Origin of the sequence: Gulosibacter macacae (genome assembly GCF_003865375.1) — a bacterium.
GTDB classification, from domain to species: Bacteria; Actinomycetota; Actinomycetes; order Actinomycetales; family Microbacteriaceae; genus Gulosibacter; species Gulosibacter macacae.
In genome coordinates this window covers 1-57,671 of sequence record NZ_RQVS01000009.1, presented here as the reverse complement: position 1 = coordinate 57,671, position 57,671 = coordinate 1, and the positions used below count along the sequence as shown (strand labels likewise).

At 66.0% G+C, this 57,671-nt stretch carries 47 protein-coding genes and 1 tRNA gene (1 of these 48 running past the window's edge); 19 read left to right on the top strand and 29 right to left on the bottom strand.

The genetic code is table 11. The features are described 5' to 3' along the window. The 3 genes in view from EG850_RS08615 to EG850_RS08605 are tightly spaced (at most 34 nt apart) and all read left to right on the top strand, a layout consistent with a single transcriptional unit that may run on beyond the window. Positions 1-422 carry the 3' portion of a methylated-DNA--[protein]-cysteine S-methyltransferase gene (locus tag EG850_RS08615; protein WP_124972546.1) on the top strand. It extends 64 nt beyond the left edge of the window, so only the last 422 of its 486 coding nucleotides appear in the window; its start codon lies beyond the left edge, outside the window; the stop codon is at positions 420-422. Positions 423-446: 24 nt separating this feature from the next. Continuing rightward, positions 447-1,007, top strand: coding sequence for a hypothetical protein (locus EG850_RS08610; RefSeq protein WP_124972544.1), 561 nt, complete (start codon positions 447-449; stop codon positions 1,005-1,007). Between the two features lie 34 nt (positions 1,008-1,041). After that, positions 1,042-1,653, top strand: coding sequence for a hypothetical protein (locus EG850_RS08605; protein ID WP_124972542.1), 612 nt, complete (start codon positions 1,042-1,044; stop codon positions 1,651-1,653). 16 nt (positions 1,654-1,669) lie between these two features. Here the strand turns inward: EG850_RS08605 and mfd are convergent, their stop codons facing one another. Further along, complete coding sequence (gene mfd, locus EG850_RS08600; RefSeq protein WP_124972540.1) at positions 1,670-5,284, bottom strand: transcription-repair coupling factor; 3,615 nt, start codon at positions 5,282-5,284, stop codon at positions 1,670-1,672. A 416-nt stretch (positions 5,285-5,700) separates the two neighbouring features. On the opposite strand from mfd, the gene EG850_RS08595 reads away from it, so the two are divergent. Continuing rightward, entirely contained in the window at positions 5,701-6,675 is a 975-nt protein-coding gene (locus EG850_RS08595; protein ID WP_124972538.1) for a hypothetical protein, read from the top strand. A 93-nt stretch (positions 6,676-6,768) separates the two neighbouring features. On the opposite strand, the gene dtd is transcribed toward EG850_RS08595, so the two are convergent. The 4 genes from dtd to EG850_RS08575 all read right to left on the bottom strand — a co-directional run bounded on the left by dtd (position 6,769) and on the right by EG850_RS08575 (position 9,422). Further along, positions 6,769-7,206, bottom strand: a complete 438-nt coding sequence (gene dtd, locus EG850_RS08590) for a D-aminoacyl-tRNA deacylase (protein ID WP_124972536.1) — start codon at positions 7,204-7,206, stop codon at positions 6,769-6,771. Positions 7,207-7,208: 2 nt separating this feature from the next. After that, positions 7,209-7,796 (bottom strand): aminoacyl-tRNA hydrolase, encoded by a 588-nt coding sequence (gene pth / locus EG850_RS08585; protein ID WP_124972534.1) that lies wholly within the window; start codon positions 7,794-7,796, stop codon positions 7,209-7,211. Between the two features lie 6 nt (positions 7,797-7,802). Next, a complete protein-coding gene (locus tag EG850_RS08580) occupies positions 7,803-8,414 on the bottom strand; it encodes a 50S ribosomal protein L25/general stress protein Ctc (RefSeq protein ID WP_124972532.1) in 612 nt (203 codons plus the stop codon). 138 nt (positions 8,415-8,552) lie between these two features. Continuing rightward, complete coding sequence (locus tag EG850_RS08575) at positions 8,553-9,422, bottom strand: hypothetical protein (protein ID WP_124972530.1); 870 nt, start codon at positions 9,420-9,422, stop codon at positions 8,553-8,555. A 99-nt stretch (positions 9,423-9,521) separates the two neighbouring features. On the opposite strand from EG850_RS08575, the gene gndA reads away from it, so the two are divergent. Together gndA and EG850_RS08565 are read left to right on the top strand one after the other, a co-directional pair. Continuing rightward, a complete protein-coding gene (gene gndA, locus EG850_RS08570) occupies positions 9,522-10,982 on the top strand; it encodes an NADP-dependent phosphogluconate dehydrogenase (RefSeq protein WP_124972528.1) in 1,461 nt (486 codons plus the stop codon). After that, positions 10,979-11,386 (top strand): ankyrin repeat domain-containing protein, encoded by a 408-nt coding sequence (locus EG850_RS08565; protein ID WP_124972526.1) that lies wholly within the window; start codon positions 10,979-10,981, stop codon positions 11,384-11,386. Before gndA ends, EG850_RS08565 begins: the two co-directional genes overlap by 4 nt. Positions 11,387-11,489: 103 nt before the next feature. On the opposite strand, the gene metE is transcribed toward EG850_RS08565, so the two are convergent. The 7 genes from metE to EG850_RS08530 form a co-directional block, all read right to left on the bottom strand. After that, positions 11,490-13,811 (bottom strand): 5-methyltetrahydropteroyltriglutamate--homocysteine S-methyltransferase, encoded by a 2,322-nt coding sequence (gene metE, locus EG850_RS08560; RefSeq protein ID WP_124972524.1) that lies wholly within the window; start codon positions 13,809-13,811, stop codon positions 11,490-11,492. A 47-nt stretch (positions 13,812-13,858) separates the two neighbouring features. After that, positions 13,859-14,788 carry a methylenetetrahydrofolate reductase gene (locus EG850_RS08555; protein ID WP_124972522.1) on the bottom strand — a complete coding sequence of 310 codons (930 nt, stop codon included), beginning with the start codon at positions 14,786-14,788 and terminating at the stop codon, positions 13,859-13,861. A 122-nt stretch (positions 14,789-14,910) separates the two neighbouring features. After that, complete coding sequence (locus EG850_RS08550; protein ID WP_124972520.1) at positions 14,911-16,614, bottom strand: thiamine pyrophosphate-binding protein; 1,704 nt, start codon at positions 16,612-16,614, stop codon at positions 14,911-14,913. Positions 16,615-16,616: 2 nt separating this feature from the next. Further along, on the bottom strand, positions 16,617-17,390 hold the full coding sequence (locus EG850_RS08545) for a cyclase family protein (RefSeq protein WP_124972518.1): 774 nt from the start codon (positions 17,388-17,390) through the stop codon (positions 16,617-16,619). A gap of 39 nt (positions 17,391-17,429) precedes the next feature. Beyond that, positions 17,430-18,410 (bottom strand): ribose-phosphate diphosphokinase, encoded by a 981-nt coding sequence (locus EG850_RS08540; RefSeq protein WP_124972516.1) that lies wholly within the window; start codon positions 18,408-18,410, stop codon positions 17,430-17,432. Between the two features lie 47 nt (positions 18,411-18,457). Further along, positions 18,458-19,933, bottom strand: coding sequence for a bifunctional UDP-N-acetylglucosamine diphosphorylase/glucosamine-1-phosphate N-acetyltransferase GlmU (gene glmU, locus EG850_RS08535; RefSeq protein ID WP_124972514.1), 1,476 nt, complete (start codon positions 19,931-19,933; stop codon positions 18,458-18,460). Positions 19,934-20,003: 70 nt separating this feature from the next. After that, positions 20,004-20,075, bottom strand: a tRNA-Gln gene (locus tag EG850_RS08530). Positions 20,076-20,181: 106 nt separating this feature from the next. On the opposite strand from EG850_RS08530, the gene EG850_RS08525 reads away from it, so the two are divergent. Beyond that, positions 20,182-20,691, top strand: coding sequence for a MarR family winged helix-turn-helix transcriptional regulator (locus EG850_RS08525; protein WP_124972512.1), 510 nt, complete (start codon positions 20,182-20,184; stop codon positions 20,689-20,691). Between the two features lie 26 nt (positions 20,692-20,717). Here the strand turns inward: EG850_RS08525 and EG850_RS08520 are convergent, their stop codons facing one another. Then, on the bottom strand, positions 20,718-21,752 hold the full coding sequence (locus EG850_RS08520) for a GTP-binding protein (protein WP_124972510.1): 1,035 nt from the start codon (positions 21,750-21,752) through the stop codon (positions 20,718-20,720). A 110-nt stretch (positions 21,753-21,862) separates the two neighbouring features. On the opposite strand from EG850_RS08520, the gene ykgO reads away from it, so the two are divergent. After that, complete coding sequence (gene ykgO / locus EG850_RS08515) at positions 21,863-21,985, top strand: type B 50S ribosomal protein L36 (protein ID WP_124972508.1); 123 nt, start codon at positions 21,863-21,865, stop codon at positions 21,983-21,985. A gap of 30 nt (positions 21,986-22,015) precedes the next feature. Continuing rightward, positions 22,016-23,839 carry an ABC-F family ATP-binding cassette domain-containing protein gene (locus tag EG850_RS08510; RefSeq protein ID WP_124972506.1) on the top strand — a complete coding sequence of 608 codons (1,824 nt, stop codon included), beginning with the start codon at positions 22,016-22,018 and terminating at the stop codon, positions 23,837-23,839. Positions 23,840-23,941: 102 nt separating this feature from the next. Here the strand turns inward: EG850_RS08510 and EG850_RS08505 are convergent, their stop codons facing one another. Then, positions 23,942-24,490, bottom strand: a complete 549-nt coding sequence (locus EG850_RS08505; RefSeq protein WP_124972505.1) for an RNA polymerase sigma factor — start codon at positions 24,488-24,490, stop codon at positions 23,942-23,944. Between the two features lie 226 nt (positions 24,491-24,716). On the opposite strand from EG850_RS08505, the gene EG850_RS08500 reads away from it, so the two are divergent. The 4 genes from EG850_RS08500 to EG850_RS08485 all read left to right on the top strand — a co-directional run bounded on the left by EG850_RS08500 (position 24,717) and on the right by EG850_RS08485 (position 29,189). Then, a complete protein-coding gene (locus tag EG850_RS08500; protein ID WP_124972503.1) occupies positions 24,717-25,472 on the top strand; it encodes a hypothetical protein in 756 nt (251 codons plus the stop codon). Between the two features lie 87 nt (positions 25,473-25,559). Continuing rightward, on the top strand, positions 25,560-26,711 hold the full coding sequence (locus tag EG850_RS13275) for a hypothetical protein (RefSeq protein ID WP_185715002.1): 1,152 nt from the start codon (positions 25,560-25,562) through the stop codon (positions 26,709-26,711). A 101-nt stretch (positions 26,712-26,812) separates the two neighbouring features. Next, positions 26,813-28,462 (top strand): autotransporter outer membrane beta-barrel domain-containing protein, encoded by a 1,650-nt coding sequence (locus EG850_RS08490; protein WP_124972500.1) that lies wholly within the window; start codon positions 26,813-26,815, stop codon positions 28,460-28,462. A gap of 100 nt (positions 28,463-28,562) precedes the next feature. Continuing rightward, positions 28,563-29,189 carry a hypothetical protein gene (locus tag EG850_RS08485; RefSeq protein ID WP_124972498.1) on the top strand — a complete coding sequence of 209 codons (627 nt, stop codon included), beginning with the start codon at positions 28,563-28,565 and terminating at the stop codon, positions 29,187-29,189. Positions 29,190-29,246: 57 nt separating this feature from the next. Here the strand turns inward: EG850_RS08485 and EG850_RS08480 are convergent, their stop codons facing one another. The 12 genes from EG850_RS08480 to EG850_RS08425 form a co-directional block, all read right to left on the bottom strand. After that, positions 29,247-30,695, bottom strand: a complete 1,449-nt coding sequence (locus tag EG850_RS08480) for a dynamin family protein (protein ID WP_124972496.1) — start codon at positions 30,693-30,695, stop codon at positions 29,247-29,249. Then, positions 30,692-32,890: an Hsp70 family protein gene (locus EG850_RS13670; RefSeq protein WP_124972494.1), complete on the bottom strand. Its 2,199-nt coding sequence runs from the start codon at positions 32,888-32,890 to the stop codon at positions 30,692-30,694. Before EG850_RS13670 ends, EG850_RS08480 begins: the two co-directional genes overlap by 4 nt. A gap of 84 nt (positions 32,891-32,974) precedes the next feature. Beyond that, entirely contained in the window at positions 32,975-34,855 is a 1,881-nt protein-coding gene (locus EG850_RS08470; RefSeq protein ID WP_124972492.1) for a dynamin family protein, read from the bottom strand. Positions 34,856-34,964: 109 nt separating this feature from the next. Continuing rightward, positions 34,965-35,888, bottom strand: coding sequence for a 4-(cytidine 5'-diphospho)-2-C-methyl-D-erythritol kinase (locus EG850_RS08465; protein WP_124972490.1), 924 nt, complete (start codon positions 35,886-35,888; stop codon positions 34,965-34,967). Between the two features lie 25 nt (positions 35,889-35,913). Then, complete coding sequence (gene rsmA, locus EG850_RS08460; protein WP_124972488.1) at positions 35,914-36,768, bottom strand: 16S rRNA (adenine(1518)-N(6)/adenine(1519)-N(6))-dimethyltransferase RsmA; 855 nt, start codon at positions 36,766-36,768, stop codon at positions 35,914-35,916. Further along, positions 36,765-37,688, bottom strand: a complete 924-nt coding sequence (locus EG850_RS08455) for a TatD family hydrolase (protein ID WP_124972486.1) — start codon at positions 37,686-37,688, stop codon at positions 36,765-36,767. Before EG850_RS08455 ends, rsmA begins: the two co-directional genes overlap by 4 nt. 9 nt (positions 37,689-37,697) lie before the next feature. Continuing rightward, positions 37,698-39,257, bottom strand: coding sequence for a methionine--tRNA ligase (metG, locus tag EG850_RS08450; protein WP_124972484.1), 1,560 nt, complete (start codon positions 39,255-39,257; stop codon positions 37,698-37,700). A gap of 67 nt (positions 39,258-39,324) precedes the next feature. Next, positions 39,325-39,954, bottom strand: a complete 630-nt coding sequence (locus EG850_RS08445; protein WP_124972482.1) for an Imm43 family immunity protein — start codon at positions 39,952-39,954, stop codon at positions 39,325-39,327. 24 nt (positions 39,955-39,978) lie between these two features. Next, complete coding sequence (gene rsmI, locus EG850_RS08440; protein WP_124972480.1) at positions 39,979-40,791, bottom strand: 16S rRNA (cytidine(1402)-2'-O)-methyltransferase; 813 nt, start codon at positions 40,789-40,791, stop codon at positions 39,979-39,981. 5 nt (positions 40,792-40,796) lie between these two features. Further along, the gene (locus EG850_RS08435) at positions 40,797-42,467 is read right to left on the bottom strand and encodes a dolichyl-phosphate-mannose--protein mannosyltransferase (protein ID WP_185715001.1); all 1,671 of its coding nucleotides are present in this window, start codon (positions 42,465-42,467) and stop codon (positions 40,797-40,799) included. Positions 42,468-42,610: 143 nt separating this feature from the next. Then, positions 42,611-43,468 carry a type IV toxin-antitoxin system AbiEi family antitoxin domain-containing protein gene (locus EG850_RS08430; protein ID WP_124972476.1) on the bottom strand — a complete coding sequence of 286 codons (858 nt, stop codon included), beginning with the start codon at positions 43,466-43,468 and terminating at the stop codon, positions 42,611-42,613. A gap of 171 nt (positions 43,469-43,639) precedes the next feature. Then, entirely contained in the window at positions 43,640-44,494 is an 855-nt protein-coding gene (locus EG850_RS08425) for an aldo/keto reductase (RefSeq protein ID WP_124972474.1), read from the bottom strand. A gap of 54 nt (positions 44,495-44,548) precedes the next feature. On the opposite strand from EG850_RS08425, the gene hrpA reads away from it, so the two are divergent. From hrpA to EG850_RS08400, 5 genes are all read left to right on the top strand, one after another. Continuing rightward, positions 44,549-48,562 carry an ATP-dependent RNA helicase HrpA gene (hrpA, locus tag EG850_RS08420; RefSeq protein WP_124972472.1) on the top strand — a complete coding sequence of 1,338 codons (4,014 nt, stop codon included), beginning with the start codon at positions 44,549-44,551 and terminating at the stop codon, positions 48,560-48,562. A 98-nt stretch (positions 48,563-48,660) separates the two neighbouring features. Beyond that, on the top strand, positions 48,661-49,602 hold the full coding sequence (locus EG850_RS08415; protein ID WP_124972470.1) for a zinc-binding dehydrogenase: 942 nt from the start codon (positions 48,661-48,663) through the stop codon (positions 49,600-49,602). Between the two features lie 74 nt (positions 49,603-49,676). Continuing rightward, on the top strand, positions 49,677-50,618 hold the full coding sequence (locus EG850_RS08410; protein ID WP_124972468.1) for a zinc-binding dehydrogenase: 942 nt from the start codon (positions 49,677-49,679) through the stop codon (positions 50,616-50,618). 113 nt (positions 50,619-50,731) lie between these two features. After that, positions 50,732-51,205: a GNAT family N-acetyltransferase gene (locus tag EG850_RS08405; RefSeq protein WP_185715000.1), complete on the top strand. Its 474-nt coding sequence runs from the start codon at positions 50,732-50,734 to the stop codon at positions 51,203-51,205. A 23-nt stretch (positions 51,206-51,228) separates the two neighbouring features. Then, positions 51,229-51,939 (top strand): MOSC domain-containing protein, encoded by a 711-nt coding sequence (locus EG850_RS08400; protein WP_124972464.1) that lies wholly within the window; start codon positions 51,229-51,231, stop codon positions 51,937-51,939. A gap of 149 nt (positions 51,940-52,088) precedes the next feature. Here the strand turns inward: EG850_RS08400 and EG850_RS08395 are convergent, their stop codons facing one another. The 3 genes from EG850_RS08395 to EG850_RS08385 form a co-directional block, all read right to left on the bottom strand. Further along, complete coding sequence (locus EG850_RS08395; protein ID WP_124972463.1) at positions 52,089-52,877, bottom strand: amino acid ABC transporter ATP-binding protein; 789 nt, start codon at positions 52,875-52,877, stop codon at positions 52,089-52,091. A gap of 10 nt (positions 52,878-52,887) precedes the next feature. Then, a complete protein-coding gene (locus EG850_RS08390; protein ID WP_124972462.1) occupies positions 52,888-55,170 on the bottom strand; it encodes an amino acid ABC transporter substrate-binding protein/permease in 2,283 nt (760 codons plus the stop codon). Between the two features lie 170 nt (positions 55,171-55,340). Continuing rightward, complete coding sequence (locus EG850_RS08385) at positions 55,341-56,738, bottom strand: MBL fold metallo-hydrolase (RefSeq protein WP_124972684.1); 1,398 nt, start codon at positions 56,736-56,738, stop codon at positions 55,341-55,343. A gap of 274 nt (positions 56,739-57,012) precedes the next feature. Here EG850_RS08385 and EG850_RS08380 point away from each other — a divergent pair, with 274 nt between their 5' ends. Beyond that, positions 57,013-57,648 carry a DUF222 domain-containing protein gene (locus EG850_RS08380; RefSeq protein ID WP_124972461.1) on the top strand — a complete coding sequence of 212 codons (636 nt, stop codon included), beginning with the start codon at positions 57,013-57,015 and terminating at the stop codon, positions 57,646-57,648. The last annotated feature ends 23 nt before the right edge of the window (positions 57,649-57,671 follow it).

Genomic DNA, 57,671 nt, shown 5'->3' with positions numbered 1-57,671 from the left:
TCGCGAGCGGCTGGACTACCGATCTTGATTCCTTGCTGGCCCTCGTGCATCCCACCCTGCGCGACGACGTCGGTGGCGATGCGGCCGTCGCGCTCGCGGCCGTCGACGCCTACTACGCGGGTGACTCCAGTGCGCCCGCCCGGGTGCCCGTGCGCCAGCACTCCGGCGAATTTCGGATGCATGCCTGGGACGTGCTGCGTAGGGTCGCGCCGGGTGCGCCGGTCACCTACACCGAATTCGCTGCGCTCGCCGACCGGCCGGCGGCCACTCGGGCGGCCGCCGGAGCCTGCGCAATGAATGCCGCGGCCCTCTTCGTGCCCTGCCACCGAGTCGTGCGCAGCGACGGCACGCTCGGCGGGTTCCGCTACGGACTCGATATCAAACAGGCCCTGCTCGAAATCGAGCGAACCCGGGCTGCCTAGCGGCGCATCCGGCATACTGCCAGGGTGCTGATTTCTCGAGGTCCCCTCATCGCCCTACTCGTGCTCGTCGCCGTCGGCGTCGCAGTGGCGAGTTGGGCCCTCACCTTCAGCGCCGATTTTGTGTATGAGGTCGAGCAGGGCAACGCTGGCATGACCATGGCGCCCGGACTCGCCGAAGTGTTCGGCCTCGCGTTCGTGCCGCTCGTGCTCGCAATCATCGCCGGAGGTGTGACCGGCACCGCCCTCGGCCGCGGCATCGCCAGCCGCCAGGCCACCGGGCGCGGCAAGCTCGGCCTGTGGCCACGGATGGGGCTTGCCGTGCTCCTCACCCTCGCGACGCTCTTCGGCTTACTCGTACTCAGCCTCGCGCTCGTCTACGCGGTGGTCGCCCTGCTTGCCCCGACGCATCCCGGTATCGAACTCATGAGCGGCTGGGATGCGGTGCGCTCGGCACTCTCGGTCGGCGCGCTCGTCATCGGCGTGGGGCTGCTGGTGGGTACGCCCGCGGCGATCATCTCGAGTCTTGTCAGCCCTGTGGCTAATGAGTCGACGCGGCTCAGCCCGAAGGGGCCGACTGCAGACTGACGCGCGGATGCGCGCAACCCCGTAGGGTGCGAAGGTGACTGATTCCACGAAACCTGCCCTGCCCGGAGCCACACCCTGGCTTGCCTGGGCACTGCCCATTCTTGCGACGGTCCTCGGAGCCGTGAGCGTCTACGTCGGCCACCAATTGCTCTTCGAGCAGATCATGAGCAACCGCAACAACACCAGTGTTGGCGTGGCGGTACCGTTCACGTTCCTCATCCCGATCGTGCTCTTGCTTGTTGCCGCGCCGACCGCTGCGGTGTTGCTTGCGCGCCGCTCGCACGCACGGTTCCTCGCCGGCGCTCCGGGCGGACCTAAGTTCGCGAAGCCGAAGCCAGGCCCGATGCTCATTGCCATCATTGCGGTGGTGAGCCTCGTCGGTGCGATCACGCTGCACGTGCTCATGACGATGCTCGACTTGCAGCTCCCGGCCGGAGCACGCCTCGAGCCCGGCCCCGGCGTTCTTGCAGTGCAGAACTTCCTCCGCGCGTTGGCCGTCATGGCGATCGCTGGCTACATCGCCCTCGCGATCGCGTCGGGTCGCATCAAGCCTGCCGCCGCCGCGCAGCCGTGGCAGCCAGCGGGGCAGCCCAATCCGGGCGAGCAGACCCTACCTGACGAGGGCCAGCGCCCAACTCAGGCCTAGTTTCGGTGAGCCCGCGCTATTCTTTCGCGGGCACCTCAGCGGCGTCGGCAGCTTCGGCTGTCGGCGCCGCATCCGGTTTCGCGTCAAAGAGCGCAAGGAAGAGCCCGCGCACCCACTCGAGGAACTCCGCATCTCCAATCGTCTGACCCACGCGCCCGGCCGGCAGCGGCACCGTCAGCACTGATTGCGCATCCTGGTACTTCGCTTCGGGATACATGCGACGCAACCGAATCTGTTTCGAATCGGGCAAGTGTGCCGGCGCGATGCGAAGCACACGCCCCATCGCCACGAGATCGGTGAGGCCAATCTGCCCGGCCATGCGGCGGATGCGGGACACCTCGATGAGCGTCGCCGTCTGCGGCGGCAACTCGCCATAGCGGTCGTGCAGTTCCTCGACGACGGCATCGATCTGACCGGGCTTCGCCGCTGGCGACGCAGCGGCCGAGAGCTTCTGATAGGCCTCGAGGCGCAGTCGCTCCGAGCCAATGTACTCATCGGGGATGCGCGCATCCACCGGCAATTCCAGGCGCAGTTCGCGACGATCCTCGGGCGCCTCGCCGCGGAACGCATCCACGGCCTCGCCGATCATGCGCAGGTAGAGATCGAAACCAACCCCGGCAATGTGGCCCGATTGTTCGCCGCCGAGCATATTGCCGGCACCGCGAATCTCGAGGTCCTTCATCGCGACCTGCATACCCGAACCGAGCTCGTTGTTCGCCGCAATCGTCTCAAGTCGGTCGTGCGCCGTCTCGGTAAGCGGGCGCAGGCCGTCGTAGAGGAAGTACGCGTAGGCACGCTCGCGGCCACGCCCCACGCGGCCACGCAGCTGGTGCAGCTGCGAGAGTCCGTAGCGTTCGGCGTCATCGATGATGAGCGTGTTCGCGTTGGGAATATCGAGACCGGTTTCGACGATCGTCGTCGTGACGAGCACATCGAACTTCCGCTCCCAGAAGTCGACGATCACCTGCTCAAGGGTCGACTCGCTGAGCTTGCCGTGCGCGACGGCAATGCGCGCTTCGGGCACGAGTTCGGCGATATGAGCTGCCACCTTATTGATTGAGGCGGTGCGGTTGTGCACATAAAACACCTGGCCCTCGCGGAGCAGTTCGCGGCGAATCGCGGCAGCAATCTGCTTGTCCGACTTCGGCCCGACGAAGGTGAGAATCGGGTGCCGGTCTTCGGGCGGCGTCGCGAGGGTCGACATTTCGCGGATGCCGGTGACCGCCATCTCAAGCGTGCGCGGAATCGGCGTCGCGCTCATCGCGAGCACATCGACGTTGGTCTTGAGCTCTTTGAGCTTCTCCTTGTGCTCGACCCCGAAGCGCTGCTCCTCGTCGATGATCACGAGGCCGAGATCGTGATACTGAAACTCGTCAGAGAGGATGCGGTGGGTACCGATGACAATGTCGACCGAACCATCTGCGAGCCCCGCCTTCGTCTCGGCGATCTCCTTCGGCTTTTGGAAGCGGCTGACGCCGCGCACCTTGACCGGGAATCCGGCCATCCGCTCGGTAAACGTCTCGAGGTGCTGGCGCACGAGGAGCGTCGTCGGTACGAGCATCACGACCTGCTTGCCGTCTTGCACTGCCTTGAACGCGGCGCGCACGGCCACCTCGGTTTTGCCGAAGCCGACGTCGCCCGACACGAGCCGATCCATCGGCACGTTTGACTCCATATCGCGCTTGATCTCGTCGACGGTCTGCAACTGATCGGGAGTTTCGACGTAGGGGAACGCTTCTTCAAACTCGTGCTGCCAGGGCGTATCGCTGCTGAAGGCGTGCCCGCGGGAAGCCATGCGCGAGGAGTAGAGCTTCACGAGGCCGACGGCGATATCACGCGTGGCCTTGCGCGCCTTCGACTTGGTGGCAGCCCAATCACTGCCGCCCATCTTCGACAGCGAAGGCGCCTCGCCACCGACGTAGCGGCTGAGCTGGTCGAGCTGATCGGTCGGCACGAGCAGCTTGTCGCCTGGATGGCCGCGCTTCGACGGCGCGTACTCGATGACGAGGTATTCGCGCGTCGACTTCTGCCCGGGTCGCCCCGCGACCGGAATCTCGCGCTGTTCGAGCCGCAGGAACTGGCCGATGCCGTGGCTATCGTGCACGACGTAATCGCCAGCCTTGAGCTGTAGCGGGTCGACGACCGCGTTCGCGCGGCGGCGCGCGAGTTTGCGCGGCGCGGCGGCGTTGTAGCCGACCGAGCGGCCGTAGAAGTCTGACTCGGTGACGAGCGCGAGTTGCTCGCCCGTGAGTTCGGTGCCCGCGGTGAGTGGGGCTTGGATGAGGTAGCAGACCCCCGGCTCAAGCTCGCTCGGGTCTTCCGGCAGGTTCGCGATGGGGCGACCCGCGGCGTTGTGCTCGGCAAGCACCTGCACGGCGCGCTCGATCAAGCCCGGACCGTTCGCGGCCATGATCACCACCCAGCCTGAGCGCATCCGCTCAAGCACGTGGTCGATCGCGGCCTCGGAGTTGCCCGCGAAACTCGGCACCGCTTCGCCTGCGACGCGCTGAGTCTCGCCCTCATCGCCACCGAAGGGTGAGAACGTCCACCAGGAACGCTCGCCGCGCAGCTCGTGGAGTTCGCGCACTGAGAGGTAGTCGCCACCCGAGAGGTCGATCGGGGCTTCGGCACCGGCGGTCGCAGCACTCCAGGCGGCATCGAGGAACTCGCGGTTCGTTTCGCGCAGGTCTTTCGCGCGACTCGCGACCCGCTCGGGCGCGAGCACGGCGACCGCCGCATCCTCGGGCAGATAGTCAACGATCGGCACGAGATTGCCGACGAGCGCGGGGGCAAGCGACTCCATGCCCTCGGTCGGGATGCCTTCGGCCAGCTTCGAGAGGAGTCCCTGGATGTTCGGGAACTCGTGCTCCATCTCACGGGCCCGAGCGCGCACGGCCTCGGTGAGGAGGAGTTCGCGGCTCGGAGTGAGCAGAATCTCGTCGAGTGTCTCGTCGAACGAGCGCTGATCGGCAACCGAGAACGGGCGGATCTCATCCACTTCATCGCCGAAGAAATCAACGCGCACGGCGTGCTGGGCGTCGGCCGGAAAGACGTCGAGGATGCCACCGCGCACCGCGAATTCGCCGCGGCGCGTGACCATGTCGACGCGGGCGTAGGCGAGTTCCACGAGGCGGGTCGCGAGGTCGCCCAGGTCGTGCCCACGGCTTCCGGTCGCAAGCGCGATCGTGAGTGGTTCATCCAGCCCTGGCATGAGTGGTTGCAGGGCCGCGCGCACTGACGCGAAGAGTACGAACGGGCCGGATGCATCCCGATTGCGTCGCCATTCGCCGAGCGCCCGCATCGCGGCGAGGCGTCGGCCGGTGGTGTCGGCGCTCGGACTCAAGCGCTCGTGCGGCAGCGTCTCCCAGGCCGGGAAGTCAACGAGTTGTGCTTCGGGGAGGAACGCGCCGAGGTCGTTCGCGTATTGCTCGGCCTCGCGGCTCGTGGCGGTAATGGCGAGGATGAGCGGGGCGCGGCCGGTGAGGCTCGCGCGCTCTTCGATGAGCCCGGCGAGCAGTGGGGCGCGCAGGCCGTCGACCAGGGTGAACTCAGCATCCTTGTTCGCTCGCTTGAGGGCCCGCGAGAATGAGTCGGAGCGGCGGGCAGCGGCAATAAATCCGTGAAGTCGCACCCAGGAAGTCTAGTCGCCGGTGCGCGCGGGCCGCTGGCCCACAAGTGGCCCACTCGTGGCGAACTACCCCACCCATGCGTGGGGTAGAACGCCATGACGCCCACCCTTGCAGTCGGTCTGCGCACCGAGCAGCCGACCACGGTCGCAAGTTGCCCACCTGTGGCGAAGCGTCCCACCCCTGGGCCACAGCTGCACCCCCAACCAAGAACACCTGCGGCGAGCACCACTCAGTAGCCGCCCAACCCGCAAATGGCCCTCTCGTGGTCAACTACCCCACCCATGCGTGGGGTAGAACGCCACGACGCCCACCCTTGCGTTTGGCCAGCGCACCTACCGGCATCCCTGTGGAAACTCATTCATCCACAGACCTAGCACTCCGCGGAGCAAGATCCAAACCGATGCGCTGAACTACCCGCGTGCAAATCATCTTCTCCACAGACACTCGCTCTGCCACCGAGTGGTCAAGGCGCATCCGGGGCAATCGCGACGAGCTCGTTCGACTCCACGTCGGGGCCTACCTCGACCCCGCGGGCACCTCCCTCGACAAGATCACCGCCGAAGTGAGACATGCCGCCCGCACGTTCGCCGCTGCCCAAGTGGGCGATTCGGTCATTAGCGGGGTGAGCGCGGCAAATCTCTACCGCCTGCCGCTCTTGCGATCTCGGCTCGCGGAACGCGTTACGGTTACCCGCACCGGTGGTGGCAAGGCGTCGAGGTGGGTGAAAGTGCGCAAGTCACGGCTCGAATCATCCGAGGTGACCCAGCTCTATGGGATGCCTGTCACTTCGCTTGCACGCACCGTCACTGATCTCGCTGAAACGCTGCAACCGTTTGAACTCCTTGCCCTCACCGACGGCGCGATGCGTCAGGGCTTCGACCCGGGCCAACTCCCGAGCGAAGGGCGTAATGCGCGCAAGCTGCGCTGGGTGAAGGAACATGCCTCCCCTCGGTCTGAGAGCTTCGGCGAGTCGTGGAGTCGGGCGATCTTGCTCGGGTCAACGCTGCCACCACCCAAACTTCAAGTGACGGTGCTGGATGCGCAGGGCAAGTTCGTCGCGCGAGCCGACTTTGCTTGGCCTGAGCTCGGTGTCATTGGTGAGTTTGACGGGATGATCAAATACGGCACGGGTCTTGCACCGGGCAAGACGCTCGAAGACGTCATCAAAGAAGAACGTCGGCGCGAAGAACGCCTGCAGCGGCTCGGCTGGCTCGTTGTGCGGTGGTTATGGAGTGTGCTGCACCAGCCGGACGACCTGCTCGGGATGCTCGAGCGCGCGCATCAGTTCGGCCAATCGGTCGATGCGCCGCGCGGAAGCGTTCATACACGCGCACTCACCATTCCGAAGCCGGGCGATTGGAGCGAGCTCTTTGGCACATCCAAGTTCGGCTGATCACCAAAGGCAAGTGGCCCTCTGGTGGCGTACTCCCCCACCCATAGGTGGGCCACTTGTCCACGAGAGGGGTACTTGTGGGCTAGGCGAGGCCTAGGCGAGTTCGGCGGAGTCGAGCAGCACAGTGAAGGGGCCTTCGTTGACCGAGGCGACGCCCATCATGGCACCGAACTCGCCCGTTTCAACGTGCAGTCCCGCCTCGCGCAGTAGCTCGCAGAAGCGCGAAATGAGCGGTTCCGAGTGATCGCGGCCAGACGCCGCCGACCACGAAGGTCGCCGCCCCTTCCGGGCATCGCCGTAGAGCGTGAACTGGCTCACCACCAGCAGCGGCGCACCTGCATCCTGCGCCGAAACCTCACCATCGAGGATGCGCAGACCCGCGAGCTTGCGGGCGAGCTTGCCGGCATCGGCTTCGGTGTCGTCATGCGTGACGCCGACGAGCACGAGCAGACCCGGCGCTGGCAGCGAGCCGACGATCCGGCCCGCCACCTCAACCGAGGCAGACGAACAGCGAGTAACAACCGCGCGCATGACTAGGCCTTCGCGTGAAAACGCTGCTGCGCCGCGAGCAGGCCCTCGGCAACCACCGATTCCACCGCATCCGCAGCATCTTCAAGCAGCACCGCGAGGTTGTCGCGCTCGGCGCTCGCAAAGGGCTTGAGCACGTAGTCGGCTGCATCCTGGCGACCCGGCGGGCGGCCAATGCCGACGCGCACGCGCACATAGTCACCGCCGCCGAGCGCCGAAGAGATATCGCGAAGTCCGTTGTGGCCGCCGTGGCCACCACCCGACTTCAGCTTGAGTGTGTCGAACGGCAGATCGAGCTCATCGTGCACGACGATGACCTGCTCGTTCGGCACCCCGTAGTACTGGGCGAGCTGCGAAACCGGCCCACCCGAGGTGTTCATATAGCCCGTTGACTTGGCCAACACGAGCTTCGGACCACCCGGCACCGGGCGTCCTTCGGCGACGACGGCACCCGCGCGCGAATGGCGGCGAAACTGCTCCCCCATCCGCGTCGCGAGCACGTCGACAACCATTTGGCCGACATTGTGGCGGGTCGTCGAATACCGGTCACCGGGGTTCCCGAGACCGACGACCAGCCACACGTCGTTTGCCATGAGTGCCTACTCAGCGTCCTCTTCGGCAGGAGCGTCAGCGGTAGCCTCGGCGTCTTCCTCCGGCTCCGGCGCTTCCTGCGGCTCGGTGACGGTGAGGATGACGATCTCGGCCTCTTCGTCGACGAGCTTGGTGCCCTTGGGCAGCTCAAGGTCGGTGGCGAGGATGGTGGTGCCGTCCTGGAGGCCTTCGACGTTGACCTCGATGTTCTCGGGGATGTGGGTCGCCTCGGCCGAGACGAGCACGGTCGATGCGTCTTGGAGCACGATGGTGCCCGAGAACGACTCGCCGACCACGTGCACCGGAACCTCAACCTCAACGCGCTCGCCCTTGCGAACGAGGATGAGGTCAACGTGCTCGATGATCTGGCGAACCGGGTCGCGCTGCACGTCCTTCACGAGTGCGAGCTGCTCGTCGCCCTCAATGTTGAGCTCGAGCAGGGCATTCGCCTTGCGCAGGAGCAGCATGGTCTGGTGACCCGGCAGGTTGATGTGCTTGGGGTCGGTGCCGTGACCGTAGATCACGGCGGGGATCTCGCCAGCAGCACGGATCTTGCGAGCCGCACCCTTACCGAACGAGGTGCGGACAGTTGCGTCGAGCTTGTTGTCGAGCTCAGCCATAGTGGGGTTCCTTTCGTGGCACGGCGTCGAGCGCGCGCGAGAACCCGAAAGGGATCATCCCGACCGCGTCGATCACGGGCTCTGGAGGCCCCTCGCCGAAGTACAGTCCCCTAGTTTACATGGATGCGGCGCTGGGGACTAGCGCTGAAAACTCTCGGCAATGCGCTGGGCTGACTTGAAGCCGCCGCGACGGGTGAAGTGCGCACCGATGCCGACAGCGAGCAAGAGCGCGCCGAGGAGCGCGAGGCTCAACCAACCGACTGTGGCGCCGAGTTGGCTGAGGTTACTCAGCAACGAGTCGCTGTCACGGAATGCCGTGATCGCCACCATGATTCCGCCACCAATGAGGGCGAGAAGCCCGACGACGCCGACGCCGAGTCCCGACCAACCAACGGTGAGGCCGAGGAAGAACAGCAGGAGCGCGCACACCCCGACCACACCGAAGAAGGTGGCGGTGGGGTTGTCGGTCACGGTTGCGATACCGGGCATGATGATCGCTTCGCTCCCGCGTGAAATGTCCCAGGCGAGGATGCCGAACAGGGCCGCGATGCAGAGGCTCACGATGAGCGCACCTGCCCGCGCACCGCCGCTCGGGCCGCGCGGGGTCTGCTGCAGCACGCCGACGAGCGAGGCGGATTCGCCGGCGAGCCCGAGTCGGTCGACCTGCATTTGCTCCTGGCCGTAGCCTGTGGGCAGCGGTGCTGGGGTGGATGCGTAGCTCGCGGTCGCTACGTCGCGGTGCGATGCTTCGCGGTGCGTTTCCTCGCGCTGCGGCTCCGGGACTGGTGCTGCGAGCCGCTGCGTCGGTTCTTCAGCGCTACGGTCAAAGCCGCGGTCGTAACTACGCCGTTCGGCCGGGAGATCAGAGAGCGGCCGCGTGAACTCGAGTTCGTCGGTCGCGTGTTGCTCGGCGCCCGAACGCGACAGCTGCGCCTGCGTGAATTGGTGCTGGTCGTATGCCTGCGTGGCAGCTGGTTCCGAAGCGTACGGATCGCGCTGGTCGTTCATGGGGCATCCCTTCTCGGCGGTGCTTCGAGCGTAACGACACTGCGGCAACCGAAGCCGGGAATAATGAAGTGCAAGTCGTCGCCGTCGAAAGGGCAAGGCATGTCCGAAACTTCTCCCGCAAGCGCCACCGCAAACATTGGGGTGGTGGGCCTGGCTGTGATGGGCTCCAACCTGGCCCGCAATCTCGCCTCGCGCGAGGGCAACACCGTTGCCGTCTACAACCGCTCGCCCGAGCGCACGACGCAACTCGTCGAAGCGCATCCCGAGGCAGGCTTTGTGCCCGCAGCCACGATCGAAGACTTTGCCGCGTCGCTCCAGCGTCCGCGCACCGCGATCATCATGGTGCAGGCCGGCGCCGGTACCGACGCGGTCATCGACCAGCTCTGCGAGGCGTTCGAGCCCGGCGACATCATCGTTGACGGCGGCAATGCGCTCTACACCGACACCATCCGCCGTGAGGCTGCCGTGCGTGAGCGCGGACTCCACTTCGTCGGTGCGGGTATTTCCGGCGGGGAAGAGGGCGCGCTCAATGGCCCCTCGATCATGCCTGGCGGGCCGGCCGAGTCGTATGAAACCCTTGGCCCCATCCTCGAGTCGATTGCCGCCCGCGCACCCGAAGACGGCAGCCCCTGCGTCACCCACGTCGGCACCGACGGCGCGGGCCACTTCGTGAAGATGGTGCACAACGGCATTGAATACGCCGATATGCAGCTCATCGCCGAGGCCTACGACCTGTTGCGCCGCCTCGGCGGCCTCGAGCCGGCCCAGATCGCCGATGTTTTTGCCGAGTGGAACAAGGGCGACCTCGAGTCGTACCTCATCGAAATCACCGCAGAGGTGCTCCGCCACATCGACGCCGAAACCGAGAAGCCGATCGTCGACCTCATCGTCGACGAGGCTGGCATGAAGGGCACCGGCACCTGGACTGTGCAGACCGCGCTCTCGCTCGGGGTGCCGGTGTCGGGCATCGCCGAGGCTGTCTTCGCCCGTGGTGTTTCGGGCCGCACCTCGCAGCGCCAGGCCGTGCGCGAGACGATCACCGCGAAGCCCGAGGCCGCCCCGGTGTCAGCGTCGTTCGTTGAAGACGTGCGCCAGGCGCTCTACGCCTCGAAGGTGATCGCCTACGCGCAGGGCTTCGACCTCATCCTCGCTGGCGCCGAGGAGTACAACTGGGCAATCAACCCGGGCGCCGTTGCGAAGATCTGGCGTGCTGGCTGCATCATTCGTGCCCGCTTCCTCAACCGCATTGCCGAGGCGTATGACCGTGCGCCCGAGCTCGACTCGCTCATTGCCGACCCGTACTTCGCGGCTGAGGTCGCGAAGGGCGTGGATGCGTGGCGCCGCATTGTTGCCACCGCAGCGCTTTCGGGCGTGCCCGCGCCGGTGTTCGGTGCCTCGCTCGCCTACTACGACTCGCTCGCGAGCGACCGACTGCCGGCCGCCCTCGTGCAGGGCCAGCGTGACTTTTTTGGCGCGCACACCTATGGCCGTGTTGACCGCGCGGGTAAGTTCCACACGGATTGGTCGGGTGACCGCCGCGAACAGCAGGTGAGCTCGTGAGCGAGGATGCGGTCGGGCAAGCTCCGGGACCCTCTGAGGAGACCATTGAACTTGCGAATCGGCTGTTCGACTACGCCAGGCAGGGGAAGGTCGCGGAACTTACCGCCTACCTCGATGCCGGGGCACCAATCGATATGCGCAATGCCAACGGCGACACTTTCCTGATTCTCGCTGCCTACAACATGGCGCCGGCGGCGGTGCGGCTCCTCGTTGACCGCGGTGCCGACGTTGAGGCGGAGAACGATCGCGGTCAGCGTGCACTCACTTGCGCGGTGTTCAAGCAGGATGCGGAATCCGTACGCATCCTGCTCGCCGCCGGTGCCGACCCCGATGCGGGCCAGCCCACCGCCCGCGCCACCGCCGCCATGTTCGGCTGGACCGAGTTTGAGGGCATGCTCGCCTAGCTCAGGCCCTAGTTGAGCCACAAGTGGCCCTCTCGTGACTTACTCCCCCACCAATGGGTGGGCCAGTTCGTCATGAGTGGGCCACTTGCCAGTTGCGCTTGACCTACTGTTTGGCGCTCAGCGCCTCGCGCGCCTGGGTCGCGGCGGCAACCATGTGGCGCAGCGACGCCACGGTCTCGTCGTAGCCGCGGGTCTTGAGGCCACAGTCGGGGTTGATCCAGAGGTGGCGAGCCGGAATCGAACGCTCGGCGATCTCCACGAGCTCCACAACCTCAGCCTCCGAGGGCACGCGCGGCGAGTGGATGTCCCAGACGCCCGGGCCAATACCGCGCGGGTAGCCGTGCGCCTCGAGGTCGCCGACGACCTCCATGCGCGAGCGAGCCGCCTCGATCGAGGTGACATCTGCATCCAGGCCATCAATGGCCTCGATGATTTCGCCGAACTCCGAGTAGCACAGGTGCGTGTGGATCTGCGTTTCAGGCTTCGCCACCGCGGTCGAAAGACGGAACGAATCGACCGACCACTTGAGGTAGTCAGCGTGACGCGCACGCTCGAGGGGCAAGAGCTCCCGCAGCGCCGGCTCGTCGACCTGAATGATCTGGATGCCCGCAGCCTCGAGGTCGGCAACCTCATCGCGCAGCGCGAGGCCCACCTGGAAGGCGGTGTCGCCAAGCGGCTGGTCATCGCGCACGAACGACCACGCGAGGATGGTCACGGGACCAGTGAGCATGCCCTTGACCGGCTGCGAAGCGAGCGACTGGGCGTACTCAGCCCAGCGCACCGTGATGGGTGCCGGGCGCGACACGTCGCCCCAGAGGATCGACGGGCGCGTACAGCGTGAACCGTACGACTGCACCCAGCCGTTCGCGGTCGTCGCAAACCCGTCGAGGTTCTCGGCGAAGTACTGCACCATGTCGTTGCGCTCGGGCTCACCGTGCACGAGCACGTCGAGGCCGAGTTCGAGCTGCAGGTCAACGACTCGCTTGATCTCGTCACGCAGGAAGCCCTCGTAGGCGGCCTCGTCAATCTCGCCCTTGTTGAAGGCCTGGCGCGCACGGCGAATCTCGCCGGTCTGCGGGAACGACCCGATGGTCGTCGTCGGCAGGGCGGGGAGGCCGAGGGCCTGTTCTTGTGCCACCTCGCGCTCGGCAAAGGGCGCGCGGGCGAGGTCGGCGGCGGTGAGGGATGCGACACGCTCGCGCACTGCGGGCACGCGCACGCCGGTTGCCTCGGCACGCTGGGCGAGCGCGGCGCTCGCGGCCTCGAGTTCGGCGGCCACTTCATCCCGGCCCTCGTTCAGTGCGCGAGCGAGCACGACGACCTGACCGGCCTTCTCATTCGCGAATGCGAGCCACGAGCGCAGACCCGCGTCGAGCGCGCCTTCATCGTCGAGGGTGTGGGGCAGGTGGAAGAGCGAGGTCGAGGTCGAGGCGCTCACCTTGGCGCCAGTGGCGCGCAGTTCCTCGAGCTTCGCGAGGGCGGCTTCGAGGTCGCCGCGCCAAATGTTGTGACCGTTGATCACACCGGCAACGTGCTGCACGGCCGGGAACTCGGCGATCGCGGCGGGCGCGACACCGTTGACGAGGTCGAAGCCGATTGCCTCAACACCGGCACCAGCGAGCGCACGGTAGGCGGCATCGGGGAGGGCGGCGTAGCTGGTTGCCACGAACAGCTGCGGGCGCTCGGATGCACCGGCAAGCGCAGCGTAGGCACGCGCGGCCGCCTCGGCGAGTTCGGCTGGCGAGGCGTCGAGCGTCTCGGCGACGAGGGCCGACTCGTCAAGCTGCACCCACTCGGCACCGGCGGCGCGCAGGTCGGCGAGCACCTCGAGGTAGACGGGGAGGAGGTCGTCGAGGCGCTGCAGCGGCGAGAAGCCGGCTTCGGCGTCATCGGCGGCCTTGGCGAGGGCGAGGAAGGTGACCGGGCCCACGATGGTCGGGCGGGTGGTAAACCCGGCGGCGGCCGCTTCGCGCGCCTCGTCGGCGCGCGAACGGTTCGCGTAGCGGAAGGTCGTCGTCGCCGAGATCTCGGGCACGAGGTAGTGGTAGTTCGTGTCGAACCACTTCGTCATCTCGAGCGCGGTGTGGCTGGCGTCGCCGCGGGCGAGCACGAAGGCGGCGTCGAGGTCGACATCGCTTTCACCATCGGTGAGGTCGGCGAAGCGGGCGGGCAGTGCGCCAACGGTGACGAGGGTGTCGAGCACGTGGTCATAGGTCGAAGCAGCCTCGGGAATCGACGAGTCGGTGCGACCGAGTCCGGCCTCAGCAAGCGCCTCGCGAGCGGCAGCCCGCACCTCGCCGCGCACCGCGTCGAGACCTGCACGGTCGAGGTCGCCACGCCAGTAGCGCTCGAGTGCGCGCTTGAGTTCGCGATTGCGGCCAATGCGCGGGTAGCCGAGCACGGTACCGAGGGGGAAGTTCGTCATTTCTTGGGGCTCCTTTGGTAAGAAATCTGGGTCAAATCTGGAGTGGTTCAGGCGGCAACGAGGGTGCGGTCGACCGCGCCAACGCGGCAGAGCAGTTCGATGGGTTCGTCGACGCGGTTGTGGGTGTAGACGTGCAGGCCAGGGGCTCCGCCGTCGAGGAGGTCGTGGCACATGGCCGTGGCTTGCGCGATACCGAGCTCGCGCCTGGCACCGTCGGAGCGGCACCCTTCAAGCGCCCGCCGCCATTTCTCGGGCACGGCCTCGCCAGCGAGCGCGGCCATGCGCTCGAGTCGGGCGATCGAGGTGATCGACATGATGCCCGGCAAGATCGGCATGGTGACGCCATAGGCGCGGGCGCCCTCAACGAAGCTGAGGTAGTCGTCGGCTTCGAAGAAGAGCTGGGTGATGGCGAGATTCGCACCGGCCGCTTCCTTGGCGAGCAGCGTGTCATAGTCCTGCTCGATCGACTTCGCCTGCGGGTGGCCGTTCGGGTAGGCGGCGACGGCGAGCAGTCCATCTGACGGGCGGCGCACCTGCCAGCGATCGAGGCGCGGGCCAACGGTTTGCAATTCACACGGTGTGCGGGCAATTCGTACGCCGCGGATGAGCTGCGCGAGCTCCGCAGCCGAGCGCAGGTCACCGAGAAAGTCGTCGGCCTCATCCATCCCCTGCGGCGGGTCACCGCGCAATGCGAGGAAGTCGACGATGCCGTGGTCAACGAACTCGGCGATCACCTCGGCCGCTTCGGCGAACGACGAGCCGACACAGGTGAGGTGCGCGAGCGGGCGCGCGCCACCGAGGTCGCGCACCATTTCGAGCACGCCGAGGGATGCATCCCGTGACGAGCCGCCAGCGCCGAACGTCACCGAGATGAACTCGGGCCCGAGCGCTCCAAGCGCACGCGCGACGTCGGGCATGCGCTCCGCCACCTGCGCGGTGCGCGGCGGGAACAGCTCGAACGAAAAGGGAATGGACATGGCGACGACACTATGAGCGAGGCCCGGATGCGCGAAGTCGCGCCGTCACAACATGACGTCATGTGACAGTTTGTGAAGCCGAGGCCCGCATCACAATGAATTCACATGCACATTGGCTGGTGTTAGTGGCCTTTGAAGGCTTCGGCGAGCCACCAGGCGCCGCCGTCGGAGGCGATCTTCGCGTCGATCACCAAGGGCACACCGGGTTCCCCCGGCGCGCGCTGCGCGATGGCCGCGCGCACCGCCGCGAAGTCACCGGCCGTGCGCACGGTCAACCCCTCGGCACCAAAGCCACGCGCGATCGCCGCGATATCGGTGTCGGGGAAGACGACCGAATCCACCGCGACCTCGGCGTCACCGTCGCGGAAGTGATGCACTTCAGCCCCGTAGGCGGCGTCGTTGTAGACGAGCACGATGAGCGGGATGCGCTGGCGCACCGCAGTCTCCAGCTCACTGATTCCCATGAGGAAGCCACCATCACCTGTGCCGAGCACCGGAAGTCGGTGCGGCTGCGCAATCGCCGCCCCAATCGCGGTGCCGAGCCCCAGCCCAATTGCCTGAAACGCCTGGGTGAAACAGAAGCCGTCGGCATCCGGCACATCGAGGTATTGGCTCGGGTAGCCCATGAAGTTGCCCGAGTCGATGCTCACCACGCGTTCGGCCGGGAGCGCCGCGTTGACGAGCTTTGAAATCTCGCGCGGATCAATGGCCGAGTCGGTTGAGAGATCGGGCGTTGCGACATCCGCCCAGCGGCTCGAAACTCGGATGCGGTCAAGCACCTCGTCACTGCGGTACCCCACCCGAGGTTCGGCCTGCCGCTCGCGCACCACACCGAGCACCTCGGCAGCAGTGAGCGCGGTGTCGCCGAGCACCCCGAGATCGATGGGGCGAGTGGCACCGAGTGCAGCATCCTCGTGGTCAATCTGCACGACGCGGGCGTCGGCACTGACGAGCATGCCGTGGCGCATCGTCCACGTGTTCATCGCGCAACCCCAGCCAACGATGAGGTCAGCGCCCGCGATGAGCTCGGCCGTCGTCGGCGACGAGAACCCGCCCGAGATGCCGAGATTTGCCGGGTCGTCGGTAAACAAGCCCTTCACGACTGCCCCCTCGGCGACGAGGGCGCCGACCTGCTGGGCAAGCATCCGCAGCTCCGGGCCCGCGTGTTTCGCCCCGCGACCGGCAACAAATACCGGTCGCTTTGCCGCAAGCAATTCGTCGGCAAGCTGTGCCGTCGCCTCGGCAGTCGGGCGCACGGGTGCGGCCTCGCTGATCGGCGCCACACTCGCGAGCGCCGCATCCCACACATCTGCCGTGACCTGCGCCGCCTGCACATCGAGCGGCAGGCTGAACACCACCGTGCGTCGCTCACGCATCGCGGTGCGCCAGGCGCGCACGGTGTCAGCCACCGCAGAGCCCGGCGAGTGCAAGCGTTCGGCCACGGCGCCCACGGAGCGCGCCGCAGCATCCTGATCAATGCGGAAGTTCGACCGAATGGCCGCCGCTTGCGTGTCGGCCGTGAGCACGAGCATCGGCGTGCGACTCTTCGCCGCCTCCCCGATGCCGGTGAGCGCGTTCGTGAAGCCGCAGCCCTGGTGGGTCGTGACCACTCCGAGCCGGCCCGATTGCCGCGCATACGCATCGGCCATCGTCGCCGCGCCGCCCTCGTGGCGTGCCGCGGTGAACGGCACGCCAGCGGCAATCAGGGCATTCGTGACGTGAAAGTTGCCACTGCCGACGACACCAAACACATGGCCCACGCCAAGTCGAGCGAGCACCTCGGCAACGAGGTCACTGACTCGGCGGGTGCCTTCAGCGGCCGACACTGCTAGCGCTCGACGTAGGCGAACACGCGCGCGGGCGCGCCGGTGCCGCCAACGACGTTGAGCGGACTCACTGAAATCATCGCGCCAGTGACCGGCAGACGGTCGAGGCCAACGAGCGAGGTGAGACCGTACTTGTCGGCGCCAAGCAAAAAGTAGTGCACCGGGTAGACCGGGTCGAAGGTGCCCGCCTGGCCCGAGTCAATGCCGACGGTCTCGACGCCAAAACCCGATACCTTCGGGTTCGACGCGAGCCACTGCGCGCCTGCCACCGAAACACCGGGCGTGTGCGGACCCTCGGCGTCGGCGTTGAGGAAGGTGTCACGCGAGTGCGCGTACTGCGACCAGCCGGTGCGGAAAAGCACCCAGCAATTGTCGGGCAGCGGGCCGTGCTCGGCGATCCACGCCTCGAAGTGCTCGGGTTCGAGATCGAAGTCGGGGTTCTCAGCCACTTCGGCGGTCTTGTCGATGACGACAATCGGACCGACGAGGCGACCGGGCTCGATCTGATCCACCGACTTACCGTCACGGCCGCTAATCCAGTGCACCGGCGCATCCAGGTGCGTACCGGCGTGCTCACCGACCTGCAGATCGTTCCAGGCCCAGGCCGGACCCCGGTCGTCGTAGCGCGACACCTCGGTGACCGAAAGCCCGCGCGTGTTGGCAAACTGGGCCGGCAGTTCGAGAATCACCGTGTCATCGGCGAGGGGCGTCGTGAGGTCGATGACTTCAATGTCACCGTCCGCAAGGGCCTGCTGCAGCGAGGCAAGGATGCTCATGACAGTCTCCTAGAAGGTCAGCGGGTGGTGCGGCGCGGCTTAGGCTGCGCCGTCAAACATCGAGGTGACCGAACCGTCCTCGAAGACTTCGTGAATCGCGCGGGCAATGAGCGGCGCGATGGGCAGCACGGTAAGCGTCGGGAAACGCTTGTCGTCCGGCAGCGGCAGCGTGTCGGTGACAACGACCTCGTCAATGCACTCGTGCGAGAGCCGCTCGGTCGCGGGGCCCGAGAACACCGCGTGCGTGGCGGCAACGATGACGCTCTTGGCGCCGTTCTCCTTGAGGGCCTGCGCCGCCTTGAGAATCGTGCCGCCGGTGTCGATGAGGTCATCGACCATGAGGCAGGTGCGGCCTTCGACGTGACCGACGATGTCGTGCACGGTTACCTCGTTCGCGACCTTCGGGTCACGGCGCTTGTGGATGATCGCGAGCGGCGCACCGAGTTCATCCGACCAGCGGTCAGCGACGCGCACGCGCCCCATGTCGGGCGAGACGACGGTGAGGTTGGGGTCGTCGCCGAGCTTGTCCTTGAAGTACTTCATGAGCACCGGCATGGCGAACAGGTGGTCGACGGGACCGTCGAAGAAGCCCTGAATCTGGGAGGCGTGCAGGTCGACCGACATGATGCGGTCAGCGCCGGCGGTCTTGAAGAGATCGGCAACCAGGCGTGCCGAGATCGGCTCGCGACCGCGGCCCTTCTTGTCCTGGCGGGCGTAGGGGTAGCACGGAGCAACCACGGTGATGCGCTTGGCCGAGGCGCGCTTGAGCGCGTCGACCATGATGAGCTGCTCCATGATCCACTCGTTGATCGGCTCGGTGTGCGACTGGATGACGAAGGCATCCGCGCCACGAACCGACTCACCAAAGCGAGCGTAGATCTCACCGTTCGCGAAGGTGCGCGACTCGGTGTCGAGGAGCTCCGTCCCGAGCTCGTCGGCGATTTCTGCGGCGAGCTGGGGATGCGCCCGCCCGGAGATGAGTACGAGTCGCTTTTCACCGGGGTGAAGAATGCCGGACACTGAATACCGCCTTTGTGCTGATCGGCTCGGAGTGGTGCGAGACCAGGTTACTCCGATTCGGGAGCCGCCTCTGTCGCCTGGTCTGCCGCCTGCTTCGCCGCCTGGGTGGCACCTTCCGCGGCAATCGCCGCTGCGGTGCCCGGACGGTTCTTCACCACCCAGCCCTCGAGGTTGCGCTGCGGCGAGGCATTCACGGCGAGTGCACCGGCCGGCACATCCTTACGGATGGTCGTACCTGCGCCAGAGTAGGCGCCGTCGCCGACGGTGACCGGCGCCACGAACACGTTGTCCGAGCCAATCTTCACATCGCGACCGACAGTGGTGCGGTGCTTGTGCTGGCCGTCGTAGTTCGCGGTGATCGCGCCCGCGCCGATGTTTGAACCGGCGCCAATCTCGGCATCGCCGATGTACGAGAGGTGCGGTACCTTGGCGCCCTCGCCGAGGGTCGAGTTCTTCGTCTCAACAAAGGTGCCGACCTTCGCGCCAACACCAATGACCGAGTTCGGGCGCAGATAGCTCCAGGGGCCAACCGTTGCCTTCGCGCCGATGACCGAGAGGGTGGCGTCAGTGCGCTTGATGACCGCATCCTCGCCGACCTCGCAGTCGACGAGCGTCGTGTCGGGCCCGATGATCGCACCCGAGGCGACCGTGGTCGCGCCGCGTAGCTGCGTGCCCGGCTGAATCTCGACATCTTGGCCGAGCGTGACATCGCGTTCGATGATCGTGGTGTCGGGATCGATGATCGTGACGCCCTCGCGCATCCAGTAGTCGAGGATGCGGCGGTTGTACTCGCGCGCCGTCGCACCGAGCTGGGCGCGGTCGTTGATGCCCTGCACGAGCCACGGGTCAGTGATCGCAACGGCAGCAATGCGCCCACCGTCGGCCTTGATCACCGCGGCGGTGTCGGTGAGGTATTTCTCGCCCTGGGCATTCGCCATCTTCACCTTGGCGAGCGAGGCGCGCGCCGACTTCACCGTGAAGGCGTACACACCAGCATTGATTTCGCTCACGCGACGCTGCTCATCGCTCGCATCCTTGTGCTCGACAATCGCCTCAAAGGTGCCGTCGTGGGCACGGATGATGCGCCCAAAGCCGGTCGGGTCGTCGTAGAACGCGCTGAGCAGCGTGAGGTCATCGCGGTCGTCGCGGTGGGTCTCGATGAGACGGCCCACGGTCACCGAATCAAGAAGCGGCACATCGCCCGAGAGCACGACAACATCTCCGTCAAAGTCGGCGGGCAGCGCGTCAAGACCGGCCTCAAGCGCGCGGCCAGTGCCGGGCACCTCATCCTGGTCGGCAATGATCGTCGTCGGCGCGAACTCCAAGATTGCCTCGACGACGCGGTCGCGGTCGTGACGCACGACGGCGACCACATGCGCAGGGCCGAGCTCAGCGGCGGTGTGGAGCACGTGGCCGATCAGCGGCACACCACCGAGTCGGTGCAGCACCTTCGGCGTGGCCGACTTCATGCGCGTGCCCTGGCCTGCGGCCAAGATGACGACGGCGAGATTCGATTCAGTCACGGTTCCTCCAGATGCGGATGCGGGCGAAATTCGGATGCCGTTCGTCGGCGCGCGAGACCGCACACCTTCGTTCCTCCCCCAGGATTCGAACCTGGACCTCACAGCTCCAAAGGCTGTCGTGCTGCCGTTACACCAAGGAGGACCACGCATTCGCGCCCGACTAGTCTGCCACGCCTCGGCGCCACGCACGCACCAGCGACACTGCCTCGCGCTGAATCCACCGCATCCGACCAGCCATAATGGCAGGTATGGCCGAGACTTCGAATGAGGATGCTGTCGACGCGATCGTGCGCGATTGGACGATGGTGCGTGCCGACCTCGATGTCGCCCCGCTCAAGGTGTTTTCGCGCGTCGAGCGCATTGCGCGTCAGCTCGACGGCTTGCGCAAGCGTGCGTTCGCGGAGGCCGGGCTTGAGCTTTGGGAGTTCGATGTGCTCTCGGCCTTGCGTCGCGCTGGCGCCCCACACGCCCTCACGCCAAAGCAATTGGTGGAGTCGAACCTGGTGTCGTCGGGCACGATGACCAATCGCATCGATCGGCTCGCCGAGCGCGGGCTCGTCGTGCGCGAAGACGATCCCGCCGATGGTCGCAGTGTGCTCGTGCGCATGACGGCCGAGGGTGTCGAGCGGGTCGACCGAGCACTCACGGGCCTCCTTGGCGACGAATCGACGCTCCTCGAAAGCGTGGATGCTGCTGAGATCGCCGCGCTCGAACGGGGCCTGCGAGCCCTGTCACTGCGCATGGGCACCACGAAATAGTCGCCGCTCGCCACCGCTAGTCTCCGCTAGTCGGTTCGCTCGGCACTCACATTCCACGCCGGAAATGGGTCGTCGAACGTAGCCCAGGCTTCACGCCCCGCGAGGAGTTCTGCATCGGTGAGTGCGGCCTCATCGAGGGCGACGCCGAGGGCCTCGAGATCAAGATCGAGGCCAATGATCGCGATTTCCTGGCCGATGGCGAGGAGGCTCGCATCCTCGTCATCGCCTGCTGCGCTCACGAGCGGATCAAACGAGATCATCGAACCAATGTGATCCCATTGCGCGCTGACATCGGGACGAGTGGCGAGGCGGCAGAATCCCGCCGAGCGAATCACGGTACCGAACTCCCGCGGCTCAAGCCGTTCATCCAGAAACTGCTGCAGACGACCAGGATGCAGTGGGCGCAGCTGCTCGTACCGCCCCGCACTCACACGCTCGTCGGTAAATTGCGGGGCAAACTCGTGGTTGAGGATCGTCACCCAGCCGGGCCGCTCCTGCCCCACGCTGTAGGCGACCCCATCGGTCGCAATCGCACGCCTCTCGTCATCGAGGTCGACTCGTGCCTGCGGGCTGAGATGCGAGATGAGCGCCATGACGGTGGCGAGTTCGTCGGTCTCGAGCGCATCCCAGTTCACGAGCACGATCGTCGAGGCGAATTCGAGCTGCTGCACGGTGAGCATGGCGCGGGCCGTGTAGCGCACGCTCGCACCCTCCCGCCACACGCGTGGTCGGCGCACAATGTAGTCATCGCGGCCGAGATCGCGCAGGAGGTGCGCCGCGTCGACCACGCAGATCACTCCGCTCAGCTCCGTTGGCGCGTCCTGTTGGGCGAGCGTGCCCACGAGCTCGGTGGCGAGGATGCTGCCGGGTATCTCGATGACCGCGCCGGCTTCCTGCGCCCAGGGTGCGAGCGCGAGCGCTTCGTCTAGCGGGTCTGGCGAGGCCGACAAGCGGCCCGCGGCAATGAATATCCGGCCGGTTGCGATGGCCAAGCGGCGAGCAAACGCCATCCGCTCGGGCGCGCAACTGCCCACTACCGCCAACACGTCTACCTGTTCCACGCGATCCCCTACTCATTCGCTCTGCTCAGCGCTGGCTGAAACCTCGCCAGCACTTCGGCTAGTCTAATGATAACTATTCTCATTTAGTTTTGATAAGCCTGGAGGCACGTATGAAGGTTCGCGCATCGATCAAGTCACTCAAGAAGCAGCCCGGCGCCCAGGTGGTGCGGCGGCGCGGTCGCGTCCACGTGATCAACAAGCTCAATCCCCGCTTCAAGGGTCGCCAGGGCTAAGGAGCGCGCGGCAGGGCAGAATAGAGCGCTATGGCTCATCTTCTCGGCGCAGAACACCTTCACCTCGAATTCCCAACGAAGGTGGTCTTCGACGACGTCACGATCGGCATCGCCGAGGGTGACCGCATTGGCATCGTCGGCCGCAATGGCGATGGCAAATCGACGCTCATGAAGCTCATTGCCGGGCGGATGCAACCCGACGATGGACAGGTGACCGTGCGCCGCGGCACCACCATCGGCATGCTCGACCAGGCCGACACGCTCGATCCCGACCTCACGGTGGGCGCGGCGATTGTCGGCGACCGGCCCGAGCATGAATGGGCGGGAGATCCGCGCATCCGCGATGTCATTGGCGGCCTCGTCGCTGACCTCCCCTGGGATGCGCGAGTCGGCGACCTCTCGGGTGGGCAGCAGCGACGAGTGGCCCTCGCGGCACTTCTCATCGACGATTGGGACATTGTGCTCCTCGATGAGCCAACGAACCACCTCGACATTGAGGGGGTGCACTGGCTCGCCGATCACCTCAATGCCCGCTGGGGCAAGAATGACGGCGCGCTCGTCGTCGTCACCCACGATCGCTGGTTCCTCGACGCCGTCTGCACGGCAACCTGGGAGGTGCACGACCGCATCCTCGAGCCCTTTGAGGGCGGCTACGCGGCCTACGTGTTGCAGCGCGTGGAACGCGACCGTCAGGCCGCTGTGGTCGAGCAGAAGCGGCAGAACCTCATGCGCAAGGAACTTGCCTGGTTGCGCCGCGGCGCCCCGGCGCGCACGGCGAAACCGAAGTTCCGCATCGAAGCGGCAAACCAGCTCATCGCGAATGAGCCGCCGGTGCGCAATGCCATCGAGCTGCAACGGATGGCCGTGGCTCGGCTCGGCAAAGACGTCGTCGATCTCGAGGGCGCTGGCGTCTCCTATGGCGAGCGCGAGGTGCTCAGCGGCGTCACCTGGCGGATCGCGCCGGGTGAGCGCACCGGCATTCTCGGCGTCAATGGTGCTGGCAAGTCGACCCTGCTGCGGCTCATCGCCGGTGAACAGGAACCGACCGCTGGTCGCGTGAAGCATGGCAAGACCGTGCGCATCGCCCAGCTCACCCAGCAGCTCGACGAACTTGCCGAGCACCTCGACGAGAAGGTGTTCGAGGTGTTCGCGCGTATCAAGCGCACCTATGTTGCCGACGGTAGCGAGATGACACCCTCGCAGCTGCTCGAACAGCTCGGCTTCACGAGCGCCCAGCTGCAGACTCCCGTTAAGGATCTCTCGGGCGGCCAGAAACGCCGCCTGCAGCTCCTGCTCATCCTGCTTGATGAGCCGAATGTGCTCATCCTTGATGAGCCGACAAACGATCTCGACACCGACATGCTCGCCGCGATGGAAGATCTGCTCGATTCGTGGCCGGGCACCCTGCTCGTCGTCTCCCACGACCGCTATCTACTCGAGCGCATCACCGATCAGCAATACGCCGTGCTCGACGGCAAGCTGCGGCACCTGCCGGGCGGCGTCGACGAGTACCTGGCGTTGCGGCGACAGCAACCGGATGCGCAGCGCGGCTCCTCCCCCATGGCCGCGGTCGCTGCCGCAACCACGGGCACTGCGGCACCAGCGGCACCAGCGGCAACCACCACAATTTCGGGCGCCGAGCGGCGCAATCTCGAAAAAGAGATGCAGTCAATTGAGCGACGGCTCGGGCGCCTGCGTAACGAGCTCGCCGCGGCGGATGCGAAGCTCGCCGCGGCAGATCAGAGCGATTTCGCGGCACTTGCGGCGCTTGGGGAGGCTCGACAAGCGCATGCCGATGAGGCGGATGAGCTCGAGTTGCGCTGGCTGGAAATTGGCGAGGTGCTTGAGGGCTAGGGAAATTGATCTAGGGAGGCCCGACTATCCCCGGCAGGCGGGTGCGCTCCAGACGTTCCTCGGCGGCAAGCGTGCCCCGCAAGGCACCAACGCGAACTTCGGTTAGGCGATTTCCTGCGCCTCGAGCGCAGCCTTGAGCTGTGTGCGGGCGCGGCTGAGCCGTGAGCGCACGGTCTGCACCGGCACCTGCTGGTACTCGGCAATCTGCTCATAGGTGTAGTCAGCGAACTCACGCAGCACGATCGCCACGCGGAAGTCATCGCCGAGGGTCGACAGCGCCCGTTGCACGCGGTCGCGAACGGCGCTGTCCTCGGCCAGATCGGTACCGTCGGGCTGGTCAAGCACATAGTCCGCGGCTTCGTCGTCAATGGTGACGTCACGGCGCTTACGAATGACCGCGAGCGCTGAGTTCGAAGCAATGCGGAATGCCCAGGTCGAGATCGAGGCCTCGCCGCGGAACTTCGGCAGGTTCTGCCAAATGGCGATCAGCGCATCCTGGAGCGCATCTTCGGCGTCAGCCTTGTGACCGGTGGTACGCAGACAAACGGCCCAGAGCCGGTCGCGATACGGAGTCATCAGCGCATCGAATGCGCGGCGATCGCCCTCTTTCGCCCGTGCCAACAGCGCTGGCTCATTGAGCTTCGAGGTCACGCTGCCCTCCATCCGGGTCATCACTTGGCACATTCGCGGGCGACAATGCGCCCTAATCTCCCCGGATGCTAGCGCGATTTGGTGACGCCGCACCCGTGAATCCGGCTGAATCAACCGCTAGGTGGATGCTCGGGTGGACTGATTCAGATTCGGTAACAGCGTGCGGGAACTTTCCGGCTACCCGACGCATCTAACTCTCGAATCGCACCTGCCGAAAGGAATAGCCATGAGCACCAACGAGAACCCGCTGCAGCCGACTCAGCCGCCGACGCTCGGCAGCGACACCAACTTCGAAAGCTCGATCGCCCACGACCTCAACGGTTCGGGCACGGCCGACGTCACCGAATACGACGTCGACGGCGACGGCATCGCCGACGAGTTCCACTACGACACTGACAGCGACGGTCGGGTCGACGACATCTACGCCGACACCGACGGTGACGGCCAGCTCGACACTCGCTTCATTGACACCGATGGCGATGGCGTCATCGACTACGCCGATGTTGACCTCGACGGCGACGGCATCATCGAGACGACGATGTACGACACCGACGGCGATGGCGTGCTCGACACCGCTTGGGTCGACACCGACGGCGACGGTATGGCTGACGAGTTCTACACGCTCGACTCCGGCGCCACCCCGGTGCCCGCTCCCACCGACACCGGCTACGAGCCAGTCCCCCAGGACAGCACCGACCCGATCGCTGACACGACCGACTCCCCCGACTTCTACTCGGGCGAGGCGACTGTCGACACCGACGGCGATGGTGTCTTCGACTCGGCACTCATCGACACCGACGGCGATGGTGCCGCGGATGCACTCCTCACCGACCTCGACGGCGACGGTATTGGCGAGTCGGTCTGGCTCGACACCGACGGCGACGGCCAGTTCGACTCCTATGGTGTCGACAGCGATGGCGATGGCGTCATCGACAGCTTCGAAGACGGTCTCGACGGCGGCAACGTCGCCGACTTCCTCTGATTTTTGACCGCTCGGGAACTTTCCTCGCGCCCCGAGCATCCAACTACTGACTCCACACAGCAAGAACTTCCCGAAAGGACCCAGATCATGTCGCAGAACCTCAGCTTCAACAACGAGAACCTCAGCAGTGCCAGCGCTGCCAGCGCCGCCGACTCGGTTCCCGCCGACGGCGTGACCAACAACGAACCTGTCGAGTCGCAGCCGGTGCCGGCGCCAGAAGGTTCGGACGACAGCAACATCGTTGACTCGAACACCTACGGCGACAGCGTCGTCAACGACCTCGACCTCGATGGCGACGGCGTGGCCGACGCCACCCAGTACGACTTCGACGGCGACGGCAAGATCGACATGGTGGCAATCGACACCGATGGCGATGGCCAGGCCGACCTCTTCCAGATGGACCTCGACGGCGACGGCGTCAACGACGCCACCTCGGTCGACCTCGACGGCGACGGTGTCATCGATGAGTCGTACTTCGACAACGACGGCGACGGCCTTGCCGATGGTGACCTCTCCGAGAGCACGGCCGAGCCGATCAACGACGAGGGTGCGCCAGCGCCGACGCCGGAGCCCTCGGGACAGCCCGAGGCGGTCACGGTCGACGACATCACGCCCGAGGGCTACTCCTCCTCGGCGGCCTACGACCTCGATGGCGACGGCGTAGTTGACGTGACCGACTATGACCTCGACGGCGACGGCGTAGTCGACCAGTCAAACATTGACCAGAACAACGATGGCCTCGTCGACGAGGTGCAGATCGACATCGACGGCGACGGCGACATCGACGGCCGCCTCGTTGACACGAGCTTCGACGGCACCTTCGACTACGCCGAAGTTGACACGGATGGCGACGGTTACGTCGACACCCAGCTGCACGACACCGACGGTGACGGTCGCTTCGACACCATGCTCACCGACACCGATGGTGACGGCATCATGGACGAGACCACCGACCTCACCGACACCGGCATCGACAGCCCGTCGACCGGCCCGCAGTTCGACCTCGACGGTGATGGCATCAACGAGTCGACCTACGTCGACATCGACGGCGACGGCGTCGTTGACGCACTCGGCAGCGACTTCGACGGCGACGGCCTGGCCGAAGTGGTCTTCGTGGACACCGACGGCGATGGTCTCTACGACTCGGCCATGGTCGACACCGAAGGCGACGGCGTGCTCGACTCGGTCGTCGTCGACACCGACGGCGACGGCCAGTTCGACTCGACCTACGACCTCTAAGAAACTCCGGATGCGCGGGGCGGGAACTTTCCTCTCGCCCCGCGCATCTAACTACTGACTAACTTCCCAACGACTTCTCCACACACCGAAAGGCCGGGACCATGACCACGAACCACACCCCCAGCAGCTCGAACCAGAACAACCTCGACCTCGACTACGACGGCGTCAACGAAGCCACCACCATCGACCTCGATGGCGACGGCAAGCACGACGCAGTGCTCATTGACACCGACGGCGACGGCGACGGCGACACCGACCTCGCCCAGGCTGACATGGATGGCGACGGCCGCGCCGAGACCACCATCGTCGACACTGACGGTGACGGCCAGCCCGACATGGCCTACATCGACACCGACGGCGACGGCTTCGCAGACAAGGCCGAGGCCTTCGGTGAGGGCTCGAACGCGCCTGAGTCGAACTCGCCCAACCCCTCGCCGGTGCCGGCTCCGACCCCAAACCTGACTGAGCCCGACACCACGCAGCCCGAGCCCTCGCAGCCGAACAACCCGGCCCCGACTCCGGCGCCCGAGTCGAACTCGCCGGCTCCCGCGCCCGAGTCGAACACCGACTCGAACACCGACCCGATTGGCAACACCGCACCGGCTCCGACTGGCGAGCACACCGCTGAGGCCTTCGACTCCGACGGCGACGGCGTCGCCGACTCGGGCTACTTCGATCTCGACGGCGACGGCGTTGCTGAGTCGCTCGGCACCGACGTGGACGGCGACGGCTACGTCGACGTGCTCCAGACCGACACTGACGGCGACGGCGTGTACGACACCGTGACCGCCGATCTTGACGGCGACGGCTACCACGAGACCCTCGGCGTCGACACCGACGGCGACGGCAGCTACGACACCTTCGCGACCGACACCGACGGCGACGGCACCTACGAGACCGCCGGCCTCGACACCGATGGCGACGGCGTCGTCGACAGCGGCACCGGCGGCACCGGCGGCACCGGCGGCAACCAGGGTGGCGGCGCGGCACCGGTTGGTGACCCGACCACCGATCCGAGCACCGACCCGACGACCGACCCGACGGCACCCCCGGCCGGTGGCGACTCGGGCTACATCGACCTCGACGGCGACGGCTACAGCGAGACCTACGCATCCGACATCGACGGTGACGGCACCATCGACGTCTACGAAATCGACACCGATGGCGACGGCTACGTCGACACGGTGGGCGTCGACACCGACGGCGACGGCTACATCGACACCATCGGCGTCGACACCGACGGCGACGGCCAGATCGACACCGTCATGGCTGACACGGATGGCGATGGCACGATCGACAGCTACGCCTACGACACCGATGGTGACGGCGAGCTCGACACCTTCGACGACGGCAGCGTCTCGTCCACGAGCCCCGTTGCAGAGCCCACCCCCGAGGCCCCGACTGCGGAAGAGCCGACCACCGAGCCCACCCCCGAAGAGCCGACCACTGAGCCGGTGGCCGACCCGACCGGTGCCGGCACCGACTCCTCGGGCGGCGACTCGTACAGCGGCTACTCCGAAGACACCTTCGACAGTGATGGCGATGGCGTCCACGACTCGGCCTACTTCGACACCGACGGCGACGGCGTGACCGACGCCTTCGGCACCGACCTCGACGGTGACGGCGTGGTCGACGTGATCGGTATCGACACTGACGGCGACGGCGTCTACGACACCGTTGGCTACGACACCGACGGCGACGGCGTCATCGACAGCTACGACGTCGATGGCGACGGGGTCATCGACTACTAGGCCGGCTGCAAGTCTCGGTGTGCCGGGCGGTGAATACACCGCCCGGCACACCGGCACCTCCCCCACACTTCTCCCGCTTCTGCACCGCGAAGGAACGCTCATGTTGACGCCAGACGAGTCCACGATGAATGAGGAACCGCTGCTCGGTGACGCCCCGACCCTGAGCAGTGAGGCCTGGGACGGCATGCTCGATGACACCTTCATCGCACCGCCCGGCATCGTCGACCACCTCGTCGACAGCTACGACCCGATCTCCCCCACGACCGATGTCGCCGAAGACGGCAATTTGATTGACGAGGCCGGCGAGGGCTACGACGAGTCGGAGTTCCTGATTGACACCTCCGCCTTCGGTGGCGCCGCGCAATCGGCCGACGGTGAGTTGGCCGATGACAGCGACAGTGACGGCGAGACCGACGAACTTGATGGGCAAGATGGGCAAGATGGCGCGGCCTCGCACACCGAGTCTGACTACCTGCTTGACGAAGCCGAGTCATTCGAGGGCAACTCCGGTGCCTTTGACGAGTTCACCACCTTCGCGTTCGGTAACGACGGTGAGCTCGACGCCACGGATGCGCTGAGCCACGACCACGCGCTCGACGCCGACGACCCCTTCACCGCTCCCGACCATGATGTGTTGGACGGCACAGATGCGATGGACGGCACAGATGTGATCGACGGCACCGGCGGCGACCTCGACGGCGGCGTCTTCGACGATCTGTTTAACTAGCGCGCGTTCCTGCGCAGCAGCACACTCAGCAGTAGGCAGTTGGCGCTGCGGTTTGGCCTAGCGGCCGAGCCGCAGCGCCAAATTCGTGAACGAGCGGTCAAGCACCTGGTAAGCGTTCTGACGCACCGGGTAGGGCTCCACAACCGCCGCGCGCCGGGCTTCCACCGACCACTGCAGCGCTCGCTCGCGCAATTGCATAGGCGACGACGACGGCGGCATCGCGAGCTTCTCCGCATCATTGCGAGCCGCGAGCTGTCGATCGAGCATGGCGACAAGCGGGTGCGTCGGTTCAAGCGCAGCCAACCGTTCCAGCGCATCCAGTTCTTGCAACGGATGCAGTTCAGAACGCAGGTGCGCCTCGGCAACCATGGCCCGCAGCGGCGGTGGCGCGCCATTGCTCCACGCGAGTCGGTCGAGCTGTTCGAGGGCGCGGCGGGTTTTCACATAGGCGTAGCGGCCGACATAGCGCACGGCGAGGGCGCGACGGAGTTCATCCACGCCTGAGGCGCCGACCAGCCAATCGCTCAGCGCCCGGGCGCCCTGGCGCGCCGGAGTGCGACCGTGGCGGAGGCCATACTCACCGATCAACTCCACCAAGCGCGACACTTCGATATTCGCGACGCCGGGCGCGATCTCTGCGTAATCCTCGCTACCACGCAACTCGAGGTCGAGATCGGGCATGCGCGAGAGCTCCGCGAGGATGCTCGCATCCGATTCGCGGACGAGTCCCGCGCGTGCCGCCTGGGCCATATTGCCGGCGACGGCCACGACGCTGCCGATATGTGCGCCGTGCTGGGCGGCAAAGGTGGCCGCCCGTTCGCGGGCGAGGGTAATCGGGTCATCAGCACCCCAGGGCGTGCCACCGAAGGTGTCGGCGTGGCTGAGCACGCCGATGGCCCGCGCTGCGGCCTCGCCGGGCGTGGCAGTGACGCTGCCCCATTCGCGCAAGAACTCCATGTCGTCGCGCAGTGGCATGTCGTGAAAAACGTAGACGAGGGCATCAGCGGCGCGCACACCCTCGTGTCCGAGCACAGTGCGCCGCGTGGCTTCTTCGTAGCTCGTTGTGGTCGTGGCAAGACCGGGCGTATCAATGAGCGTCATATCGCGCAGTACTTCTGACTGCAGATAGACCACCGCATTGGCGATGTGTTCCAGCGGCACCGGCAGGTGTTCTGGCAGCGCGCCACCGACGAGATCGAACGGCACCCGGCGGCCATCGCGCAACACCACTTCGCCGCGCTCGGGCCCGCCGAACACGTAGTGCGTCGTGATCTTCGTGCATTCGACGGCGCTCGTGGGCGCCACGACCCGGCCGACGAGCGCGTTGACGAGCGTTGACTTACCAGCCTTCACGCGGCCAACGACGGCAAGCCGGATGGTGTCATCGAGTGAACGCCGCACCTGGTCGGTAACTCGCGCGGTGCCGCGACGGTCGACGGAGTCGAATGCGTCGCAGAGGTCGAGCACCGCACGACGCATCTGGTCACTCGCCTGCCGACTGTTCATACGCGCTCAGTCGTGGCGAGCGCGTAGCGCAGATCGGCGAGCGACTTCGGCTTGAATCGGTTACTGAACTGGCTCAGCGTGTCGTGGCCGCCGCTCGCACCGTTGTCCATGCGGGCGAAGATGGCATAGGGCTGACCGTCGTAGACGTAGTAGTGCGAGTAGCCGCCCGGTGACTGGTCGAAGGGACCTTCCCAGGTGAGGCCGGTGCGCTCTTCGCCAAGGTTCCAATCGGAGCCATTGCTGCCGTAGGCCGTCTCGCCGTACGACACCGCCGACTCGTGCGAGTCGAACTTCATGATGAACAGGTGCGTGTTCGGGCGGTCGTACCAGGTGCATTCGTTCGCGGTTGCACCCTCGATTTCGGTCGGCGTGCAGAACGCGCCATCAACCTTCACCACCCAATTGAGTGCCGCCTCGCTATCGAGGGCCGGGCAGTTCGCGCCGCTTGCCGCGGTCGACCCATCCCAGCAATCAATGTTGCCGGTCGGCACATCAATGGTCTCTACTGCAGTGGTCTCTTCGGTGTTGCCGCCGCCTCCGCCGAGGAGTGCCGTGGCACCCCAAATACCGCCACCAACGACGACGAGTGCGGCAACAATGATGCCGATGAGCGCACCGGTGCCGAGCTTCTTCTTCTTGGGACGTTCACGGTTGGCCATTGCGGCGCTATTGGCAGGGGCACCAGGGCCGGCGATGCCAAAGGGCCGTTGCGAGTTCGATGGGGTCGGCTGCGGTGCGCCTGCGGGACGGGCGGCATTGCCCGGGAATGAGGGCGCGGGCCCCGACGGGAACTGCGTGCGATTTGCGCCGGTCGGTGCCGGGGCAGGCCTGGCGGGCGCGCCCGTGGTTGGACGCGGCACGACGCCGGTGTTGTTCCAGTTGCCGCCAGGACCTGTCGGCCCGTTCGTACCACTGGGGCCACCGGGGCGGTTCGGACCAGCCGGACCAACCGGGCTCGCAGGACCGGCCGGTCCCACCGGGCTTGCTGGACGCTGCTGGTTCGCAGCACCGGAAGGCGCACCAGGCGCGGCCGGACCACCAGCGGGCCGCACCGGCGGTTGAGCGGGTCGAGCCGGCGTGCTGCCGGTAGCGCGACCCGGGTTCGCACCGCGGGCCGAGGTGTTCCCCACGAAGAGCGCGCCCTCAGGCACCACGAGCTTCGGGTCGTCAAGCGTCGCAATTGTGATCTGTGTGCGTTCCTTGATCATCTGGCTGATCGCCGGAGTGCGGGAAGAACCACCCGTGAGGTAGAGCACCTCGGGGGCCGGCCCCGATACGCGCTCAAAGACATCGGTGAGCAGCTTTGCCGCGCGAGCCATGTCATCGGCAATGAGCTTCTCGTACTCGGCGCGGGTGATCGTCACCACCGCGTCGTCATCGCCGAGACTCACCGAGACATCCGCATCCGGGCGCGTCGACAGCTCAGTCTTCGCGGCCGTGACGGCGCGGCTCAGCGAGGTCTGCGCCCGCAGTTCCGCCATTGTCTTCGGGCGGTGCAGGCGTTCGGCGAGCTCTTCGTGTCCGCGACGGGCGAGTGTCTCGAGGGTCCAGTCGAGCAGACGAGCGTCGAAGGTGCGGCCACCGAGCACCGGGTCGCCGCCGTAGGCGAGCACCTTGTAGCCGACCGGCAGCTGCGGGGCGCGCTCGAGCACCGCGATGTCGAGCGTGCCGCCGCCAAAGTCGAAAACCGCGACGCGGGAACCCGGCGCGGCACTGTGGTTGCGGGCGTAGTGGGCGGCGGCCGCGATCGGCTCGGGCACAGTGCGAATCGTCTCGGGCACGAAGCCCGCCTTAATCGCGCCGGTGCGCAACGCCTCAACCTGCGAGGGCGCCCAGGCAACCGGATGCGTGAGCCACACTTCCGAGGGCTGCTCGCCATTCTGCCGGCGGAGCGCCGCTTCGCGCACATACGAGTAGACCTCGGTGATGAGCGATTCGGGGCTCACAATCTGCCCCGCAAGCACCACTTCACCGCGGCCGATGAGCGCCTTCGGCGTGCGCTCGAAGCCATCGGGGTGACGCAATTGCGCGTTGATGGCTTCTTCACCGACGCGGAATCCGGTGGGTGTGAGCACGACTGCGGAGGGCATGGTGATGCCGCCATCGCTCAACGCGATGGGTCGCACGACACCCTGAACTTCGATCGCCGCCGCTGTATTCGACGTACCGAAATCGATCGCAAGCCGCCAGGCCATCAGCACCGAATCCTTTCATCGTGCGGCATCACCGCGAACCGTCTAAAACATGCCTCCCCTGAGGATACGAGGTCAGGGGGCCGCTTACGATTCAGCTTCAACTAACCGGCGCACTTCGGCATCAGCTTGCGCGATGACTTTTTCAAGATCGGCGATGCGTGGCTCCAATTGTTTGATGCGTTTTGCCCGTTCGCTTTCACTCGCGCGTCGAGCCGATTCGAGACGGTCGAGCTCGGCTTTCGCCTCGTTCGCTGAGGCGCGCAGATCGCGGTCGAACACCTTTTTCGCATCCGTTGACACGACCTGGAGCACGCCACGCACGGCGCGATCGAGAATCTCGCGCAACTCGATCGTTGCGTCGCCCACGGTCTGCAAGAACGACTGGCGTTTCGCCTGACGCCGCGCAAGCAGCGTGCCGAGCGACCCCATCACCGACATACCGATGAGGGCCGCACCAACCGGGCCGAGGAGGGCACCGAGGGCGAGACCGCCAATACCCGAGCCCATGATGAAGCCCGAAAAGAGCGTGCGCGGGTCAAGCGAGGCAGCCTGCTGTTCGATGGGTCCACGCGGGGCCTGGCCTGCCTCATTCGCCCGCCGTTCGACCTCACCGAAGAGCGTGCGATGCGGATCCATACCGGCCGCCGAATAGAGCTCGTTGAGCAATTGGCCGGAGCGCTCGGCAATACCGCGCATCGCCATATTGACATTGACTTCGAGGTCGGCGGCAAGTTCGTTCTGCAACACAAGCACCTGCTTCGCGCCGAGGCCAGTGCCCTTCGACTGCACCTTTTGCCGCCATGCCGCACCGAATTCACGCACGAGTCGGGAGTTCGCTGCGGTGAGGTCAACGCGCACGCGGTCAACCTGCGCGTTCCAGTCGTAGCGCGAGTCTTCGAAGGTGCGCATGAGCTCTTCGCGGTGCTTGCGCAATTCGACGAGTTCCTTGTGTTTCGCCTCGTGCTCAGCATCGTCGCCGCTGAGCGCCACTCGCTCCGCCTGCAGTTTCTCGAGGGGCCGAGACAGCAGGCCAATCCCCTGCCGCAGTGCATTGAGCGTCGGCAGCTGGTTCGCGCGTTCGAGCGGTGCACGCAGGGCTGCGGCGAGTTCGGGGATGCGGCTGGCTTCGAACAAGCGCTGCCGCCGGGCCGGGTCGTGCTCGGCCGACGCCCGCTCGCCCCAGGCGCCTGAGACACCGATCACCGGCGCATTGGCGAGGCGTGGGAGTCGTTGCGCGATCACCTCTCGGTTTTCATCGACGATCTGCTGCCAATTGTTTTGGTAGAGGTCGATCTTGGTGACGGCGATGACGACCGATTCGACCTGGGTGCTGCATCGCTCAAGAAAATCGAGCGCCGGCACGGTGATGCGGCCGGTGGCATCGGTCACCACAAGGAGCACACTCGCATCGCGCGCCCGCGTGAGGGCCCGCAGGGCATAGGCCTCGCTGAGCCCACCGGCGCCCGGGGTGTCGACAATGACGCAGTTCTGCACGAATCCGGGGCGCACCGCGAGCGAGGCTTGCAACGGTGCCTCTTCGGCATTGAGGAGCGTTGGCGAATCGAGACGAATCCACTGGTCGAGGTGGGTTGCCGGGATGCGTCGCAGCTTCGGTTCGCTCGCATACTCGAGTTCGGCCTGCCCGAGCGGAAACGCCTCGCTTGCCGGGGTGTAGTTCACCGCGAGCGCGGTCATTTCCGCGGGCCCGGCCGGAGCGAGCCGGGCTTGAGCGAGCAGGGCATTCACGAGCGTCGACTTGCCGCGGTTCATTTCGCCGACGACCACGATGCTTGGTAGCTTGCCGCGCGAGTCCTTCACCATCCGAGCGATGGCCGCGAACTGTTGCTGTAGCCCATACGACTTCGCCGCGGTTCCGAGCGAACGAAATGCAACGGTGGCCGGGTTCGGCGGTTTCGCCGCAGCCGGCGGCGTTGCACCGGGTGCGGAGGCGGCGTCGGTGGTCATGTGGCCAAACTAGTTGCCAGGTGGTGGCTCTCGCCACCTGCGCGAGGTGGCACACAGATCAATCGCCACGATGATGTTGCCGCAGTCAGCGCTGCGGGTGCTGGCCGAGTCACGCCGCCTCAATCACGCGCGCACCGGGCACCGGCCCACTCGCCCGCACCACTCGATGCCCCTCACGCCGGAACGTGGCCGCAAGCGCGTCGGCACCGGCTGCATCCGCCGCCAAGAACCCGAGTGTTGGCCCCGAGCCCGAGACAATGCCCGCGAGCGCCCCGTGCGTCTCACCAAATTCAAGTGCCTCAGCGAGGTCTGGACGCAATTGCAGCGCGGGGGCCTGCAGATCGTTCGACAGCGCATCCGCGAGTGCGACCGGGTCGCCCGCGCGCAGGGCGTGCAAGACCCGCGCTTCGATTTCAGGATCGACCACCGGGCCGAGGGCTGCGCCGTGCTTTGCGCGATGCTCGTCGAGCGCGCGGAAGGTGAGCGGGGTCGACATCCCCTCGTCGCTGAGGCGCAACACCCACTCGAACGTGCCTTCGGTGAGTACGGGCGAGAGCACATCGCCGCGACCGGTACCGAGTGCGACGCCGCCAGCGACCGCGAACGGCACATCGGCGCCGAGCTTCGCGGCGAGGGCGACGAGATCTTCGCGGGTGAGGTTAGTGCCCCAGAGCGCATCGCAGGCGACCAGTGCCGCTGCCGCATCGGCCGAACCGCCGCCCATGCCACCGGCGATCGGTACCCGCTTCGTGATCGTGAGCGCCGCATCCGCCGGATGCCCCGTCGTGTCAGCAAGCAGGCGCGCCGCTCGAATCGCGAGGTTCGACTCATCGGTGGCGAGGTCACTCGTATCGATGGGCCCTGGCGCGTACTCGAGGCTCAACCCTTCGGCGCGGTGGGCGGTGACATCTTCGGTGAGATTGAGCGCAAGAAAGACCGTGGCGAGCGGGTGATAGCCGTCGTCGGCAAGATCGCCCACCGCGAGCGCGACGTTGATCTTGCCGGGCGCGCGGGCGGTGACGAAATTCTGCATGCGTCCAGGCTAGCGAGGCTTGGCTCTACGGCGCCGGGATGCGCGCGAGCCGCACGAACGCATCCGGTTCGAGTGCCTCGCCGCGCGCGGTCGGATCGATGCCGGCGGCTTCGAGCGCCTCCGTGGCAAGCTGCGAGGAACCGTCGAAGCAGGCCGCGAGTGATTGCCGCAGCATCTTGCGGCGCTGACCGAAGGCCGCATCGACGAGCGCGAACATGCGTCGGCGCAGGGCCTCGTCACCCGGATGCGCCTCGTGTGCTTCGAATGACACGAGCACCGAATCGACATTCGGCACCGGCCAAAACACCTTGCGGCCGACGAGCCCGGCCGTGCGCCAGGTGCCGTACCAGGCAGCCTTGACGCTTGGCGAGCCGTACACCTTCGAGCCGGGACTTGCGGCGAGCCGCTCCCCCACCTCGCGCTGCACCATGACGACGCCGCGGCGCAGCGACGGCACCCGCTCGAGCAGGTGCAGGAGCACGGGCACCGATACGTTGTACGGCAGATTGGCGACGATGGCGACCGGTTCACCCGGCACCTCGTCGACGCGCAGCGCATCCTGGGTGATCACCTCGAGGCGATCAGCGACCGTGGGCGCCATGACTTCGGTGGTGCGCGGCAGCTGCGCGGCGAGCCGCTCATCGATCTCGATGGCGGTCACCGCGGCGCCGGCCTCAAGGAGCGCGAGGGTGAGCGAGCCGAGTCCCGGACCCACTTCGAGCACCCGCTCGCCCGGCGACACGGATGCGGTGGTCACGATGCGACGCACCGTGCCGTGATCGTGCACGAAGTTCTGGCCGAGCTTCTTCGTCGGCTGCACATCGAGGAGTGCCGCCAAGTCACGGATCTCGGCCGGGCCGAGGAGCTTCACCTCGCTCATGCGGCACGCTCCGCGCGCCACGCAGCCCGTGCTTCGGGGTCGAAGGGCCCGTAGAGACCAAGCGTGTTCTCAGCCACCTGCCCGGCGAACTCGTCCGCATCCGTGCCGAGGTGCTCGGCCATGAAGCGCAGCGTGACCGGCAAGAGGTAGGGCGCGTTTGGGCGGCCGCGGAAGGGGATCGGTGTGAGGAAGGGCGCGTCGGTTTCGACGAGGATGAGTTCCCGCGGAATCACTTCGAGCGCCTCGCGGAGATTCGGGGCGTTCTTGAACGTCACATTCCCCGCGAACGAGAGGAACCAGCCTTCCTCGGCCGCGATGCGGGCGAGGGCGGCATCACCCGAGAAACAGTGGAACACAGTGCCGGCAGGCGCCCCCACGCGACGCAGGGTCTCAACGACGGCGTCATGCGCCTCCCGGTCGTGAATCTGCATCGGCAGACCCAGGCGCTTCGCCATGTCGATATGCGCTTCAAACGAGGCGAATTGCGCAGCGATTGGCTCGTCGCCCGAGGTGCGGAAGAAATCGAGGCCGGTCTCGCCGATCGCGGCCACGCGCGGGTCGTGCGCGAGTTGCTCGATCTGCGCCCACGCATCCTCGAGTTCGCCGCGGGCGGCAAGCTCAGGCGCCTCATTTGGATGCACGGCCACGGCCGCGAGCAACCGCGCGTCTTCGTTCGCGGCCTCGACCTGCCAGCGGCTCGAGCGCAAATCGCCCCCGACCGTGATCGCACCGAGGATGTTCGCGTCGGCCGCGAGATCCATATGCTCGCGCACCGAGAGCCCGACCTCCCCATCCTCAATTTCGAGGTGGGTGTGATTGTCATAGCAGGCGACCGCGAGCGGTGCCGGCACCTCGGGGTACTTCAGTTCGCGACGTTGCCCGGTTTCGGCGACGGTATCGCGACGCTGCGGATACGGCATGCGGGCGACCTAGTCGGCCTGCTCGACGCGCGGGAAGAGCGCGGGCAGTTCGCCGACGCGGCCGCTTGAGCGCCAGTCGAGGGCGTCGGCGATGCGCTGCTCGTCGAGCGCGCCTTCGGCACCGAGCGCCGCCCAGAGCTTGTCGGTCGCCTGCGGCAAAATCGGGTGCAGGAGCACGGCAAGCACGCCAAGGCCGCGCACGGCGGTGTCGAGCACGGCGGCAAGGCGGTCGCGAGTGTCCTCGCTCTTTGCGAGCACCCACGGCTGCTGCTCGGTGATGTAGAGATTGAGCGCATCAACGAGCTGCCACACCTCGGCAATCGCCTGGTCGATGGCAAAGCGGTCGATGGCAGCATCGGCGGTGGCGGTGATGCTGTTTGCGAGCGTGAGGATGCGTTCATCCGCCTCGTCGCGCGCGGCCACCTCAGGGAGTTCGCCGTCGAAGTACTTGTGCACCATCGCGATGACGCGCGAGGCGAGGTTGCCGAAGCCGTTCGCGAGTTCGGCGTGGTAGCGGGCGTGGAGGTCTTCCCACGAGAACGAGCCGTCCTGGCCGAAGTGGATGGCGCGCATGAAGTAGTAGCGGAAGGCGTCGGTGCCGAACACGTCGGTGATCTCGTGCGGCGGGATGCCGGTGAGCTTCGACTTCGACATCTTCTCGCCGCCGACGAGCAGCCAGCCGGTCGCGAACACGCGCTGCGGCGGTTCGATGCCGGCGGCCATGAGCATCGCGGGCCAGATCACCGCGTGGAAGCGGAGGATGTCTTTACCAACGACGTGGTGGGCGGGCCAGCGGCGCTCGAACTCGCCGTCGTCGTCGCCGAAGCCAATCGCCGTGACGTAGTTGAGCAGCGCGTCGAACCACACGTAGATGACGTGCGCGTCGTCCCACGGCACCTTGATGCCCCAGTCGAAGCTCGTGCGCGAGATCGACAGGTCGTGGAGGCCCGAGCGCACGAAGCTCACGACCTCGTTGCGGGCCGACTGCGGCTGGATGAAGTCGGGGTTCGCCTCGTAGTAGTCGAGCAGCGGCTGCTCGAAGTCGCTGAGGCGGAAGAAGTAGTTGCGCTCGCTGAGCAGCTCCATCGGCTTCGAGTGGATCGCGCACACCTGCTGGCCCTCGTACTGGCCCTCGCCCGCGACGATCTCCGACTCGGGCTTGAACTCCTCGCAGCCGACGCAGTAGAGCGCCTCGAACTCGTCCTCGTAGATGAAGCCGGCGTCGTTGAGCTGCGAGAGGAACTTCTGCACGCGCACCTCGTGGCGCTCGTCGGTCGTGCGGATGAAGTCGTCGTTCGAGAGGTTGAGCGTCTTGAGCAGCGGCTTCCACGCCTCTTCGACGAGCTTGTCGGCCCACTCCTTCGGGGTGACGTCGTTCGCGGCGGCCGAGCGGAGGATCTTCTGCCCGTGCTCGTCGGTGCCGGTGAGGAACCAGGTGTCGTCGCCGCGCTGGCGGTGCCAGCGGGCGAGCACGTCTGCCGCCACTTCGGCGTAGGCGTGCCCGATGTGGGGCACGTCGTTGACGTAGAAGATGGGGGTAGTGAGGTAGAACGAGTCACCGGAAGCCATGCCGGCCAGTCTACCGAGGCACGGGGCGGCGATTGCGCACTGTGACAGCTCGCACGGCGACGAGCGCCTAGAAGTCCCACCCGTCATCGTCCAAGCGGTTCCACTCGGCTGCCGTGAAGAGATGCACGGTACGGAATCGCTGTTCCAGGGTCGCTTTGAGCGTCGCATCCACGAAGAGGCACGACTCGTAGCCGTCCTCGTCGGAGAGCAGGACCCGCTTCTCGGAGCGGGTGATCGCCTGTTCGCCGTCGCCGTCGCTGTCGCCGTCGACCCACTCCACCTCGTCTCCGATGCGCAGGTCGTCCCTCCGAAGCAGGAAGAACGTCTCGTCGGTGAGCGGCTGCCCCTTCGTGTTCACGATCGACGCCCGACTCCGGTCGAACGCGTAGTCGAAGCGGTGGTCCTCGAGGAACACGAGCAGGCGCTCCGACAGGATGAAGAAGTCGCCGTAGGGGATGAAGTCGAAGTGCACCGCGTTCACTCGCTTGAGGCAGATCGTGACGTGCTCCGGCATCGGCGGCAACGGTTCCGGTGAGTAGGTCGCCGCCCAGGGGAAGTCGAAGTCGGGGTGCGTCCGCTTCGTGTCGAATCGCTCGGAGATGCCGATCATCCCCGACGCCTCGGGCGGCACTCCTTCCGCTTCGAGCGCGGCGATCGACTGGATGGGATAGCCCCAGAGCAGCAGCGGCGTCGGCAACGTTTCCTCCCCGAATATCCGGAGTCAGTGGGCCGCGAGCGCGGCCTCGTAGAGGTCTCGACGGCGCAGGCCGGTCGCTTCGGCGACCTGCGCCGTCGCGTCTTTCAGGCGCATCCCGTCGGCGACGAGCCGCCGCACCTCGGCGAGCGCGTCGGCCGGGTCGGTCTCGACCGCCGCCGCGCCGCCGAGCACGATGACGATCTCGCCGCGCACGCCGTCGGCCGCCCACTCGGCGAGCTCGGCGAGCGTGCCGCGGCGGGTCTCCTCGTGGAGCTTCGTGAGCTCGCGGCACACGGCGGCCCGGCGCTCCGGCCAGGCGGCGGCGAACTCGGCGAGGGTCGCGGCGAGCCGATGCGGCGACTCGTAGAGCACGGCGGTGCGCGGCTCGGCGGCGAGTTGCGCGATGAGCTTCGCCCGCTCCCCCGCCTTCCGCGGCGCGAAGCCCTCGAACGTGAACCGGTCGGTCGGCAGGCCCGACACCGCGAGCGCGGTGATCACGGCGCTCGGGCCGGGCACGCTCGTCACGGTGACGCCGGTGTCGGCGCACGCGACGACGACCGGGTAGCCGGGGTCGGAGATGCCGGGCATGCCCGCATCCGAGACGAGCACGACGTCGCCCTCGGCGGCCCGCTCGGCGAGCTCGGCGGCGAGCTCCCGCTCGTTGTGCTCGTTGAGCGCGAGGAGCTTCGGCCGTTCCTCGATGCCGAGGAGCTGGAGCAGCTTCGCGGTGGTGCGGGTGTCTTCGCAGGCGACGAGGTCGGCGTTCCGGAGCGTCTCGACGAGTCGCGCGGAGGCGTCGCCGAGGTTGCCGATCGGGGTGCCGGCGAGGATGAGCATGAGGCCTACTTCCAGCCGGGGAGCCAGTGGGTGGAGTTCCAGTACCAGGTGGGCACCTGGATGCCGACCCACGTCGGCAGGAACCAGAGCGAGACTAGCACGACTGCGACGAGGAAGCCGCAGCAGACGTTCACCGCGACGGTGCGCTGGCGGCGATCATCCTTGGCGGAGCCGGCGATCGTCTGGAGCGCGAAGGCGGCCGCGAGGAAGGCGAACGGCAGCCAGGCGATGACGTAGAAGTGGTAGACCGACGTGCGCCCGGTGAGGAGCCACGGCAGCCAGCCCGCGAACCAGCCGGTGAGGATCGCGCCGTAGCGCCAGCTCGGGTTGACGAAGACGTACATCGCGAGGAAGACGATGCCGATCGTGCCGAGCCAGAAAATGAGCGGGTTCGAGAGCGAGGTGATTGCGGTGACGCACTCGTTGAACATGCATCCGGGTTCGCCGGCCTTCGAATATTCGTAGCTGAAGGCCGTCGGACGCAGGAGGAATGGCCACTCGAGCGGGCCGGAGTTATAGGGGTGGTCGCTGGCGAGGCCCGAGTGAAAGCGGAACGCCTCGGAGTGGTAGTGCCAGAGGTTTTGGATGCTGTAGGGAACCCATTCGAGCGCGCCGGTCCAGGCGCGGGTGGCCGGTTCGCCCTCGACCCAATCGCGGTAGAAGCCGCCGGAGGTGGCGAGCCAGCCGGTCCAGCTCGCCAGGTAGACCGCGATGGCGGCGGGCACCGAAATGAGGAACGAAGCCCAGCCCTGCTTCAGAGTCGCGGCTGAGAACCAGAGCCGGATGCCCGCCTCGCGTCGCGCGAACAGGTCAATGACGATCGTCGCGAGACAGAAGGCGGCGAGGAAGTACGCGCCCGACCATTTGATGCTGCTCGCGAGACCGAGCGCGATGGCCATGGCGAGCAGCCACGGCCGGTTCCAGAGGATCGGTCCCCAGCCCGGCTGCTCGGGCGGCGCATCCTCGGTTGATGCGGGCTGGCGGGCGCGCCACTTCGCGACCCAATCGAGCAGCTGCCGTCGCTGGTGCTCGCGGTCGTAGAGCAGGAAGAGGAAGCCGAGCAGCACGAAGAACATGAGCAGGCCGTCGAGAATCGAGATGCGACTCGTGACGATGGCGTGCCCGTCAATGGCGAGGAAAAGTGCGGCGATGGCAGCAAGCGGCACATTGCTCAGGAGCTTGCGGGCGACGAGATAGAGGAGCGGCACGGCGAGCGTGCCGAAGAACGCGACGGCGGCGCGCCAGGCGAAGGCGTTTTCGGGACCGATGAGGTGCATCCCCCAGCCGATGAGGTACTTGCCAAGCGGCGGATGCACGACGTAGCTCGGCTCGTCGGGGTTGTAGGCGTAGACGGTGCCTGCGGCGAAGAGGTCGCGGCCGTCTTCGGGGTATTTTGCTTCGTAGCCCTCGTTCGACAGCGACCAGCCGTCGAGCACGTAGTAGACCTCGTCGAAGACGAGGCGGTGCGGATGCCCGAGCGCGACAAAGCGCAGGAGTGCGGCGATGAGGGTGATGATGCCGACGATGACCCACTCGGTGCGCCGTCTGAGTTCGGGCGTGGCGGTGAGCTTCGCCCAGAGATCATCGGCCCAGGAGCCGGCGGGCGGGGTGAGCCGGTGCGAACCCGAGCGTGCGCCAGACGGCGCGCTCGATACTGCGGGGCTTGCGTGGCTCATCCAGCCCATCGTAGGTGCTCGGATGCGCGCCCCCATCCGGCTAGCGGTTGACGCGCGGGCCACTGTACCGAATTGTCACGCCTGAGCCGAGTTACCGCCTATACAGCAGAATGAGAGCTGAGGCGTGACTTTTCGGCACAGCACTACGCTGCCGCCGGCTCGTGACGATGCTCGCCGCGACGAATCACGGCCAGGATGTGTCGGGAAACCTCGCCCCATCGATACATCACATCCGCATAGGTCACTCGAATCACCAGGTAGCCCCGCCCGATGAGCACTTGATCACGACTGCGGTCCCCCTGATGATTCTCGACGCCCGTGTGGTGCTTGATGCTGTCAACCTCAATGATCAACCGCTGCCCGATCAGAAAATCGACCCGACCCACCCGCCTGATTCTCGCCTGCGCTCGATGTCGGATGCGGTTCGACTCGAGCCAGAGCCGTACTTTGGTCTCGGTGCCCGACTCGCACACGCCTTGGATCCGGGACACAGCATCTAGCGTGATTTTCGGTAGGCCCTCAGCAATCACCCGGAGTTCTGACCGTGTGAGAAAACCCCGCTGCACAATTGAGTCGCCGACGATGATGATCTCTTCCGGAGTCAACGTCATGAGCGCCACCCTGAAGGCGAGCCGAGGCGGGTCAACGGCACCGTCGCACGGTCGCGCCGAATCTTCTCGAAGCGCCACCGCTTGAATCCCTGCTTGCGGACGAATGCGGTCAATTCGCGCCGCGCGCACGACGATCGGGTAGTGAAGGTTCCACGCGCCGTGAATCGCGAGGGCGCTTGCCCCGGAGAGAACACCGCCCGCTGCCACTGCGGTGAGCACCTCGGGAGGAACCGCAACTCCCAAGTGCCGGTACCAGCCCCGACGGATCACGACTACTTCACCCGTCGCCTGCATGGCTCGAAGCGACCGTCGAGTGACGCCGTTGGCAACGAGTTGAGCGGTTGTCATGCATCCGTGGTGGCGACGGAACAGCGCAGGGATGTTCGGCATGGCCGACAGGGTGACGGCAGACCCTTGCTGATACCGGTCTCAAACCCTGGGTCTGTGGACGCATTGATTTCCACAGGGGGTGCGGTAGACGTACCCAATTGTCACGCCCGAGCCGATTTGATGCCTATATGCGCCTATTGCGGCCCAGGCGTGACAATTCGGTACACGTTGCTAGTCGCGCGGGGCGCCGAAGGTGAGCGAACTCGGGCCGACGCGGCCCTCATCCCCGAGGTCAAGCGCCGAAATCGCGGCCATTTCATCGGCGGCGAGCTCAAAGCCGAACAGGTCGAGGTTCTCGCGCATCCGGTCGACCGAGTTGGTCTTCGGGAAGATCACATTCCCGAGCTGCAGGTGCCAGCGCAGCACCACCTGCGCGATAGTGCGACCGTGCTTCGCGGCAATCTCCGCCAACACCGGCTGATCAAACAGTGCCGCCGCGGCCCGGGCAATCGGGCTCCACGCCTCGACCACGATGCCCCGCTCGGCACAGAACGCGCGCAATTCCTCGCGCACATACAGCGGATGCACTTCAATCTGGTTCACGGCCGGCACCTCGCCGGTCTCGCTGATGAGCCGCTCGAGGTGGTCCTCGTGGAAGTTGCAGACGCCAATCGAGCGGGTGCGGCCCGATTCCCGCAGCGCCGGGAAGTCGGCCCAGGTCGCGACGTACTGATCGACCGTCGGCACCGGCCAGTGGATGAGGTAGAGGTCGACATAGTCGAGACCCAGCCGCTCGAGTGAGGCATCCAATACCTCGGATGCGCGCCCGGCACCCTGGTCGTCGTTCCAGAGCTTCGTCGTCACGTAGAGCTCATCGCGGGGAATACCGCTCGCCGCGAGCGCCCGGCCCACGCCCTCTTCATTGCCGTAGATGCGGGCCGTGTCGATGTGCCGATAGCCGAGTTCGGGTGCCTCGAGCACGGCGCGCTCGGCGTCATCGGCCTCGATTTGATAGGTGCCGAAGCCAAGTTGCGGAATCGAAGTGCCATAAAGCAGCGGGATGTTGGGAATCGTCTCGTCGGTCATGCCCAAATTCTCGCGCGGCAAGGTTGCACGCGGGCTGACTAGGCTGATCAGGTCATGCTCGAAGCTCAACCCAACCTTCCCGAGATCGTTTACCCCGACCTTCCGGTCTCGGCCCGGCGCGATGAGATCGCGGCGGCCATCCGCGACCACCAGGTCGTGATCGTCGCGGGTGAAACCGGTTCGGGTAAGACGACGCAGCTGCCCAAAATCTGCCTCGAGCTTGGCCGCACCGCCATTGGCCACACCCAGCCGCGCCGCATCGCGGCACGCACGATCGCCGAGCGCATTGCCGAAGAGCTCGGCACTGAGATTGGCGATCTCGTCGGCTACCAGGTGCGCTTCACCGATCAATCGAGCAAGAACACGCGCATCAAGTTGATGACCGACGGCATCCTGCTCGCCGAGCTTCGCCGCGACCGGCTGCTGGGGCGCTACGACACGATCATCATCGATGAGGCCCACGAGCGCAGCCTCAACGTCGACTTCCTCCTCGGCTATCTCAAACAGCTCCTGCCGAAGCGCCCCGATCTCAAGGTGATCATCACCTCGGCGACGATCGACCCCGAGTCGTTCGCGGCGCACTTTGCCGATGCCAAGGGCATCCCGGCACCGATCATTGAGGTCTCGGGTCGTACCTACCCAGTCGAGATTCGCTACCGACCGCTCGTGGGCGACCGCACGGCGACTGACGATGACGATTTTGACGACGAGGATGCGTCGCCACCGAAACAGCCGAGCGTCCAGTCAAGCGTTCAACCACAGCGTCAGCGGCACGCCCGGGGACTGCGCCACCAGGCCCGTGCGGCCGCCGCCGAGCAACAGGCCGATCGCGATCTCTTCGAGGGCATCACCCAGGCGCTGCAAGAACTCGAGGCTGAAGCGCCCGGCGATGTGCTCGTCTTCCTCCCCGGTGAGCGTGAGATTCGCGATGCCGAAGAGGCGATTCGTGGCAGCCTCACCGGCCGCAGACGCGATGACACCGAGGTCCTCCCCCTCTATGGCCGCCTCAGCGCCCGCGACCAGCATCGGGTGTTTGAGCGCGGACGTGCCGCGGGCATCCGTCGTCGTGTCGTCCTCGCCACGAACGTTGCCGAGACCTCGCTCACGGTGCCGGGCATCGCCTATGTCATCGACGCTGGCCTCGCCCGCATCTCACGCTATTCCACTCGTGCGAAGGTGCAGCGGCTGCCAATTGAGGCGATCAGCCAGGCCTCGGCAAACCAGCGCTCGGGCCGAAGCGGCCGCACCCGCGATGGCATCGCCATCCGCCTCTACAGCGAAGAAGACTTCGAGCGCCGTCCCGAATTCACCGACCCCGAGATTCTGCGCACGAACCTCGCGAGCGTGCTCCTGCAGATGGTGTCGCTCGGCCTCGGCGCCATCGACCGCTTCCCCTTCCTCACGCCGCCCGATCCGCGCGGAGTGAAAGACGGCGTTGAACTCCTGCGTGAACTTGGCGCCATTCGCGCGAAGCCGGCCCGCGATGGTAGCCCCCAGCTCACGCAGATTGGTCGGCAGCTCGCGCAACTGCCGATCGAGCCGCGGTTTGCGAGGATGCTGCTTGCTGCGCAAGAGCTCGGGGTCGGCCGCGAGGTGCTCATCATTGTCGCCGGGCTCACGGTGCAAGACCTGCGCGAGCGACCGCTTGACCACCGCCAGCACGCGGATGAGTTGCACTCGCGTTTCCGCGACCCGTCGAGCGATTTTCTCTCGCTCGTGAAGCTCTGGGACTACCTCGATGAGATCGGCGACGAACTCTCGTCGAGCGCTTTCCGCCGCCGTATGAAGGCCGAGTACCTCAACTTCGTGCGCTATCGCGAGTGGCAAGATCTCGTGCGCCAGTTGCGCGAGGTCGCGCGTCCGCTCGGCATCGAAACCGGCAAGCGCACCGGTGGTGCCGCCGACCCGGATGCGGTGCACAAGGCCCTGCTCACGGGCCTGCTCAGCCACATCGGCATTCGTGATGAGCTCAAGCGCGACTACCAGGGTGCCCGCAACACGCGCTTCCGCATCTTCCCAGGCTCGGGGCTCGCGAAGGCGCAACCGGATGGGGTGATGGCCGCCGAACTCGTCGAAACCTCGGCGCTGTTCGCCCGCACCGTCGCGAAGATCGACCCGGCTTGGGCCGAGCAGCTTGCGGGTGATCTTGCGAAGCGTCGGCATGCCGAGCCCCATTGGGAACGCAAGCAGGGCCAGGCCGTCGCGAGCGAAACCGTCACGCTCTACGGTGTGCCGATCGTGCGCAATCGCCGCGTTGGTTTCGCGACAATCGACCCGGCCTGGAGCCGCGATCTGTTCATCCGCCATGCCCTCATCGAGGGCGACTGGACCGCGAACTACCCCTTTGACCGCCGCAATAAGCAATTGCGCCGCCAGGTCGAAGAGCTCGAAGAGCGTACTCGTCAGCGCGGTCGCATTGCCGATAGTGAGGAGCTCTTCGAATTCTTCGACGAGCGCCTCCCCGACGAGGTCGTCTCGCAGCCGAGCTTCGATCGCTGGTGGCGCGAGGCGTCGAAGCATCAGCCCGACCTCCTCACACTCACTCGCGCCGATCTCCTTGGCGAAGATAATGACAGCGGCGATGAGGCTGAGTTCCCGCGCGAGTGGCGCCAGGGCGATCAGCGACTGAAGCTGCGCTACAAGTTCGATCCGCACGCTCACGATGATGGAGTGACGGCGCTCGTGCCGCTGCCGCTCCTCGCGCGCCTCGACCCGGTGGGCTTCGATTGGGGCGTGCCGGGGATGCGCGCGGAGCTCGTGACGGCGCTCCTCAAGTCGCTACCGAAATCGACCCGGCGTAACTTCGTGCCGGCGGCGGATTGGGCGCGGAAGCTCCTCGCCGAGGTTGGCGAAGTGCGGCCCGATCGCGGTGAGTCGGTGCCGGGCCCGCTCACCGAGACCCTGCACGGACACATGCAGCGTGCTGCGGGCATCCGCTTTGACGCGGCCGAGTTCGATCTCGACCGGGTGCCGGCGCATCTGCGGATGCGCTTCCGCGTCGTCGGCGACGACGGTCGCGAACTCGGAGCGGGCGAAGATCTCGAAGCGCTGCAGTTGAAGCTCAAGCGGGCAAGCGAGGCCTCACTCGCCCGGGCGACGGCCGTGGGGCTTGCCGTTGAAGAAGCCGCGGCACCGAAGCGTGGCCGCGCGACTGCGGAACCGGAAGCAGAGGCCGCAGGCCCGGTCACCGAGCAGCGCGATCTCCAGGGTTGGCCTGAAGTTCCGACCGACGAGATCCCCGCATCCTTCGACCTTCGACGCAAGCACGGCGTGATTCGCGCCTACCCGTCGTTGCGTCTTGCCGACCCGGCACATCCGGGCACCTCAAAGGTCGATCTCGTGCTCGCGACGACCGCAGACGACCAGACCCGCGAGCATCCGCGTGCCGTCGCCACCCTGCTCGCGCGCGCCGTGCCCTCCCCCGCGAGCTATGTGCAGGCGCACCTCACGGCTGCCGAGAAGCTCTCACTTGCCGCGAGTCCCTACCGCTCAACCGATGCGCTCCTCGCCGATGTGCTCGTGGCGCTCGCGGTCGAGGCGTTGCCAGACGAGCCCGTGCGCACCCGCGCCGAGTTCGAAGCCCTGCGGGACCGCTTCAATGCCGGGCTCGTGGATGCGATGTTCGACACCGTGAAGCTCGTCGCCCAGGTGCTCGCGGCGCATCGCGGGGCGGCCGTCGCGCTCAAGGGCGGCAATGCGCTCGCGCATCTCGGTTCGCTCTCGGATGCGCGGGCACAGCTCGATGCCCTCGTATTCGATGGCTTCGTGTCACGCACCGGCATTGAACGGTTGGGCCATCTGCCTCGCTATCTGCGCGCGGTGACGCACCGTCTCGAGCGGCTCGGCCAGAGCGCTGCGCTTGAGCGGGCGGGGATGCTCGAGCTGACCACGGCGTTGCAGCTCTACGCGGATGCGGGCGGCACCTTCCCGACGGCACCGAACGATGCTGAGGCGCTCGTGCGGGCACGGTGGTTGCTCGAAGAATTGCGCGTGAGCCTGTTTGCGCAGCAGCTCGGCACGGCCGAGTCGGTGTCGCTCAAACGCATCCGCACGGCGCTCGCGCAGTAGTGCACTGGTGTCCTGAGTAGTGCACTCTCATCTCCTATTCAATTCAAACGAATACATTTAAGGGCGTTCACCGAAACGAGAGATCGGAGCGCCCACAGATGAAGGCATGGCAGTTCAACGGCACCCACAAGCCCTTTACTCGCGTTGAGATTGATGAGCCGACCGCTGGCCCCGGCAAGGTCGTCGTCGACGTCAAGGCCGCGGGTCTTTGCCACTCGGATGTGGGCATCCTCGAAGACGAGAAGTGGCTCGCCTTCACGAAGGTGCCGATTGTTCCCGGCCACGAAACCGCCGGTGTGATCTCGGAAGTTGGCGAGGGCGTGACCGAGTGGCAGGTCGGTGATCGCGTCGCCGTCTGGCCCATGCTCGGCCCCTTTGGCTACGGCGTCAACGGCGGTTGGGAAGCCCGCGCCGAGGCTGAAACCGAGCAGCTTGTGCGCATCCCCGAGGGCCTGAGTTTCGAGAAGGCTGCGGCCGCGACTGACGCGGGGATGACCTCGGCCGGTGCCGTGTTCGGCAAGGGCGAGGTCAAGGCGGGCATGAAGGTCGGCATCATCGGCTTCGGTGGCCTCGGCCAGATCGGCGCCCGCCTCGCGCACCTCGAGGGCGCTGAGGTCTACGTCGCTGAGGTAAAGGAAGACGTGTGGGAGACCGCGAAGGCGCAGGGCGCCGTCAAGGTCGCCAAGTCGATCACCGAGTTCAAAGACGACAACCTCGACGTCATCATCGACTTTGCGGGCTTCGGCACCACCACGAACGAAGCGATTCAGACCGTGAAGTTCCAGGGCAAGGTGGTGCTTGTCGGCATGGGCCGCCTCGAGGCGACCATCGACACTAACCCGATGATCCTTGGCCAGGTCACCCTCGTGGGTTCGAACGGTGGCTCGAAGGACGACATCGCCATGGTCATGAAGTGGATGGCCTCGGGCGAGCTTGAACCCACCATCACCATGATCGACTTCGAAGAGATTGCCGATGGCGTGAAGATGCTCGAAGAGGGCAAGGTCACCGGTCGTCTCGTCGCCAAGGTTGCTGACTAGAAATTCCTGGTTGGTCGAGTAGGCCGCAGGCCATGTCGAGACCACCGCATCACACAACAAGAAGGAGTTTTCACATGAAGGCATGGATGTTCCACACGACCCACCAGCCGTTCGAGCGGGTGGAAATTGACGAACCGACCGCCGGTCCCGGCAAGGTCGTCGTCGACGTCAAGGCGGCGGGTCTCTGCCACTCTGACGTCGGCATCCTCGAAGACGAGAAGTGGCTCGCGAACATGACCCCGCCCGTGGTGCCCGGCCACGAGACCGCCGGCGTCATCTCTGAGGTTGGCGAAGGCGTGACCGAGTGGCAGGTCGGCGACCGCGTCGCCGTTTGGCCGATGATCGGTCCGTTCGGTTACAACGTCAACGGCGGCTGGGAAGCCCGCGCCGAGGCTGACGCCGAGCAGCTCGTGCGCATTCCCGAGGGTGTCAGCTACGAGCAGGCGGCGGCCGCGACCGACGCTGGGATGACCTCGTCGGGCGCCGTGTTCGGCACCGGTGGTGCGAAGGCTGGCGACAAGGTCGGCATCATCGGCTTCGGTGGCCTCGGCCAGATCGGCGCCCGTCTTGCTGCCCTCGAGGGCTGCGAGGTCTACGTCGCCGAAGTGAAGGAAGACGTCTGGGATGCGGCGAAGGAAGCTGGCGCCGTCAAGGTCGCCAAGTCGATCGACGAATTCAAGGACGACCAGCTCGATGTGATCATCGACTTCGCCGGCTTTGGCACCACGACCGCCGCTGCGGTTGAGACGGTGAAGTTCGGCGGCAAGGTCGTGCAGGTGGGGATGGGCCGCCTTGAGGCGACCATCAACACCTATGCGCTGATCCTCGGCAAGGTGCAGCTGCTCGGTTCGATGGGTGGCGAGAAGAGCGATATCGAACGCGTCCTCAAGTGGATGGCGACCGGCGACCTCACCCCGCAGATCACCATGATCGACTTCGAAGAGATTGCCGACGGCATCAAGATGCTCGAAGAGGGCAAGGTGTCGGGCCGTCTCGTCGCGAAGGTCGCTGACTAGCACCTGATCCCGATATGGCCTGCGGCCTACTCGATCAACCAGTCTTGGCTGGCCGAGTAGGCCGTAGGCGCGTATCGAGGTCACCGCGCCCGGTTCCGCCTAAACTCTCCTGCGTGAATGAACGCATTGAAATCGTGCCGGTTGCCTGGGATGACCCGCGAGCTGAGGCCCTCCGGGCCGAGTTCATGGCCGATATGGATGCGATCTACGGGGACACTCCGCCTAAATACCACGGCTTCTTCTCGACCGAGAATGTCGAGGTGTTCGGTAGTTGGCTTGCGCTCGTCGACGGCGAACCCGCCGGTCACGTCGCGCTCATGAGCCTCGGCATCCCTCAGCCGGATGCATTGGAGTTGCGCCGCTTGCACGTCCGGCCCGAGTTTCGCCGCCGGGGCCTCGCGCGGAAGCTCATCGACGCCGTCGTCGAAGGTGCCCGTGAACAGGGTGCCGCCCGGCTCCTCCTCGAGTGCGGTGTGCGTCAGCCCGAGGCCGCCGCGCTCTACCCCGCCTACGGTTTTGAACGCATCCCGAACTTCCCGCCGTTCGATCGCAAGCCGGAACAGCTCTGTTTCGGGCTCGTGCTCTAGCTGCGTCTCCTAGGCTGAACCGCATGACGCTGACCATCGAGTCGATCCGCCGCTACCCCGTGAAGTCGATGGGCGGCGAGGCGCTCGAGCGGGTGCCCATCACCTCCCGCGGACTCGAGGGTGACCGCGGTTGGGCGGTCGTTGATGCTGACGGCAAGTTTGCTTCGGGCAAGAATTCGACTCGGATGCGACGCTATGACGCGGTCTTTGACTTCACGGCGCGCACCGGCAGCGATGGCGAGGTGCTCGTCGCACCGCACGCAGATGCATCCGCGGAACGCGCTGCCGGAGACCCAGCACTCAACGCGACGCTGAGCGATGCGTTCGGCACCGCAGTGTCGCTCGAGCAAGAGTCGTATGTCACCCTCCCCGGCAACTTTTTTGATGAGGGTGCCATCTCGCTCGTCGGCACCGCGACACTCGAGTGGGCCGAACGCGAACTCGGCGCAACCACCGCGGCACGGCGCTTGCGTGCGAATCTCGTCGTGAGCACATCCGAGCCGTTCGAAGAAGAAACCTGGCTGGGACGGCGAGTGCGCATCGGTGAGGTCGAGGTAGTCGTCGAGAAGCCGATCCCCCGCTGCCGCATGGTCGATCTCGCGCAAGATGGCGTCGCCGAGCCGGCAAAGTTTCTCAAGGGGCTCGCCGCGACGCGCGAGATGCGGCTCGCGATGTACTGCCGACCGAAGTTGCTGGGCAGCATCCGGGTGGGCGACCGGGTGGAAGTGCGCTGAAGGGTAAGGGTCTCGATACGCGCTTCGCGCTACTCGACCAACCAAAAGGCTGCGCGCTACTCGACCAATGAAAACACTTCGCTCCTACTCGACCAACCAGTTGTGGCTGGTCGAGTAGGAGCGAAGCGACGTATCGAGACCCGCCTCGTCTACAGCACCTTCGAGAGGAAGTCCTTCGTGCGCTGGTGCTGCGGGGCGTCGAAGAGCACCTTCGGGTCACCCTGCTCCACCACAACGCCCTCGGCCATGAACACCACGCGGTCGGCAACCTCGCGCGCGAAGCCCATCTCGTGGGTGACGAGCACCATGGTCATCCCCGAGGCCGCGAGGTCGCGAATCACCTGGAGCACTTCGCCGACCATTTCGGGGTCGAGCGCCGAGGTGGCCTCATCGAAGAGCATGATGTCGGGTGACATGGCGAGCGCACGAGCGATCGCCACACGCTGCTTCTGACCGCCCGAGAGCTGCGCGGGGCGAGCATCCGCCTTTTCACCGAGTCCAACGCGATCGAGGAGTTCCTGCGCGCGGGTGCGTGCATCCGCTTTCGAGAGTTTGCGCAGTTCGGTGGGTGCGAGCGCGACGTTTTCGAGCACGGTCATGTTCGGGAACAGGTTGAAGTGCTGGAAGACCATGCCGATCTTCTGGCGCACCTTATCGAGGTTGGTGCCGGTCGCCGGTGCGATGTTCACGCCGTCGATGAGCACCTCGCCGCTCGTGACCTCTTCGAGGCGGTTGAGGCAACGCAGCAGCGTTGACTTACCCGAACCCGAAGGGCCAATCACAGCGACAACTTCGCCGTTCGCGACCTCGAGGTCGATGCCCTTGAGCACCTCGTTCTTGCCGAACGATTTGTGGAGGTCTTTGACCTGGATGGGGGCGCCACTGCGCGTCGCAACGGGCGCGGTGAAGACGGGGTCAGTGGAGGGTTTGTTCGTCATCTTCTTGTCCCTACTTGTTGAACTTGCGGTCGAACCAGTTCGACAGGAGCGTGAGCAGCCAGATCACGATGAAGTAGATCACGCCGACGACGATCCAGATTTCGAACGAGCGGAAGGTCGAGGCGATGATGATGCGGCCCTGGTAGGTGAGTTCGGCGAAGCCGAGCACCGAGAGCAGCGACGTGTCCTTCAGCGTGATGATGAACTGGTTGATGAGGTTCGGCGTCATGATCTTGAACGCCTGCGGCAGAATCACCTTCTGCATCGACTTGCCCCAGCCAAGGCCGAGCGAGCGTGCGGCTTCCATTTGACCGGTGTCGACCGATTGCACACCACCGCGCACGATCTCGGTGATGTACGCACCCGCGTTGAGCGAGAGCGTGATCACACCGGCGGTAAGTGCATCGAGGGTGACGCCGGTGACGGCGGGCACACCGAAGTAGAAGAAGAACGCCTGCACCAGCACCGGGGTGCCGCGGAAGATGTTCACGTAGGCCGAAGCGAGTCCGCGCACGAGCCAGTTGTTCGACAGCTTGAGGATGCCGAAGAACAGACCCAGGATCATCGCGAAGAAGATCGAGAGCGCGGTGGCGATGAGCGTGAAGCCAAGACCCTGCATGAGCGCGGGCATGGATGCAGCGAGCAGGCCAAAGAAGCCTGTGTTCGACTCGGCCTGCTCGGCCTTGAGGTAGCGGTCGACGATGGTCTGGTAGACGCCGGTGTCCTTGGCGTTCTGCAGACCCTCGTTGAACATCGTCAGCAGGTCTTGGTTCTGGCCCTTGAGTACGGCGAAACCGTAGGATGCGCCGGGCTCGGGATCGGTGACCGTCTTGAGCGGCACATTGCCGCTGGCGATACCGAACTGGAGCACCGGGTAGTCCTCGAAGGCGGCGACCGAGTTGCCGGTGGCGACATCGTTGTACATATCGGCCGAGTCGCTGAACGAGTTGACGGTGAAGCCGTGTTCGGCGGCGAGCTCGTTCGCAAACGCGGCACCCTCGGTACCGGTCTTGACCGCGACGGTCTTGCCGGCGAGGTCGGCGTAGCTGGCGATATCGGTGTTCTCGACCGAAACGGCCATCTGAATACCCGAGTCGAAGTACGGCTCCGAGAAGTCGAAGACCTGCTTGCGTTCATCCGTGATCGACATACCGGCAATGACACCGGCGGCCTGACCCGATTGCACGGCCTGGAGCGCAGCGTCGAAGCCGAGCGGCTGGATCTGCACCTCAAAGCCCTGGTTCGCGGCAATCGCGTTGATGAGGTCCATATCGATGCCGACGAGCTGGCCGTCCTTCTGGTATTCGAAGGGGGCGAAGGTGGTGTCGGTGGCGATGATGAAGGTGCCGTTGGTCTTCGGGGTGTCGACCGCGAAGTTCGGGTTCGTGGGCAGGGTGCCCGGGCCGTCGTCGCTGAGCTTCTCGTTGCCGAGGGCGGCCTGGCCGTAGCCGATCGACTGCGCGTCGGGGGCGTTCTCGCCGAGGTAGTCGTCGAGGATCGCCTGGTAGGTGCCGTCGGCGATGAGGTTCTTGAGGCCCTCGTTGAACTGCGTGAGCAGCTCGTCGTTCGCGCCCTTCTTCACGCCCATGCCGTAGCTCGAGGCCTGGGTCTGCGGGGTGACTGTCTTGAGCTTCACATTGCCGGTGGCAATGCCGTAGGCGAGGATCGGGTAGTCGTCGAACACGGCCACCGAGTTGCCGGTGGTAACGTCGGTGTAGGCGTCAGCAGCATCCTGGAAACCGGTGACGGTGAAGCCGTGCTGTTCGGCGAGCTTCTGCGCGAAGTCGTAGCCTTCGGTGCCGTTCTTGGCCGAGACCTTCTGGCCGGCGAGGTCTTCGTAGCTCTTGATCGTCTCGTTGTTCTCGGCGATCGCCATCTGGATGCCCGAGTCGAAATACGGGTTCGAGAAGTCGAAGATCTGCTTGCGTTCGTCGGTGATCGACATGCCTGCCATGACGGCGTCGGCCTGGCCGGCCTGGACGGCCGCGAGGGCGCCGTCGAAGCCGAGGACCTTGATGTCGACGCTGAAGCCCTGGTTTTCGGCGATGGCGTTGATGAGGTCGATGTCGATACCGCGCAGCTCGCCGTCGCGTTCGAATTCGAACGGCGCCCACGTGGTGTCGGTGGCGATCGTGTAGGTCTTGCCCTGGGCTTGGTTCGTGCCGGTGATCGCGTGGGCGGCGCTGACGGCGCCACCGATGGTCATCAGCAGGATGAGGAGCACGGCAAACATCGACAGGATTGTCGAGCGACTCGCGCGCCATCGTTCAAGCCGGTGTTGGAAAGCGGACATGAAGGGTCCCTTTCGGTCGTCGGAAAACATTGTTCGCGCGGCTATGCGCGAACAAAGGTGCGACGCAAGGGTACTCCGATGCTGGGGTTTGGACGTTAGCCAACTGGGAATACGGTGCGAGTTGTTATCGCAACGTACTCCCAGTGGCCATTTGTCCGGGCCTGCGCGCGTTACTTCGCGACGGGCATCCCGGCTGCGGCCCAGCCTCCGAAGCTGCCCTCGACTTCGGCGACCTCATAGCCGAGTGAGCGCAGGGCGTTGCTCGCGACGGCGGCGCGGGCGCCCGATTGGCAGTAGATGAGGATAGTGCCGTCGTTCGGCAGCTGCTCACGGCTCCAGAGCAGGCGGCCCGCGTGGAGTTGGGTTGAGCCCGGGATGTGACCGGCGTTGTGCTCGCTGCGGGCGCGAACATCGAGGAACGCGGCGCGTTCGAAGGTGCTGACGTCGTCGTGCGCCACGATCGTGGGGACGAAGGTCTCGAGACCTTCAATGCTCGGGATGAACCCCACGACGTTGTCGATACCGACGCGCACGAGGTGATCCCAGATGCGGGTGGCGTCGTCAACGTTCTCAGCGAGGAGGACGAGACCCCGGGCATCCATTTCTGGATCGAGTGCCCACGAACCCTGCGTTGCAATCGGGCCGCGGCCGGGGATGACGATCGAGCCGCGCACGGTTTGCTCGCGGATTTCGGGCGCCGGGCGCGTGTCAACGAAGACGAGCTCGTCGGCGTCGATGCCCCGCTGCACCTGGGCGGCGGTGAGTTCTTGCGGGGTTTCGCGCGGGCCCATGACGGCCGGGCCCTGGCGGTTTTGGCGCTTCATGCGGCCGAAGTAATAGGGGGCGTCGGGTTGGCCGTCGAGGAGTTCGTCGATGAAGCCCTGCTCGTCGTTGCTCTCGAGGTACTTGCCCCACCAGGCGAAGCGGCGCTCGTAGCCGACCGTGGTCGAGGGCAGCGCACCGAGGGCCTTGCCGCAGGCCGATCCTGCGCCGTGGCCTGGGAAAACCTGCACGTGGTCGGGCAGGGTGAGGAACTTGTCGCGGAGACTCTCAAATTGCTGCTTGGCGCCGAGGAAGCGGGTGTCGACGCCACCGGCGGCCTCGTCGAGGAGGTCGGGTCGGCCGAGGTCGCCCGAGAACACGAAGTCGCCGGTGAGGAAGTAGCCGGGTTCGTCGGCGAAGGCACCGTCAGTGACGAGATAACTGAGGTGCTCAGGCGTGTGGCCGGGGGTGTGCACCGCGGTGATGGTGATGTTGCCGAGGGTGATGGTGTCGCCATCGTGGAGTCGCACGGCGTCGAAGTCGTACTGCCAATCGGTGCCGCCCTCCCCCGAGACGTACGGGGTTGCGCCCGTGGCGTCGGCGATCTCGCGGGTGCCCGAGAGGTAGTCGGCGTGGATATGCGTCTCGGCGGCGGCGACGATGCGCATCCCGTTTTTCGCGGCGAGATCAAGGAACGGCTGGATGTCGCGGCGGCCGTCGATGACGATCGCCTCGTTCTTGGCCTGGCAGCCGATGAAATAGGCCGCCTGCGCGAGGTCTTCGTCGTAGATGCGCTCGATGAGCATGAATGGCTCCGATTCTTCGTGCGGGGCGTGGAGGGTGCGATTGAGCATACCCCTAGGGGTATCTGGATGCAAGGGATGCGGTGAGGGCGCCGAGCTGTTGTTGGGCGCCGCGGAAGTGTCGGAGGCTCGTGGTCTGATGATTCTGACGCCGACGACTGAGAGCTTGATCGATCTGGCTTTTCCACAGGCGTCGCCGGAAATGTCGGAGGCTCATGTTCGAATGATTTCGTCGCGGAGATGCGCAGGAATGCTCGTGAATCGGAGGTGATGTGGCGTGAGTAATGCAGTGGTTCAGCGGCCGAGCGTGAGCTCCCCCGCGTCGCGGGAGCGCCGTGCCCACTTCATCGAGCGCATCAAGTACGCGCGGCGGATGCAGGCCCACTTCGCCGCGAATGAGTCGGCCTTGTTGCGGCTCGCGTTCGACCAGTGCGTTGAGGAGACTGGCGGTCCCGGCTCTGATTTCTTTGATCTTGAGTACCGCTCGATGCTGTTCGAGATCGGCATCGAGACAAATACGAGCGACCGGTCGGTGAATCGCGATGTCGACCAGGCCTGGAACCTCTTCGAGCACTACCGCAAGACGGCACGCGCCTGGCGTTCGGGTGACCTCGCGCGGCGTCACGTCGAGGTGATCATCAAGTGCGGTGACCCGATTGTTGATGACGAGGTACGTGCCGAGTACGAGCGACTCGTGCTCGAGTACGCGCGCGAGAACACACCGGCGCGAACCGAGTCGTATGCGCGTCGTGTGGCCGCCGAACTTGACCCTGAGGTGATTGCCGCCCGTCAACAGCGAGCACGTCGCGAGCGTAGCGTGCGGGTTCGCGATCTCGACGATGGGATGTCGCAGCTCGTTGCCGAGATTGATTCGGCCTGCGCGCATGCGATTTTTGAGGCTCTTCGCAGTTGAGGGTGTAGTCGAGGGTCGGCGGC

Coding starts and splice junctions, on each gene's coding strand:
- gndA (WP_124972528.1), top strand. CDS start 9,522: ATGTCCGAAACTTCTCCCGCAAGCGCCACCGCAAACATTGGGGTGGTG.
- EG850_RS08455 (WP_124972486.1), bottom strand. CDS start 37,688: ATGCCGTATCCGCAGCGTCGCGATACCGTCGCCGAAACCGGGCAACGT.
- EG850_RS08580 (WP_124972532.1), bottom strand. CDS start 8,414: ATGGCTGAGCTCGACAACAAGCTCGACGCAACTGTCCGCACCTCGTTC.
- EG850_RS08400 (WP_124972464.1), top strand. CDS start 51,229: ATGACGCTGACCATCGAGTCGATCCGCCGCTACCCCGTGAAGTCGATG.
- EG850_RS08395 (WP_124972463.1), bottom strand. CDS start 52,877: ATGACGAACAAACCCTCCACTGACCCCGTCTTCACCGCGCCCGTTGCG.
- EG850_RS13275 (WP_185715002.1), top strand. CDS start 25,560: ATGTCGCAGAACCTCAGCTTCAACAACGAGAACCTCAGCAGTGCCAGC.
- rsmI (WP_124972480.1), bottom strand. CDS start 40,791: ATGCTCATCCTCGCCGGCACCCCGATCGGCAACCTCGGCGACGCCTCC.
- metG (WP_124972484.1), bottom strand. CDS start 39,257: ATGGCTTCCGGTGACTCGTTCTACCTCACTACCCCCATCTTCTACGTC.
- dtd (WP_124972536.1), bottom strand. CDS start 7,206: ATGCGCGCGGTTGTTACTCGCTGTTCGTCTGCCTCGGTTGAGGTGGCG.
- EG850_RS08425 (WP_124972474.1), bottom strand. CDS start 44,494: ATGACCGACGAGACGATTCCCAACATCCCGCTGCTTTATGGCACTTCG.
- rsmA (WP_124972488.1), bottom strand. CDS start 36,768: ATGAGCGAGGTGAAGCTCCTCGGCCCGGCCGAGATCCGTGACTTGGCG.
- EG850_RS13670 (WP_124972494.1), bottom strand. CDS start 32,890: ATGGCCTGGCGGCTTGCGATCGATTTCGGTACGTCGAATACAGCGGCG.
- metE (WP_124972524.1), bottom strand. CDS start 13,811: ATGACGAACTTCCCCCTCGGTACCGTGCTCGGCTACCCGCGCATTGGC.
- hrpA (WP_124972472.1), top strand. CDS start 44,549: ATGCTCGAAGCTCAACCCAACCTTCCCGAGATCGTTTACCCCGACCTT.
- EG850_RS08385 (WP_124972684.1), bottom strand. CDS start 56,738: ATGCTCATCGAGCGCATCTACGACGAAGACCTCGCGCAGGCGGCCTAT.
- EG850_RS08575 (WP_124972530.1), bottom strand. CDS start 9,422: ATGAACGACCAGCGCGATCCGTACGCTTCGGAACCAGCTGCCACGCAG.
- pth (WP_124972534.1), bottom strand. CDS start 7,796: ATGGCAAACGACGTGTGGCTGGTCGTCGGTCTCGGGAACCCCGGTGAC.
- EG850_RS08465 (WP_124972490.1), bottom strand. CDS start 35,888: ATGCAGAATTTCGTCACCGCCCGCGCGCCCGGCAAGATCAACGTCGCG.
- EG850_RS08415 (WP_124972470.1), top strand. CDS start 48,661: ATGAAGGCATGGCAGTTCAACGGCACCCACAAGCCCTTTACTCGCGTT.
- EG850_RS08525 (WP_124972512.1), top strand. CDS start 20,182: ATGGCCGAGACTTCGAATGAGGATGCTGTCGACGCGATCGTGCGCGAT.
- EG850_RS08490 (WP_124972500.1), top strand. CDS start 26,813: ATGACCACGAACCACACCCCCAGCAGCTCGAACCAGAACAACCTCGAC.
- EG850_RS08485 (WP_124972498.1), top strand. CDS start 28,563: ATGTTGACGCCAGACGAGTCCACGATGAATGAGGAACCGCTGCTCGGT.
- ykgO (WP_124972508.1), top strand. CDS start 21,863: ATGAAGGTTCGCGCATCGATCAAGTCACTCAAGAAGCAGCCCGGCGCC.
- EG850_RS08510 (WP_124972506.1), top strand. CDS start 22,016: ATGGCTCATCTTCTCGGCGCAGAACACCTTCACCTCGAATTCCCAACG.
- EG850_RS08480 (WP_124972496.1), bottom strand. CDS start 30,695: ATGAACAGTCGGCAGGCGAGTGACCAGATGCGTCGTGCGGTGCTCGAC.
- EG850_RS08555 (WP_124972522.1), bottom strand. CDS start 14,788: ATGTCCATTCCCTTTTCGTTCGAGCTGTTCCCGCCGCGCACCGCGCAG.
- EG850_RS08435 (WP_185715001.1), bottom strand. CDS start 42,467: ATGAGCCACGCAAGCCCCGCAGTATCGAGCGCGCCGTCTGGCGCACGC.
- EG850_RS08430 (WP_124972476.1), bottom strand. CDS start 43,468: ATGCCGAACATCCCTGCGCTGTTCCGTCGCCACCACGGATGCATGACA.
- EG850_RS08390 (WP_124972462.1), bottom strand. CDS start 55,170: ATGTCCGCTTTCCAACACCGGCTTGAACGATGGCGCGCGAGTCGCTCG.
- EG850_RS08410 (WP_124972468.1), top strand. CDS start 49,677: ATGAAGGCATGGATGTTCCACACGACCCACCAGCCGTTCGAGCGGGTG.
- EG850_RS08545 (WP_124972518.1), bottom strand. CDS start 17,390: ATGAGCATCCTTGCCTCGCTGCAGCAGGCCCTTGCGGACGGTGACATT.
- EG850_RS08470 (WP_124972492.1), bottom strand. CDS start 34,855: ATGACCACCGACGCCGCCTCCGCACCCGGTGCAACGCCGCCGGCTGCG.
- EG850_RS08500 (WP_124972503.1), top strand. CDS start 24,717: ATGAGCACCAACGAGAACCCGCTGCAGCCGACTCAGCCGCCGACGCTC.